Genomic DNA, 54,114 nt, shown 5'->3' on the forward strand with positions numbered 1-54,114 from the left:
CGCACAGGCGCAGCGACTTCCACACCACGGTGGAGATGGTGTCGTACAGCGGAATGCCGGTTTCGGCTTCAAGTTCTTCGGCCAGGTGCGCGGCGCGCAGGTTGGTGCAGAAGGTGGTGATGGCCTGCGGCTGGTGCTGGGCCAGGCCGCGCACCATCTCGCGGATGGTGTCTTCCTCGACCTCGGCGAAGCTGTAGTTCACATGCAGGTCCAGGTGGCTCTCCGCCACGCAGTTGAAGCCGCTGCGCTCGTAGTTGGCGATGATGCGCTGCTGCACATCGTCCAGGTACGGCGTGGCCAGGCCGAAGTTGCGCGCGCCGGTCTTTTCCAGGATCTCGTTGAGCGCCAGCACCGAGGTGGTGGCCGGGATGCCGGTGGCTTCGGTGATCTGCTTGCACAGCGCTTCATCCTTGTCGAAGCCAAGCCAGCCGGAAGAGGTGCCGTTCCAGGCGATGACATCGACGCGCGCATCGGCCAGCAGGCTGGCGGCGGCCAGGATCTTGTCCAGGTTGAACTGGCCCAGGGCCTGGTCGCGCAGCGAGATCTCGGTCACGGTGAAGCGCGAGAAATGCGCGCTGACGTTGGGCAGGCCGCTGACCATGGCGCTGGTGATCGGTTCGAGCGCCGTGTTGGAAGACGGGGTCAGCATGCCGAGGCGGATTTGCTTGGTCATTTCAGTCATTCTCAGGAGTGAGCGGGCGCCGTCCGCCTGGATATGTCGGGGGCGGCGCCGCTTCAGTTGCTTATTGTTCGGGTTTGTCGTTGAAGGCGAGGGCGGTGCCGGGTACGCCCTGGCTGCTGCGCGCCAGTTCCAGTTCCTTGCGCAGTGCAGCCTGGCGCGCGGCGTCGGGCTTGACCGACTTGCCGGCCTGCAGCGCGGGCAGCACGTAGTCATTGACCATGCGCCGGTACAGGTCGAGGTACGCCGCATCGCGCAGGCCGCCTTGCGTGGACATGATGCTGTTCATCACGATCACCGCGTTCTGCTTCGGCAGCACCGTGATGAACTGGCCCTTGTAGCCCATCGCGCTGAACTCGCGCTCACTCTGCACGATGTTGTTGACCCAGCAGTAGAAGCCATAGTCCTTCGCCGGACCCGCAGGCGTGGTCATGCGTGCGACCCACGAGGCCGGCACGATCTGCTGCCCGTTCCAGCGACCTTCGTTCAGCATCAGCATGCCGAGCTTGGCCATGTCGATGGAGCGCAGCCGCAGGCCCCAGCCGCCCGATACCGCGCCCTTGCCGTCGGCGCCGTCCCAGCGGTAGTGGCTCATGCCGAGCGGGCCGAACAGGCGCGCCTTGGCGTACTGGTCTTCGGGCTGCCCGGCGGCCTGCGTGACGGTGGCGCCGACCAGCACGGGATTGACGTCGATATAGTCGAACTCGGCGCCGGCCTTGGTGCGCACGGCGGCGGTCGCCGCCACGCGCAGGCGGTCCGGCACGCCGTAGTAGAGCGTGTCGGTGCCTTCCACCAGCTTGTACGACAGGCCGCTGGACATCGACATCAGGTGGCGCAGCTGGATCGCCTGCTTGTCTGCCAGTGCCGGGGCGAGGTCGGGGCGCGCTGCCGCCAGGCGCTGCGCGGGTGTGTCTTCGGCGCTCAGCTTGCCGTCGCCGACCAGCGTGCCGACCAGCAGGGCGCTGATGAACTTGGTGACGGAATACAGCTCGTGGTTGTAGTCGCGCGACAGGCCGTCGCCATAGCGCTCGAACACCAGCTTGCCGTCCTTGATGACGAGCAGGCTGCGTACGTCGAGCTTGTCGCGGCGGATCCATTCGGACAGTGCGACGAGTTTTGCTGAATCGACGCCGACGGCTTCGGGTTGTGCGGTCGGCAGTCCATCACCGGCAGGTGCCGATGGCGCTGCCGGCGCGGCGTGCGCCTGCGCTGCGCCCAGCACGAGCAGGGCGGCTGCCAGCATACGTGGGAAGCTGTTCATGACATGTCTCCTCCACCGCTGCGCCGGTAGCGGCCGGCGCAGCGTGTGTGGTTTGCCTTGCATGAGGCAATGTTTGAGTGTGGGTCCTTGGGTTGCGCAGCGGATCAGACCGGGATCTTGGTCTCGTAGTCGATCGCGGTGGAAGCGAACAACAGACCCACGCCGGCTGCCGCGAAGAACATCAGCGCCAGGAAGTAGGAGCCCGTGGCCTGCACGATCAGGCCAACGATGATCGGCACGCTGATGCCGGCGATATTGCCGCCCAGGTTCATCAGGCCGCCCAGGAAGCCAATCTTGTTGCGGGTGGCCAGCATCGACGGCACGGACCAGAACAGGCCGCACCAGCGCAGGAAGAAGAGGGTGGAGGAGAGCAGCGCCACCACGGCCACCGCGTCGGTGACATAGGCCACCGAAAAGATCGACACGGTGGCGACCACGGCCGCAATGCCGAACAGCGTGCGCATCACCACGTTGGGGCGGCCGCCGGCTTCCTTCCACTTGTCGGCGATCCAGCCGCCGACGAGTTCGCCGACGAAGCCGCTCATGAAGATGATGAAGCTTGCGCCGCCCATCGTCTTGAGGTCAAAGCCGCGGGCCTTGCTCAGGTAGGTCGGCATCCAGGTGAGCAGGCCGTAGAAGACGGCGTTGAAGCACATCCAGCTGATGGCCATGCACCACACCGAGCGGTACTTGAAGAAGTCGAGCGAACGGCCGGACAGGTTGGCCGGCTCGGCGCTGTGCTCGCGTGCTTGTGCTTCCTCGATGTGGCGCGCTTCGAGTTCATTGACGCCGCTGTGTTCGCGCGGCGAATTGCGGATGTACCACCACGCCACGAAGCCGGCGAGCACGGTGCCGACGCCGGCCACCACGAACGACATGCGCCACGAGCCGAGCTCGCTGATCAGCCCGGCAATGATGAGGGAGCCGAGCGCTGCGCCCAGCGGCGCGCCGCCGTCAAGCAGCGTGGCGCCGCGACCGCGTTCGTTCTGCGTCATCCAGATGGCGTTGAGCTTGCCGCCGGCCGGGTAGATCGGCGCTTCGGAGGCGCCCAGCCCGAGCCGGGTGATCAGCAGCGAGGTGGCGTTGGTGCAGACCGCCGCGATCGCCTGGAAGAAGCCCCAGAACACGGTGGCGCAGGCAATCACGATGCGCGGCTTGTACTTGTCGGCCAGCATGCCGCCCGGGATCTGCATGAAGGCGTAAGTCCAGAAGAAGGAGCTGAGGATCAGCCCCTGCATGGCGGGACTGAGGTCGAACTCCTTGGCGATCAGTGGCATGGCCACCGACAGCGAGGCGCGGTCAATGTAATTGATCGCGACGAGGAACAGCATCATCAAAAAAATCTTCCAGCGCACCGAGGTCTTGGCCTCTGTGATCACTGTCGCCCGGCTTGTCGTCTCCATGACGGCGTCTCCTGTTTTAGTCCTTGGGTGAGGCAGTTCTGTTGGCGTTTTGCGCAACAGGTCGGAGTATAGGATACGTAATCTGTAATTACAACGCGTGTAAGTCATTGATTTTGCGATATTGCGCATGCACAATTTTGGTATGTGGTAGCCTTGTCGTGGTGCATTTCCCCATTCTGGTGACGTCTGTGACACAAACGCTTTCCCAAACCACGCGCCTGCGCACGCTCGGCATGTCGGCCGAAATCGCCGCCCGGCTGCGCACCATGATCGAAGAGGGCGAACTGCCGCCCGGCGCGAGGATCGATGAACGGGCCTTCTGCGAGACCTTCGATGTCTCCAAGACGCCTCTGCGCGAGGCGCTGAAGGTGCTGGTGTCCGAGGGGCTGGTGCTGCACCGGCAGTACATCGGCTACCGCGTGGCGCCGCTGGACCTGGAGGAGTTGCGCGCCACCTTCGAGACCCTGCACGGGCTGGAGGCGCTGGCGGGCGAACTGGCCGCGCAGCGCCTGGGCGTGGCGGCCATGGCCAAGCTGGAGCGGCGCCATCTGGCCATGATCGATGCGCATGCCGCCGGCCGGCGCACCGACTATTTCCGCATCAACCAGGAAATCCACCAGCTGATCATCGACGGCGCCGCCAATCCGGTGCTGGCCGGCGTCTATGCCGCGCTGATGAGCAAGGTGCACCGTGCGCGCGGTGCGGCCAATGCCGATACCATCCGCTGGCAGGAGTCGCATGAGGAACACGAGGCCATTATGGCCGCGCTGCGCGAACCCGGCCGGCCGCGCCTGGCGCAGGTGTTGCGCGCCCACTCCGAGAACACCGCCAAGGAAGTCCTGAGCGTGGTGGCGCAGACCCTGGCCGAAGCCGGCGCAACCGGCGCATCTGGCGCATCTGGCGCCGCGCTCAAGAAATCCGCCTGAACAACCCCTGAAGACAACGACGACGATGAAACTGGTTCGAGTAGGCAACCCCGGCGCCGAGCGCCCGGGCATGATCGATGCGCAAGGCCGCGTGCGCGACCTGTCCGGCGTGGTGGCCGATATCGGCGCGGCGCAGCTGGCGCCGGCGGCGCTGGCGCAGTTGGCGCAGGTGGACCCCGCGTCGCTCCCGGTGATCGAGGGCGCACGCTATGGCGTGCCCTGGAGCGGAGTCGGCAAGATCGTGGCGATCGGCCTGAACTATGCCGACCACGCCGCCGAGGCCGGCATGCCGCTGCCGGCCGAGCCGATCGTGTTCCTGAAGGCCAACAGCTCGCTGAATGGTCCCGACGACGCGGTGATGCTGCCGTTCGGCTCGGAGAAGACCGACTGGGAAGTCGAGCTGGGCGTGGTCATCGGCAGCACCGCGCGCAATGTCTCGCGCGAAGCGGCGCTGAACCACGTGGCCGGCTACTGCGTGGTCAATGACGTGTCGGAGCGCGAGTTCCAGATCGAGCGCGGCGGCACCTGGGACAAGGGCAAGGGCTGCGACACCTTCTGCCCGGCCGGCCCGTGGCTGGTGACGCGCGACGAAGTGCCGGACCCGCAGGCGCTGGGCCTGTGGCTGGAGGTCAACGGCGAGCGCGTGCAGAAGGGCAGCACCGCCACCATGGTCTTCGACGTGGCCACCGTGGTCAGCTATGTCAGCCGCTTCATGACGCTGCTGCCGGGCGACCTGATCGCGACCGGCACGCCGCCGGGCGTGGGCATGGGCTTCAAGCCGCCGCGCTTCCTGAAGGCCGGCGACACCATGCGCCTTGGCGTGGACGGGCTGGGCGAGCAGACGCAGCAGGTGGTGCCCTACGGCGAGCGCTGAGGGCAGGGCCATGGCAGCGCGTCACCCTTCGGGGTGACGCATGCCGGCAGCGCTGCTGCGGGCAAATACACCATCCGCAATGGTTCCCCATCGATACGCTTTCACACAAAGCGTTGGGTTTCCATACAAAGCGTACGATTAGGGCAACAGTTCCGGTGCCGAAACGGGCCCGATTACATGGTTTTACAGGTAAACGCACACTTAGCGTTTCGCTAGCGTTTTCTGCGTGAAATACTGGTTATACAGGTTTCGCCAGAGAGCAAAACACCATGTCTGAGCACGCCCCCGAAATCGAGTCCTACCTCGGCACCACCCTCACGGCGTCCCCCGCGTCGCCACTCAAGCACCGGTACTGCGCGCTGGCCGACACCCTGGACAGCCGCGCTGAACTCGAAGTCATCCGGCGCAATATCCACCAGCATCCCGAACTGGCCTTCGACGAGGTCCGCACCTCAGGCCTGGTCGCCAGCCTGCTGGAGGCGTGGGGCTATACGGTCACGCGCGGCGTGGGCGGCACCGGGGTGGTGGGCACCCTGCGCTGCGGCGACAGCGGGCACAGCGTGGGCATCCGCGCCGACATGGACGCCTTGCCGATCCACGAGCGCACCGCACTGCCATACGCCAGCGTCAATGCCGGCCGCATGCACGCCTGTGGCCACGACGGCCATACCGCGATCCTGCTCGGCGCGGCAAAGCAACTGGCGTGCACGCGCAACTTTGATGGCACCGTGCACCTGATCTTCCAGCCGGCCGAGGAAATCGGCGCGGGCGGCGGCGCCGAGCGCATGCTGGCCGACGGGCTGTTCGAGCGCTTTCCCTGCGATGCGATCTTCGGGCTGCACAACCATCCGGGGGTGGAGCAGGGCAGTTTCCTGTTCCGCTCGGGCCCCTTCATGGCGGCGTGCGACACGGTCACCATCACCATCCGCGGCAAGGGCGGCCACGCCGCGCGCCCGCACCAGTCGGTCGATCCGATCCTGGTCGCAGGCAGCCTGGTGATGGCGCTGCAGTCGGTGGTGGCGCGCTATGTCGACCCGAACGAGACCGCAGTGGTGACGATCGGCACGCTGCACGCCGGCCACGCGCCTAATGTGATCCCGGACAATGCGCGCATGGAGATCAGCGTGCGCTCGTTCAACCCCGAGGTGCGCGCATCGGTGGAGAACCGCATCCGCCAGCTGGCCACCTCGCACGCCGAGGGCTACGGCGCGGTGGCCGAGGTCGACTACGTGCGCGGCTACCCGGTGCTGGTCAACAGCGAGCGCGAGACCGAGTTCGCGCGCCAGGTGGCCGAGGAGCTGGTCGGCGCCGACAAGGTGGTGGACCAGGCCGCGCGCATTGCCGGCAGCGAGGACTTTGCCTACTTCCTGCAGCAGCGCCCGGGCTGCTTCGTGCGGCTGGGCAACGGCGCCAACCAGCCGCTGCTGCACAACGCCGGCTACGACTTCAACGACGATAACCTGACCGTCGGCGCGGCCTACTGGACGCGGCTGGTGGAGCGCTACCTGGCGCGCTGACCGGCCCGGCGCCCCGCTCAGCGGAAGAACGCACTTGGCGGCACGCCGAACTGCCGCCTGAACATGGTCGCAAACGCGCTCGGGCTGTCGTAGCCCAGGTCCAGCGCCACATCCACCACCTTGCTGCCGGCAGCCAGCTTCTCCAGCGCCGCCAGCAGGCGCGCCTGCTGGCGCCATTGCCCGAAGGTCATCCCGGTTTCACGCGCAAAGCGGCGCTGGATGGTCTTGGGGTCCACCCCCAGCCGTGAACCCCAGTCCGCCAGCGTCAGCGCCGTAGCGGGCGCGCCGGTGATGGCATCGCAGATCTGCCGCAGGCTGCCATCGGCCGGGCGCGGCAGGTGCAGCGGCAGCGACGGCACCAGCATCACTTCATCGAGCAACAGCCGCATCAGCCGCGCGTCGCGCGTGTCGGGGGCGTAGGGCAGGGGGATGTCGATCGCCGCCAGGATCAGCTCGCGCAGCAGCGCTGAGATGCCCAGGACGGTGCAGCGCTGCGGCAGGTCGGGCGCGGCATCGGGGCGGATATAGGCGGTGCGCATCTGCACCCGGCCGACCATGCGGATCCAGTGCGTGGTGCCGCCCGGCATCCACATGCCGCGCGTGGGCGGCACGATCCACTGGCCTTCGGCGGTGGCCACCACCATCACGCCGTGCACTGCATGGATCAGCTGCGCGTGCGGATGCTGGTGCGGGTTGGTCACGTGGCCGGGCAGGTAGTCGGCGGCCATGGCGGTGACGGGCAGGGGGCTGCGGTCGAAGCGGACGTAGGGCGGGGGCTCGGCGTAGGTGTCGCCCAGCGCCAGCGTCTCGGGCGTGGGGGCGGGGGGCGCATGCTGGTCGCGGCGGCGGGCCGCGCCGGAAGCAGAAAGGGGGCGAGGGGCGCGCGGCATGTCCTTTTCTCCAAGGTTGCGGACCTATTCTCGCAGGACAGGCGCCGGGGCGCCAGCTAGCATCGGTGCTCAGTTCCATCCAGGCCGGCGCCCCCGCTGGCCGCTTTCCGTCTGTCGAGAGCCGCCAATGAGCACAACCATCGACTCCGCGCCTGCTGGCGCGACACCATCCGCGACATCCCCCCAGGCCGAACGCACCGGTTTCCGCGTGCTGTCGGCGATCAGCTTCGCCCACTTCCTCAACGACATGATCCAGTCGTTGATCCTGGCGATCTATCCGATGCTCAAGGGGGGCTTCAACCTGAGCTTCACCCAGATCGGCCTGCTGACCATGACCTACCAGGTCACGGCGTCGCTGCTGCAGCCGGTGGTGGGCCTGTACACCGACAAGCATCCCAAGCCGCATTCGCTGGCCATCGCCATGGCGTTCACGCTGGCGGGCCTGCTGCTGCTGTCGGTGGCGCCGACCTACGGCGTGCTGCTGGTGGCCGCCGCGCTGGTCGGCACGGGGTCGTCGATCTTCCACCCTGAGTCGTCGCGCGTGGCGCGCATGGCCTCTGGCGGTCAGCACGGGCTGGCGCAGTCGATCTTCCAGGTCGGCGGCAACGGCGGCAGCGCCATGGGGCCGCTGCTGGCCGCGCTGATCGTGCACCAGCAGGCCAGCCTGGCGTGGTTCTCGCTGGCGGCGCTGGTGGGCATGGTGGTGCTGTGGCGCATCGGCGGCTGGTATGCGCGCCAGCTGGCGCAGGGCGCGCGCAAGCGCAAGGCCGCGGGCGCGGTGGCCAGCCCGGTGCCCACGCGCGTGGTGGTGCGGGCCATGGTGGTGCTGATGGTGCTGGTGTTCTCCAAGTACTTCTACATGGCCAGCCTGACCTCTTACTACACCTTCTACCTGATGGAGCGCTTCGGGCTGGCGCGCCAGGACGCGCAGCTGCACCTGTTCATGTTCCTGGCCGCGGTGGCGGCGGGCACCATCCTGGGCGGCCCGATCGGCGACCGCATCGGCCGCAAGCGCGTGATCTGGGCGTCGATCCTGGGCGTGGCGCCGTTCACCCTGATGCTGCCGCACGTGGGCCTGTTCTGGACCACGGTGCTGACCTTCATCATCGGCTTTATCCTGGCCTCGGCGTTCTCGGCGATCCTGGTGTTCGCGCAGGAGCTGATTCCCGGCAAGGTGGGCATGGTGTCGGGCCTGTTCTTCGGCTTTGCCTTCGGCATGGGCGGCATCGGCGCCGCGGTGCTGGGGGGCATGGCCGATACGCACGGCATCCGCGCGGTGTACGAGTACTGCGCCTACCTGCCGCTGCTGGGCCTGCTGACGGTCTTCCTGCCCGACCTGCGCGAGCGTCCGCAGCGGGCCTGACGCTCAGGCGGGTTCGTTGCCTTCGCCGCCACCGCCCGGTGGCGGCTCGAACATGCGCAGCCAGCGGCGCAGCAGCGCGGCCAGCTGCGCGCGCTCGGCCGCGGTCAGGTCCGCCAGCAGGCGGTGCTCATTGGCCACGTGCAGTTCCAGCGCGCGGTCGACGCGTTCGCGTCCGGCCTCGGTCAGTTCCACCAGCAGCCCGCGCCGGTCTTCCGGATTGGGTTGGCGCCGCACCAGCCCGGCCCGCTCCAGGTGGTCGAGCCGGTTGGTCATGGTGCCCGAAGTGATCATCAACGAACCGATCAGCGCGCCCGGCGACAGCGCATACGGCGGCCCCGCGCGCCGCAGCGTCGCCAGCACATCGAATTCCCACGGCTGCAGGCCGGTTTCTCCAAGCGCGGCTTCAATGGCGCGGCTGGTATGGCGGTTGAGCCGTCCCAGCCGGCCGATCACGCCCATCGGCGAGGCATCCAGGTCCGGGCGCTCGCGCGCCCATTGGGCGAGAATGCCGTCGACGTGGTCAGGCGTGTCTTCGGGTTTGCGGCGGGTAGTCATCGAGGAGCAGGCGTGCGGATACGCGGGTGGCAGGAACACCGAAGTATCTTGACATCAAACAATCGGCTTCGTAAAGTTGATTTATCTTGATGTCAAGAAACTTGAAATGAAGACGACTGCATCCTCCATCCGGACCGCTCCCGGTGGCGTGACCGTCAGGGACATCCTGCTGACCGGGCTGGCCCCGGCCATCTGGGGCAGCACCTACCTGGTCACCAGCCAGTGGCTGCCGCCGGGGCAGCCGTTGCTCTCAGGCGTGATCCGGGCCCTGCCGGCCGGGCTGGCGATGCTCGCCTTCGGTCGGCAACTGCCGCGCGGCAGCTGGTGGTGGCGCGCGGCGGTGCTGGGCGTGCTCAATATCGGCTTCTTCCAGGCCATGCTGTTTATCGCCGCGTACCGGCTGCCGGGCGGCGTGGCCGCCACGGTCGGCGCGATCCAGCCGCTGATCGTGGTGGTGCTGGCGTGGGCCTGGCTCGGTGCGCGCCCGCGGTCGGCCGCCTGGATGGCCGGCGTGGGCGGGCTGCTGGGCGTGGCGCTGCTGGTGCTGGGCCCGGCCGCGCGGCTCGACGCCATCGGCGTGGCGGCGGCAGCGGCCGGGGCGGTATCGATGGCGGTGGGCACGGTGCTGACGCGGCACTGGCGCCCGCCGGTCTCGCCGCTGGTGCTGACGGCATGGCAGCTGTGCGCGGGCGGGCTGTTCCTGCTGCCGTTCGCACTGGTACTGGAACCGCTGCCCGGGCATTTCACGCTGGCCAACTGGCTTGGCTATGCGTGGCTGAGCATTGTCGGGGCCGGCTTCAGCTATGCGCTGTGGTTCCGCGGGGTCGGGCGCATGCCGTCGTCCGCGGTGGCGGCGCTGGGGCTGCTGAGCCCGGTCAGTGCCACCGTGCTCGGCTTCCTGGTGCTGGGCCAGGCCTTGACGGCGATGCAGGCCGCTGGCGCGCTGCTGGTGCTGGGCAGCGTGTGGCTGGGCCAGCGCGCGGCGACGCCCGCCGCGGTGGCGCGCACGCAGCCGGCCTGATCCGATTGCGTCAGCGGCTGCTGCCGGGCGGCGTTTTGCGGCATCATGGCGGGCATGAAGTCTGCCGTGCCCCCGTCCCCGCCATCCATTCAAGCCGCGTCAGCACCGTCTGCTACGCCTGCCTGCGAGCGCTGCCTGGCGCTCGCCGCCGACCCGCGCCGGCGCGAGCCGCCGTCCTGCCTGGCGCTGCGCGGCACGGTGCCGCTGGTGAGCCAGAGCGCCGCCGGCGTGCCGTTCAGCATGCTTTCCTTTACCTGCCGCGACTGCGGCACGGTATGGCGGCTGTATGACCGGGCCAATGAACTCTTTGTCTCGTGGGTGCCGGAACGCCCGCTGGTGCGCTGAGCGCGCAGGTTTCGATCGGCTAAGATAGCGACTGCTCCGCGCCAGGCCGTCAATCCGCTGCCGCGCCCGGCGCCTTCCTGTCGAAATCTCTCCCGCATTTCCATCATGGCCTTCCCCTTCCGCTCGTCCCTGCTGGCCGCCCTGTGCGTGACCAGCGGTGCTGCCGCACTGCCTGCCGCCGCTGCCGACGCCTATCCCAGCCGCCCGATCCGCCTGATCGTCGCCTACCCGACCGGCGGCATCAGCGACACCGTGGCGCGCGCGTTCGGCGAGCGGCTGTCGGCGCAGATGGGCACTTCGGTGGTGGTCGAGAACAAGGCCGGCGCGGGCGGCAGCATCGGCATCGATGCCGTCGCCAAGGCTGCGCCGGACGGCTACACGCTGGGCTTTGCCGCCACCAGCCCGCTGACGCTCAACCCGCATGTCGGGCGCGTCAACTACGATCCGCAGAAGGACGTGGCGCCGGTGATGAGCGTGATGTACTCGCCGGTGCTGGTGGTGGCCACCTCCGGCTTCAGCGGCAAGAGCTTTGCCGACGTGGTCGGCCAGGCCAGCGCCAAGCCGGGCTCGGTGCGCTGGGCAACGTCGGGCCTGGGCACGGTCGGCCATGTGGTGCTGGAACAGATCAAGCAGAAGTCGAAGGCCGATATCACGCTGATCCCGTACAAGGGCGCGGGCCAGCAGATGAACGACGCGCTCGGCGGCCAGTTCGAGGTGATGAGCACCAACGCCAGCCCGGTGCTGACCCAGCATATGCAGGCCGGCCGCCTGCGCGCGCTGGCGGTGGGCGCGCCCAGGCGCCTGGAGAGCCTGCCCTCGGTGCCGACGCTGGCCGAGCTGGGCTACCCCAAGGCCAACCTGACCTCGACCTTCGGCATCTTCGCGCCGGGCAAGACGCCCGCGGCCATCATCAGCCGCCTGAACGCCGAACTGAACAAGGCGCTGGCCGAGCCGGAAGTCCATGAACGCCTGCTCAAGGGCGGCGAGGTGCCGACCGGCGGCACGCCGGCGCAGTTTGCCAGGGCCATCCGCGAAGAGTCCGCGGAGAACGCCCGAATCGTCAAGGAAGCGGGCATCAAGGCCGATTGAGGCTTAGAACCCATTTCATTCTGAAACGGGTTCTAAGCCGCATCCAGTCGGCTGCCCAGTCCATACACCGACGACAGCCGCACGCCGTTGTGCGGCCACAGCGCCAGCTTGGTTCGCACGCGCGACAGGTGGCTGTCCACGGTGCGCGAGGCCGGGTCCATGTGGTAGCGCCAGACCTGGTCGGCCATGGTCTGGCGCAGCACCAGCGAACCCAGGTTGCGGAACAGCAGCACCGCCAGGTCGAATTCCTTGGGGGCCAGCAGCACCGGCTTGCCCTGGACCCACACGCGCCGCTCCGCGGTGGCAAAGCGGAATACGCCGTGCTCCAGGTCGCATTCGTCGCGCGCCGGCCTGGCGCGGCGCAACAGCGCCAGCACGCGCGCGGCCAGCTCGGCCGTGCGCAGCGGCTTGGGCACGTAGCTGTCGGCGCCCTGCGCAAAGCAGGCCGCGACGAAGGCTTCTTCGTTGGAGGTGCCGGTCAGAATTACGGGCATCTCGTTGCCGAGCGTGCGGCGCACCCATGCCAGCACTTCCAGGGCCGGGATCCCCGGCGCATCGCAATCGAGCATCAGCAGATCGAACGACCTGCCGCGCAGCGCGCCGATCATGGTGCGTCCGCTGAGATAGCGCGCGCACTGGTGCCCGTTCAGGCGCAGGGTCTGTTCGATGCTGACGGCGAGGGTCGGGTCCGCCTGCAGCGCGGCGATGTTCACGAGAGTGGCTCCTGCGCGGGCGCATCGGAATGCGCCGATGGATGGACAGAGCATGGCACTGCGGTCCCGCTCGGCACGCAGCGAAGCCCATGGTAGGAGCGGCCCGCTGAGGCGAGAAGTAAAAGATTGTTGAAAGTCGAGATTGAGGTCTTTCCTATTCGTGCGGAAGGCAACGCGGTCTTAATTGTCCCGCTGGTGTCCTGTTAGCGCCGCGCGGCTGGCGCTGCTGTGCGCGCAGCGCGTGGTGGCGCGCCATGGCGGCGTGCTGGTGCCGCTGCAGCCGATGGGCGAAGCCGCCTCGCCGGCTGGCTGGTACCTGTGGCTGCGGCGCCGGCCGCGCGCATGAAAAAAGGCACCCCGAAAGGTGCCTTTGCGCCAGACTGATCAGACAACGATCAGAAGATGTGGCGGATACCTGCGCCCAGGCCGAGCTGGTTGTCCCTGCCCGGCAGTTGGGTCTTCGCGCCGCCGGTCACCTTGTTGTAGTCCACGGTGCCGTAGACCTGGGTACGCTTGGACAGCGAGTACTCGGCCAGCAGAACGCCGGTGTAGCGGTTGCCGCTGACATCGGCCAGACCGTTGGTGTTCTTGATGTGATCACCATAGAACACGCCGGTCAGCGCCAGAGCCGGAGTGGCCTGGTAGGTCGCGCCGATGTAGCCGATGTTGTCCTTACGCGGGCTTGCCGTGTAATTGCCACCAGCCGGGATCGGATTTGCGCTGTTCGCCGGCGTGAAGAAAGCGGCGTCGATCAGGCCGGTCTTATCCTTGCCACCGATGTAGCCGAGGAAAACCTTGGCCGGGCCAAAGGCGTACTTACCGGCGGCACCCCACATTTGCTGCTTGTTGCCGTTCGTGTCACGGAATTCCTGGTACACGCCGCCAATACCCCACGGGCCGGATTCGTATGCAGCGCGGGCGCCAAAATACGGTGCGTTGCCATTGGGCGGGTTGGTCTGTGCGTGCGTGAAGCTGCCAGGCTTCTCGCCGAAGCCATAGCTGGCGCCAACGTTCAGGCCACCGAACTTGCCCGAGTAGCTGATCACGTTGTCGCTGCGGAACTGCGTCAGGAAGAAGGGCCAGGCGTTCTGGTCGTAGTTGCCGATGGTCAGCGGATCGTAGTCACCGAAGAAATTAAAGCCTTCGGTGTACTGGCGGCCCAGCTTGATGGCGCCGAAATCGCCGCTCAGGCCAACATATGCCTGACGACCGAACAGGCGACCGCCTTGGTTGGCCTTGCCGGTATCCGGATCAAAGCCGTTTTCCAGTTGGAAGATGGCCTTCAGGTTGTTGCCCAGGGACTCGCTGCCTTTCAGGCCCCAGCGGCTGTTGGTGACCGCGCCGTTGCTCAGCTGGGTCTGGCTGTGGTTCTGGGCGTCGGAATTGGTGGTGAAGCGAATGCTCTGGTCAACGATACCGTACAGGGTAACGGACGACTGGGCGAACGCCGAACCTGCCAACAGGCTGCCGGCTGCGAGGACGATGGCCGATTTCTTCATGGTGCTCCTTTTCTGTCTTGTACTGTTCTCTCCGCCGGATCACGGCGTGGACGAGGTCTACGTGTCTTGTAGACGCCGCGAAAATTTAACAAAACGTAAGCTACAAGGACACAAAACTCCGCCAAGCTGCGCTTTCAAGCAGGATTTTGGTGCAAATCCGTTGTCTCGCCGCTACAGAATTCCGAATTGGGGCATTTTGGCAGCGCTGGCAAGCTGGCCTGCACACTGGGCTGGCGGGGAATCACGAAAGGGAGAACGGAGGCCGGCCGACCCCGGCGCGCAAGCGGCGCCGCGGTCGGCGGAAAGACGGGAAGTGCGGGAAAACCGAAGGAGGAGGAACGAATCCGGCAGCGCCGGATCCGTCCTCAGTTCTGCGGGATTTCGATCTTGACCTCGAGCACCTCGAGGTTGTCCTGGCGTTCCAGGCTGACGCGCAGGTCCTGGTCGCCGATCTTGACGTACTTGGAGATCACCGCCACCAGCTCGCGCTGCAGCGCGGGCAGGTAGTCGGCGGGCGCGGAATGGCCGGTGCGCTCGTGCGCCAGGATGATCTGCAGCCGCTCCTTGGCGACCGACGCGGACTTCTTCTTCTCTCCCAGCAGGAAGGAAAGGATCGACATGGGGTGAGCCCTCCTTGACCGTTACTTGTTGCCGAAGATGCGGGAGAGCAGACCCGGCTTCTGGTAGTCGGTGAAGCGCATCGGCTTGTCCTTGCCGAGGAAGCGGTCCACCACGTCGCCATAGGCGTCGGCCACGTCGCTGCCTTCCAGGTGGATGGCGGGCGTGCCCTGGTTCGAGGCGTGCAGCACGGCTTCAGACTCCGGCACCACGCCGATCAGCTTGATGCGCAGGATTTCCTGGATGTCGGTCAGCGACAGCATTTCGCCGCCATGCACGCGCTTGGGGTTGTAGCGGGTGATCAGCAGGTGTTCCTTGATCGGGTCGCCGCCTTCGCTGGCGCGCTTGGTCTTGGACGCCAGGATGCCCAGGATGCGGTCCGAATCGCGCACCGACGACACTTCCGGGTTGGTCACGATCAGCGCCTCGTCGGCGAAGTACATCGCCATCAGCGCGCCCGACTCGATGCCGGCGGGCGAGTCGCAGATGATGAATTCGAAATCCATCTCGATCAGGCCGTTGATGACCTTCTCGACGCCGTCGCGCGTGAGCGCATCCTTGTCGCGCGTCTGCGAGGCCGGCAGGATGAACAGGTTTTCGCACTTCTTGTCCTTGATCAGTGCCTGGCGCAGGTTGGCTTCGCCCTGCACCACGTTGATCAGGTCGTACACCACGCGGCGCTCGCAACCCATGATCAGGTCAAGGTTGCGCAGGCCGACGTCGAAGTCGATCACGGCAGTCTTGTGGCCGCGCAGGGCCAGGCCGGCGGCAAAGCTGGCGCTGGTGGTGGTCTTGCCGACGCCTCCCTTGCCGGAGGTCACAACGATGATTTTTGCCATGGCTCTTTGGTCCAGTAATAAGTTGAAGCTTGCGCTCTCTGCAATTCGGTCCCGAGGGCTGCGCGGTTACTTGAGCCGCAGCGCTTCGAGAATCAGTTTTTCATCGGCCAGGCGCACCTGGGCGGTCTTGCCGAGCACATCGGCCGGCAGCGTCTGCTCCGCGGTCCGGTAGATGCCGGCGATGGAAATCAGTTCAGGCTCCATGCACGTGCTGAAAATGCGCGCGCCGGTGTTGCCCTTGACGCCCGCCAGCGCACGGCCGCGCAGCGGGGCATAGATATGGATGTTGCCTTCGGCAATCACCTCGGCGCCGTAGCTGACCACGTCCAGGATGACCACGTCGCCCTGCGCGTAGACCTGCTGGCCCGAGCGCAGCGGCTTGTCGATCAGCATGGTCTGGGTCTGGCGGATGGCAGCGGCCACGGCGGCGTCGGTGGTGGCCTGCGCGGCGGCGCGGATGGATTCCTCGCGCGCGGCCTGTTCGGCGGCGGACTGTTCCGCCGCGGCTGCGGCCCTGGCCTCGGCGGCGCGGTCGGTGGCGCGGTCGGTGGCGCGATCGGCGCCACTGCCGCGGCGGGCCTGGCTGTCCAGTAGCGGCAGGCCGAAGCGCTCGGCCCACTCGCGCTGGCCGGGGCGGGCCACCACGCCGATGGCGCGGGCCTTGAGCGTGGCCAGCGTCTCGATCACGGTGCCAAGCGCGACTTCGCTGTCATCTTCCAGCGCACGCAGGTCCAGCGCGATCACGTCATTGGAAAAGAAGTCGGGGGTGGCTTCAAAGCGGGAGAGGAGGTCATCCCGCAGCGCAGCCATGTCGGCGGTCTGGAGGGCGAGAAGGAGGGCGTCTACGTTGCCACTGCGCAGCTCGAAGCGTGGCGATTTCTTCTGGGACATAGCCGGGTGACCGTGGAAATGCCACATTCTAACGTCGTATCTGTCGCGAACTGTAACAATTGGATCGATATGTACAGCAGGTGGCGCGTGGGTTCCATATGCGCGTGCACGGCACACCGTAGCGCCGGGTAAGTGCGGCCAGCGTGGTTTGCCGCGCGGGGCAACGCGCATCAAGTCCGGCGCAGCGTAAAGGCTTGTTACGATTGCGCCATCTGATCAGCGGAGTTTTCCATGGGCGCCATCGTCAATTGCGTGGCCTACCGGCAGGGCAAGCGGCTCAGCACGGTGGGCATGGCGGAGATCCGCACAGTGCTGGACGTGCCGGGCACCTTTGTCTGGCTGGGCTTGCATGAGCCTGACCTCGCGCTGCTGCGCCAGGCCCAGCAGGCGTTCGGCCTGCACGACCTGGCGGTGGAGGATGCGCTCGATGCGCACCAGCGCCCCAAGCTCGAGTCCTACGGCGATTCGGTCTTCGTGGTGCTCAACACGGCGCAACTGGTGGAAGATGAAGTCGTGGTCGGCGAGACCCATCTCTTTGTCGGCCCCAACTATGTGGTTTCGGTGCGCCACGGTGTCAGCAGCACCTATGCGCCCGTGCGCGAGCGCTGCGAGCAGGACCCGCACGGCCTGGCCAATGGCCCGGGCTATGTGCTGTACGCGCTGATGGACTTTATCGTCGACCACTACATGCCCATCGTCACGCGCCTGGAAGACACCTTCGAGGCGCTGGAGGAGGGCATCTTCCGCGACGAGTTCGACCGCAAGGCGATCGAGCGCCTGTACCAGATCAAGCGCCAGGTGCTGCGCCTGCGCAATGCGGTCAGCCCGGTGGAAGACATGTGCGGCCAGCTGATCCGGCTGCACGAAGACCTGGTGCCGAAGGAGCTGCGCGCCTATTTCCGCGACATCGAAGACCACGCCAGCCGGCTGGTGCGCACCCTCGACGTGGTGCGCGAAATGCTGACCACCGCCGTGCAGGTCAACCTGGCGCTGGTCACCGTGGGCCAGAACGAGGTGGTCAAGCGCCTGGCTGGCTGGGGCGCGATCCTGGCGATCCCGACCGTGATCTTCAGCCTGTACGGCATGAACTTCGATTTCATGCCTGAGCTGACAGTCCCCTTCGCCTACCCGGCGGTGATCGGCGTGACCGCGGTCGCCTGCGGGGGACTGTGGCGGCGGCTGCATCGGGCCGGGTGGATCTGAATACCTGGTTTTATCTGCACGATGAATGATCGTGGCAGATATTGTGGCTGATTGATTATTCGCATGGATATTCCGGCGATACCGCGCCTGCCTACCGGCGCGGTGCCCTGACTCCTACACTGGAATCAGGAAGGCGCTGTACCCGGAGTCCGCCATGTCGATTGCCCGCCCCCCGATTGCCGCCTTGCTCGCCGGCGCCACCGCCGCATGGCTGTTGTGCATGCAGCCGGCGACCTCCGCACCGCAGCCGTCTGCCCCCGCGCAGGCCCAGACCCGCGACGCGGTCACCGCGTATGAAGCGGGCAACTTCGACCAGGCCCTGCGCGGCTTTGCCGACGCGGCCCGGCGGGGCAACCGTCTGGCCCAATTCAACTACGCAATGATGCTGCTGCGCGGCGAGGGCACCGCCGCCCGCCCGCAGGAGGCGTTGGTCTGGCTGAAAAAAGCGGCCGACAACCAGATGACGCATGCCCAGTACACCTGGGGCGACCTTTATGAGCGCGGCGAACTGGTGCCGAAGTCACTGGAGGAAGCCAACCGCTGGTATGCGCTGGCCGCACAGGGTGGGCATGTGCAGGCACAGATGGCGCTGGCGACGAATTACTTCACTGGCCGGGGCGTGCCGCGCGACTACGGACAGGCGTTCACGTGGTACAGCCGCGCGGCCAGTGCCGGCGACGGCGGTGCGCAATACATCGTCGGCAGCTTCTACGAGCACGGCGAGCCCGGGGTGGTCGACCGGGATCTCGAGCAGGCCAAGATCTGGTATGCGCGCTCAGCCGCGCACGGCGATCCGGGCGCGCTGGCGAAGTTGCGGTCGTTGCTGGAGGAGTCGGTGCGGGGAAGGGCAGCGAGGTAGCGCAGCGGGCTGACTGTGCCCGGAAGCGTTAACCATGTCCTCGCATGCCTGTCACCTGTGTCCGCCGCCCCCGCCTTCCTCATCATGCAGATGCTCGATGATCGCCGCCACCCGGTCGCCCAGGTATTTGTTGGCCGAAATCTCCAGCGCCCGCATCATCTCCGTCTCCGCCATCACCAGCGCCAGCGGGCGGATGCGCCACAGGATCTCCACCAGCCGCGGCACGTCCTGCGGCGGCGGCAGCTTGCCAACGCCGAAGCGGTCCAGCTCGCGCACCACGGTAGCGACGATATGGTCCGATACCGCCTGGAAATGCCCGCGCGACTGGGCGATGATCTCCAGCACGTCTTCCAGCGCAAAGCCCGCCTGGGCGATCTCCGCACCCGCGGCCAGCGCGCGCGGGCTGCGCGCGAGATAGCCCAGGCCGTCCGGTTCCAGCAGTCCCAGTGAGATCGCCTTGGCCAGGGCCGGGCGCGAGATCGCGCGGCCGAACAGCCGCGCCAGCGCCAGGTAGGAGTAGTGTCGCGGCGTCTCGTTGGTCCACGGGCTGCTGATGGCGGTCTCCAGCCCCAGGATCGAGCGCAGGTCGTGACCTTCGACGATGGCCTTGAGCAGCTCGGTGATATTGGCCAGCGTGTAGCCGCGCGCCAGCAGGTGGTGGATCAGCTTGAGCCGCCCCAGGTGCGCCTGCGTGTAGATACCCACGCGCCCGCGCCGCTGCGGCGGATCGATCAGGCCGCGGTCCTGGTAGGAGCGCACGTTGCGCACCGTGGTGCCGGCCACGCGCGCCAGCTCGTCGATGGTGTATTCCGGGGCGGGCGGCGTGGTGTCGGACGCCTGGCTGGTCGGGGACGATGGGTGGCGGCGCCGGATCAGTGTCATGCGAAAAATTCTAACCGAGGAATGCGGCAGGCAAAGGTGGCGGCCGGTTTTGCCGATAATGAGGGCATTGCCGCCCCACCCTCAACGGTCCGCCCTCCATGCATATCCGCTGGCTCGAAGACTTCGTCTGCCTGGCCCAGGCCGGCAGCCTGGCGCGCGCCGCCGAACTGCGCAACGTGACCCCGCCCGCGTTTGGCCGGCGCATGCAAGCGCTTGAGGTCTGGGCCGGCGCTCCGCTGATCGACCGCAGCGCGTTCCCGGTGCGGCTGACCGCCGAAGGGCGCCAGTTCCTTGAAGCCGCGCAGAGCGCCTTGCGCACGCTGGACGAGACCCGTCTGGCGCTGCGCGCCGCGCACCGCGCCGACGCCAGCACGGTCACCATCGCCACCGGCAAGACCCTGGCACGCTCGATGGTGCCGGTGTGGCTGGCGGGCCTGCGCGAGGCGCTGCGGCACGACCCCGCGGCGGCCGGCTTCCGCACACGGCTGTCGACCTTCCCGATGCATGACGCGCTGGCCATGTTTGCCGAGGGCGATGCCGACTTCCTGCTTTGCTACAGCCCGCCGGACTTGCCGGTGATGCTGGATGACGCGCGCTACCAGTTCCACCTGGCCGGCGTGGAGCGGCTGGTGTGTGTGAGCGCTGCCGATGGGCGCGGCGCGCCGCTGCACCGGCTGGCGACCGGCAAAGCTGCGGCGAAGCCGGTTCCGATGATCGCCTACGCCGAGACCCTGACACTTGGCCGCATGGTCAACCAGGAGATCGCGCGCCGCAAGCTGGCGCCGCGGCTGGACGTGATCGCGGTCAGCGACTTTGCCGAGTCGGTGCACGAGATGGTGCGCCAGCGCATGGGCCTGGCCTGGCTGCCGGCACGGCTGATTGCCGACGACCTGCACGCCGGGCGCCTGGTGCGCGCCATCGGCGGCGTACGCAGCGATGATGGCGGCGACCTGGCGCTCGATATCCGCCTGTACCGCCCGCGCGCGCCGATGCGCCCGCTGGCCGAGGCCTTCTGGCAGGCGGCGGTGCGGGCACCGCGCTGATGCGCCTTCGGCCACCATTGCCGAATCGGCAACCCCCCTTGCCAAAGCTGCACGCCGGGCCGGTTGCGCGCTCACTACCATCGCTCCACAACAACCATTCCGGGACCCCCAGAGCCAAGACCATGAAGACCATCCTGCGCGCGGCCGCTGCCGCACTCTGCCTTGCCGCTTCCGCCGGCGCCGTTGCCTCCGCCTGGCCCGCCAAGCCGATCACGCTGGTGGTGGGCTACACCGCCGGCGGCAGCGTCGACCTGGTGGCCCGGACCATCGCCCCGGAACTGGGCAAGCGCCTGGGCCAGAGCGTGGTGATCGAGAACCTGGGCGGCGCCGGGGGCACCATCGGCGCGGCCAAGGTGGTCAAGGCCGAGGCCGACGGCTACACCCTGCTGATGGGCTCGGGCAGTGAAGTGTCGATCGCCCGCCTGACCAACCCCGCCGTGCGTTATGACGGCGAGAAGGACCTGGCGCCGGTGACCTTCGTCGGCACCCAGCCGATGGTGCTGGTCGGCAAGCCCGGCCTGGCCGCCAGGAATGCGGCCGAGCTGATCGCGCTGGCCAAGGCCCAGCCGGGCAAGCTGGCGTATGCCTCGTCGGGCGTGGGCACGCCGCTGAACCTGGCCGGCGAGCTGATCAAGCAGCAGGGCAAGGTCAATATCACGCACGTGCCATACAAGGGCGCGTCGGCCATGGCCACCGACCTGCTCGGCGGCCAGATCGACCTGGCGGTGATGGTGCTGTCGTCGGCGCTGCCGCATATCCAGGCCGGCCGCGTGCAGGCCTACGGCGTGACCAACGCCAAGCGCTCGCCGGTGGCGCCGAACGTGCCCGCGCTGGCCGAGACGCCCGCGCTCAAGGGCGTCGACATGGGCGTGTGGTTCGGCCTGATGGGCCCGGCCAAGCTGCCGCAAGCGGTGGTGGAGCGCCTGAACACTGAGATGCAGGCCGTGCTGGCCATGCCGGATGTGAAGAAGAAGCTGGCAGAAGCCGGCGTGGAAGTGGCGCCGGCCAATCCGGCGCAGTTCGGCAGCTTTATCAAGCGCGAGACGGGGCGCTATCGGACCATCGTGCAGACGGCTGGCATTCACGAGTAAGAGCTGGGGCAGGCGGCGCTGGCAAGATCCCGCCGCCCATCCTCAACCTGATCCCCAGAACACGACCCGGCGGCACCGACCCGCCAGGCACCCTGAACGCACCGATTCTCATGACCCAGCCCACCGCACCGATCGACGCCTACCCCGTCAATGTCGCATTCCCCGACATCCGCGCCTGCGCCGCCGGCAACACCGGCATCCCCTACCTGTTCACCTTCGACAGCGGCCAGCCTGGCCCGCACGTGATGGTCAACGCGCTGACCCACGGCAACGAGGTCTGCGGCGCCATCGCCGTCAAGGCGCTGCTGGACCACGGCCTGCGCCCGCGCCGCGGCCGGCTGACGCTGGCGTTTGCCAACGTTGACGCGTACCACCGCTTCGATGCCGCCAGGCCCGACGCATCGCGCTTTGTCGACCAGGATTTCAACCGCGTATGGACCGCCAGGGTGCTGGATGACGCCAGCCTGGATTCATCGGAGCTGCGCCGCGCTCGCGCCATGCGCCCGGTGATCGATACCGTCGACCTGCTGCTGGACCTGCATTCGATGCACGAGAAAAGCCGGCCGCTGATCGTCTCCGGCCCGCTCGACAAGGGCATCGCCCTGGCGCGCGCGCTGGGCGCGCCGGCCGATGTGATCGTCGACGAAGGCCACCCCGAAGGCCGCCGCATGCGCGACTACGATGGCTTTGGCGATGCCGCCAGCGCGCGCAATGCACTGCTGATCGAATGCGGCCAGCACTGGGAGCCCGCCGCCGTGACCGTGGCGCAGGACAGCACCGCGCGCTTCCTGCTGCATGCCGGCGTGATCGATGCAATGGACTTGCCCGCGGGCTGGCTGCAACCGCTGCCCGCCACGCAGCGTGTGGTGCGCGTGACCGAGCCGGTGGTGGCCACCAGCATGGATTTCCGCTTTGCCGGCCCCTATACCGGGCTGGAGACCTTTACCGAGGCCGGGACCGTAATCGGCTGGCGCGACGGCGAGCCGGTAGTGACGCCGTATCCGGATTGCGTGCTGGTGATGCCGTCGCTGCGCCAGTTGCGCCCGGGCGTGACCGTGGTGCGCCTGGGCCGGCTGGAGCGCTGATGCGGGTACGCTGGGCCGGGCGCGGCTGCGCCCGGCAAGAGGCTGCGCAGAGCGGCATGGTCCGGCCCTCCTTCGGTTGACTGCAGACAGGCTAGGCCGCCGGGGCGGCCGTGCCCGCCGGCGGCGGGGGCGGCGGCAGCATGCCGGGGAACAGCTGTTCGACCAGTTCATCCAGCTTGGACGACGGCTGCACGAAGTTGCTCAGGTTGAGCCCGCCCGCGCTGCGGTTGGCGTTATAAATGGCCTTGCCGACACGGTCGCCGTTGCGGAACACGGTGATATCGGCGCTGTTCAGGTACGCAGTCCAGTACCAGGCGCTGCGCGCCGTGTACAGCGCCACCACCGGGCACGCCGCGATCGAGGTCTGCGCCTGCAGCACCTTCACCTCGAAATTGCGCCGCCGCAGCGATGAGAGAAAACTCTCGACAAAGTCATTGCCCGTGACCGGATTCACCACCACGCACAGCAGCGTGCCGTTGGCGCCGTAGTTGCCCAGCGGGCCGCCGCCAGCCGGCACCTGGAACGCGACAAGGGGATCGGTGCGGTCGGGCCGGTCGACCGGGGTCACTGCCTGGTAGGTCGAGCAAGCGGTGATCAGCAGGCCAAGGCCTGCGGCCAGCAGAGTTTTGTACATGGATGTCCTGTGTGGCTGGGGCGGGCTGCCCTGCAAGACACAGTGGCCACCGCATACCTTCACACTGTAGGCGCCGGTACGCCGATCCAATCGTCCAAACAGAAGCGCAAAACGGCCGCTTCTGCGCCGGGGTGGCGGCTCAGCCGCCCGCGCCGCCGCCTTGCGCCAGCCGACCCACCAGGACCAGGCAAAGCCCGGCAAGGCAGACCCCGATGACTACGACCTGCAGCCGCGTGACGGGTCTGCCGCCAAACAGCGTCTGGCTGAGCCAGGCGGGCGAAACCACGCCGACGATGGTGGCAACCATGATCAGGATGGCTAGGACGGACAGAACGGATTGCATGGCGGGACTCCGGAATCTAGGACAAGCGCGATCAGTTGGCGCCGCCGCGCAGCAGGCAGTCGCGCAGCAGCGGTGCGCCATCCGCCAGCCCGGCGCCGTTGCATTCCAGCGCGACCTTCTGGCCGCGCCGCACCATGGTGGCTCGGGCTTCCACCTCGCACACCCGCCCTGCCGGGCCGCAGATCTGGCGTTGCAGCAGCAGTGCGCGCACATTCACGCCGGGATCGTTGGTGCGGATATCGACAAAGACCTGGTTGCCCTCGCGGCGAATGCCGCTGGCGACGCCTTCGACGATCAGGTACTGGCCCAGGTAGCGGGTGTCGGCTTCCTTGGGGTTGCCGCGGTAGTCATTCAGCAGCGTGTCGGCCTGGAGCTGCGGCAGCCGGTCCGCGGGGCGCTCCGGGTCGATGCTGATCGGGTCGAGCGTGCCATCGCGCGGCACCCCGCGCACGACGCTTGCCGGCACCGCGCTGGCTTCGGCCTGCGCCTCGGGTGCGGCACCGCCGACATCGTCGCGGCGGTCATTGCCGGCAAACCACAACATGCCAAGGACAGCCACGGCGACGATGGCAATAAGGATTTGCTGGGTACGGTTCAACATCGGAAGGTCCTGCGTCAGTGAATGCGGAAGGCGGAACGGGATTATGCGCCCTGCCTGCCGCAAAAGCGCTCAATCGCCGCCACGGCATGGTCGACGCCGCGCTCGGCGGCCATCGCGCGGCCCAGCGTGGCGGCCCGTTCGCGCGTGGCCGATTGCTCCGCGAAGGCGATCATCGACGCCAGCCGCGGCGCGTCGATCTTGTGCCCGGCGACATAGCGCGGCGCCACGCCCAGTGCCGCCAGCCGGCCCGCCCAGAAAAACTGGTCGCCCGCAAACGGCAGCACGATCGATGGGGCGCCCGCTGCCGCGGCTGCATGCGTGGTGCCCGCACCGCCATGATGGATTGCCGCCGACACGCGCGGCAACAGCCAGTCATGCGGGGTGGCGCCTACCACGTGGAAGCTGGATGGCAACGCCGCCACGTCGATGCCGCTCCAGCCCGGATAGAACAGCGCGCGCCGGCCATCGACCGCCTGTATCAGCGCCGTCACCACCTTGTCCCGGTCAAAGCCCGCCATGCTGCCAAAGCCGATATACAGCGGCGCCTCGCCGGCCGCCAGGAAGTCGCGCAGCGGCGCGTCCGGTTGCCAGTCCGGCTGCGGCGGCATGGTCCACGCGCCGCTCACCAGCCAGTCGTCATGCCAGTCATGCGGACGCGGCACCAGCTGCGGCGAGATCGCGTACAGCGTCGGAAAGTCCGCCCACATCGCCTTGCGCGCCGACGCGCCGAACAGCCTGGAGCGCGCAGCATTGGTCGCGCTACGGAACATGCGCCACAGCACGAAGTTGATCACGTGGTGGCTGGCGCGATTGGCCCACCCCGGCATCCTGAACGGCGGCAGCAGCGCGGACGGAAAGGCCCGCGTCGGCGAGATCGGGAACATGCCCGCGCCGATCACCGGCTTGCCCAACTGCTCGCCCACCGACAGCGCCACATACGCCGTCAGCCCCGAGAACACGATGCCATCGGCAGCGCGCGCGGCTTCCGCCAGTTGTGCCATCCACGCCTCGGTGTTGTCCTCGGCAATGCGCGCGAATGCCCGCGTGGCCTCGGCGACGTTGCCGCCTTCGGTCATCAGCTTGTGCAGCGCGCCGCCGGGCGCCAGCGTCTGCTGGATATCGCCCGCCATCGGCGCAAAGGCCAGGCCGTGCTCTGCCGCGAGCGTGGCTGCCGAGCGTTCGCCCAGCATCAGCACGTCGTGGCCGGCGGCGCGCAGGCCGAGGCCCAGCGCGACCATGGGGCGGCAGTCGCCCTGGGTACCGAAGGTGATGAGGGTCAGGCGCATGGCGGGAGAGGCGCCGAAGGGCCCGGCGCCGGCATGTCAGCGAGTAGCCTGCAGTTTACTTGTACCGGCGCCTTCCGCGCCGCGACATGGGGCCGCGGCTGCGGGTATCACTTGCCGATGCAGAAACGCGTAAAGATCGTCCCCAGCAGATCATCGCTGGTGAACTCACCCGTAATGCTGTTCAGGCAATCCTGCGCCAGCCGCAGCTCTTCGGCAAAAAGGTCCAGCGCCTGCGCCTGGTGCTCGGCCTGCTCCGCGGCGATATCCAAGTGCGATTGCGCATTCCGCAGCGCCGTCAGGTGCCGTTCGCGCGCCAGGAAGTTGCCTTCATTGCCTGACTGCCAGCCCACCAGCCGCAGTAGTTCACGACGCAGCAGTTCAATGCCGGCCCCGGTGCGCGCCGAGATCCAGATCTCGGTCGGGTTGGGGCCGTTGGCCGCAACCACATGCGGGCGGTTGCCGCCGAAGACGACATCGCCAACCGCGGGGGCCTTGTCGATCTTGTTGACGATGCGCACGATCGGCGAGCCCGGCGGCAGCTGGCCGCTGAGCTGGTCGTCGATGGCGTCGTCGGTCTCGGACAGGCCGTGGCGCAGGTAGTCGGTGGCGTCGACCAGGTGCAGCACGATATCGGCGCGGCGGATGGCGTCCCAGGTGCGTTCGATGCCGATGCGCTCGACTTCGTCGGCGGCGTGCTCGCGCAGGCCGGCGGTGTCGATGATATGCAGTGGGATGCCGTCGATCTGGATGGTCTCGCGCACGCGGTCGCGCGTGGTGCCGGCGATGGGCGTGACGATGGCCAGCTCCGCGCCGGCCAGCGCGTTCAGCAGCGACGACTTGCCCACGTTGGGCTGGCCCGCCAGCACCACCGACAGGCCCTCGCGCAGCAGCGCGCCCTGGCGCGCCTGCGCCAGCACGCCGCCAAGTTCGGTGCGGATGGTGGCAAGCTGGCCGCGGGCGTCGGACTGCTCCAGGAAATCGATCTCTTCCTCGGGGAAGTCCAGAGTGGCTTCCACCAGCATGCGCAGGTGGATGACCTTATCCACAAGCTGGCGGATGGCGTTGGAGAATTCGCCCTCCATCGAACGGGCCGCTGAGCGCGCCGCGGCCTCGGTGCTGGCTTCGATCAGGTCGGCGACAGCCTCGGCCTGGGCCAGGTCGAGCTTGTCGTTGAGGAAGGCGCGCCGCGTGAACTCGCCGGGCTCCGCCAGGCGCAGGCCGATGCCGTCGCCCGCCTGCAGGCAGCGCGTCAGCAGCATCTGCATCACCACCGGGCCGCCGTGGCCCTGCAGTTCGAGCACTTCTTCGCCGGTATAGGAGTTGGGCGCCGGGAAATACAGCGCCAGGCCGTGGTCGATGACTTTGCCATGGCCATCGAGGAACGGCAGGTAGGTGGCGTGGCGCGGCTTCAGCGCCTGGCCGCAGACGGCGCGCATCACCGGGCCGACATTGGGGCCCGACACGCGCACCACGCCGATGCCGCCGCGTCCGGGCGCGGTGGCGATGGCGGCAATGGGAACCTGGGGAGCAGTCATGGCGGTATTGTCGCAGATCGGGTGCAGTTGGCGTGGCACGCGGTGGGCAGGCCGCCATGGCGGGCGGGGTGGTCAGCTGGCGCCGGGCAGCGGCTGCGGCGGCGCCTCGTCCGGCATTGCCTGCGCCTGCAGGCAGTCGGCCAGCAGCCGGCGCGCGACGATGCCGTCGACAAAGCGGCCGAGCTTCGCCTGCCGTTTGACCAGCTTGCGATGCAGGTCCTTGCTGTAGCGGGATGGCAGCACCGGCGCGAACGCCTCGATCACATAGCGCAGTCGCTTGCCGGCGATGCGCAGTTCATGCACCGCGCGAGGATTGCCGCGGCGTGCAGCCTTTGCCAGCGCGCGCAGGCGCTTGCGGCCGCGGCGCACGCGCTTGCGCGCAAGGGGCCCGAGGCGGCCACCGTCACTGCGGGCGCGGGCGGCCAGATGGTCCAGGTGCGCCAGGTCGCGATGCAGCGCGGGCAGTGGCCAGTCACGGTAGCCGGCCAGGGCCGACAGCATGGTTTGCCGTGCGGTGTCGCGGCGCTCACGGGCGGTGTCGGCGATGGCCGACAGCACGGTATCGTCCGGTTCCAGCTTGCGTGCCGGGGCAATGGTTTCGGCCAGGAACACGTCCCAGTCGCGCACATCGCTGGTGGCGCGCGCCAGCATGCGCAGGTCATGCTTCCAGCGATCACGCTCCTGCCGCGGCAACGACGGCCCCAGGGCCCAGAGCACCGCGCGCGCGTGGCGTACCGCCACGCGCAGCGCGTGCAGGTCTTCGGCCTCGTCGCGGTGCAGCAACTGGGCCAAGCTTGCTTCCATGCGCGCCAGGCTTGCCTGCGTCAGCGCGGCAAAGGCGGCGGCGGGCCGCGTCTTGCGGTGCAGTGTGGGGGGATGGGCGTCGGCGATCATGGCGGGCTGCATGCGCTCAGGCGCGCATGCGGGTCGCGGATGCTTCCAGTGTAGGCGACAGCACGCCGGCCCGCTTCGGCGCGGCGTAAAAGACGCATGGATGGTTGACAGCCCCGTGCCTTCACGCTGCAATGCGCACATCCCGGTGATGCAGTGACCCGACAAGGAACAGCCATGACCACCGAACAGGAACGGCTTTTGCTGCGCGACACCATCGAGGCGGGCTTCCGCCAGACCGCCTTCGTCAACGACGTCGGCATCTCGCTGGCGGACTGCGGGCCAGGCTGGTGCGAATCCACGCTGGCCATTACGCCGCGCCACCTGCAGCATGGCGGCATCGTCCATGCGGGCGTGCAGGCCACCATGGCGGACCACACCGCGGGCGCGGCGGCATCGACCATCCTGGAGGCAGGCCAGCACGTGGTCACCGCGGAGTTCAAGATCAACCTGCTCAGGGCCGTGCGCAGCGAACGGCTGCGCTGCCGTGCCGATGTGCTCAAGTCCGGCCGCGCGATCATCGTGGTGGAGGCGGATGTCTTTGCCGATGTCCACGGTGAATCCGTGCTGGTCAGCCGCCTGAACGCCACCATGAGCGTGCTGGACCTGGCCTGAGCGCCCTCCCACCCTTGAAAGGAAGCGACCCATGATCGACCACACCGGCGTAAGCGTCAGCGACTACGGCAAGAGCCGCGCCTTCTACCAGGCGGCGCTGGGCGCCATCGGCTATGTGCTGGACAAGGAGTTCCCGGCCAGCGTCACCGGCAGCACCGACGTGGCCGGCTTCGGCCCGCCGGGGCAACCCGACTTCTGGATCCACCGCGGCACGCCCAACCAGCCGCCGCTGCACGTGGCCTTCCGCGTGGACAGCCGCGAGACCGTCGATGCCTTCTATCGCGCGGCGCTGGCCGCGGGCGGGCGCGACAACGGCGCGCCGGGCATCCGCGCGCACTACCATTCCGACTACTACGGCGCCTTCGTGCTGGACCCGGACGGGCACAACATCGAAGCGGTCTGCCACAAGCCTGCGTAGGGCCTCAGCGTGTCGCGACGATGAACAGGCGCGGGAACGGCAGCAGCACCGACCCGTCCGGCAGCGCCGGGTACGCCTTGGCAATCTCGGCTTCGTAGCGCGCCAGGTAGGCGGCGCGCTCGGCCTCGTCCAGCGGCTGCAGGAAGGGGCGCAGGCCGCTGCCCTTGAACCACTCGACCACCGCGGCCGGGCCGCCCGCCAGCGGATGGTGGTACGTGGTCAGCCATACATCCACGCGCTGGCACAGCGGGCGCAGCAGCTCGTAGTACCACTGCGCCGGGGCGCGCTCGGCGCGGGCCTTGCTGGCGCCGGCGAGCTTTTCGGCCCACGGGCCATCCGCCGCCACCTGGCGCATCAGCCGGTGCGCGGGTTCTTCCAGGTTGTCCGGCATCTGCACGGCCAGCGTGCCGCCGGGAGCGAGCCTGGATACCAGTGCCGGGAACAGGCTGGCGTGGTCAGGCAGCCACTGCAGCACGGCATTGGCCAGGATCACGTCATAGGGCCCGGCCTCGTCCCAGGCGCCGATGTCGGCCACGCGGAACTGCACGTCGGGCAGGCGCTTGCGCGCCGCGTCGACCATGTCCTGCGAGCTGTCCAGCCCGGTCACCGACGCCCCCGCATAGCGCGCCAGCAGCACCTCGGTGGAATTGCCCGGCCCGCAGCCGATATCCACCGCGCTGCGCGCGGTCTGATTGGGGATGGCAGCCACCAGGTCGCGGACCGGGCGGGTGCGTTCGTCTTCGAAGGCGACGTATTGGTGGGCGGACCAGCTCATGGGGATCTCCTGATGCTTAGGGCAGGCCAGTAGGATACGCCTGCCGCTGGCGGTTCGCTGGGGCTGTCAGCCCGCCCTTTTCCCATTACCCCAGCTTCTTCTTCAGCAGCTCATTCACCTGCGCCGGATTGGCCTTGCCCTTGGTGGCCTTCATCGCCTGCCCGACCAGCGCATTGAACGCCTTCTCCTTGCCCGCGCGGAATTCCTCGACCGACTTGGCGTTGGCCGCCAGCACGTCGTCGATGATCTTCTCGAGCTCGCCGCTGTCCGACATCTGCTTCAGCCCCTTGGCCGCGATGATGGCATCGGCATCGCCGCCATGCTCGCCGGCCCACATCGCCGGGAACACATCCTTCTTGGCAGTGTTGTTCGACACCGTGCCGTCCGCAATGCGCGTCAGCAGCTTCGCCAGTTGCGCCGGCGTGACCGGCGCGGCATCGATGGCGATGCCTTCGCGGTTGAGCTGCGAGGCCACGTCGCCCATCAGCCAGTTGGCTGCGGGCTTGGCGTTGGCGGCACCGGCGTCGGCCACCACTGCCTCGTAGTAGGCGGCGAAGGCCTTGGTGGCGGTCAGCGTGGTGGCGTCATAGGCCGACAGGCCGTACTGCGAGACAAAGCGCGCCTGCATCGCTGCCGGCAGCTCCGGCAACTCGCCGCGCACGCGCTCGACCCAGCTCGCGTCGATCTCCAGCGGCATCAGGTCGGGGTCGGGGAAGTAGCGGTAGTCGTGCGCGTCTTCCTTGGTGCGCATGGCGCGCGTTTCGCCCGTTTCCGGGTCGAACAGCACGGTGGCCTGCTGGATCTTGCGGCCGTCCTCGATCTCGGCGATCTGCCACTGCACTTCGTACTCGATGGCCTGCTGCAGGAAGCGGAACGAGTTCAGGTTCTTGATCTCGCGGCGGGTGCCAAATTCCTTCTGGCCGAGCGGGCGCACCGACACGTTGGCGTCGCAGCGGAAGCTGCCTTCCTGCATGTTGCCATCGCAGATGCCCAGCCACACCACCAGCGAGTGCAGCGTCTTGGCATAGGCCACGGCTTCGGCGGCGCTGCGCATGTCGGGCTCGGTGACGATTTCCAGCAGCGGGGTGCCGGCGCGGTTCAGGTCGATGCCGGTCATGCCGGCAAAGTCTTCGTGCAGGGACTTGCCCGCGTCTTCTTCCAAATGGGCGCGGGTCAGGTTGACGGTCTTCTCGTAGAACTCGCCCTTCTTGCCTTCGACCTGGATGGTGATGGTGCCGCCCTGTACCACCGGGATCTCATACTGGCTGATCTGGTAGCCCTTGGGCAGGTCGGGGTAGAAGTAGTTCTTGCGCGCAAAGATGCTGCGCGGCGCGATGGTGGCGCCGATCGCCAGGCCGAACTGGATGGCGCGCTCCACCGCGCCCTTGTTGAGCACCGGCAGCACGCCCGGCAGCGCCAGGTCCACCGGCGAGGCCTGCGTATTGGCCTCGGCCCCGAAGGCGGTGGAGGTGCCGGAAAAAATCTTGGAGGCCGTCGAAAGCTGAGCGTGCGTTTCGAGGCCGATCACCACTTCCCATTGCATGGCGGTATTCCTGTTCGGTTCTGTCTGTTGCGGTGGAGCGGCGGCGCCGCTCCGGGGTTCAGTCTGGTCTTGCCCCAGTCCTCAAGGGTCGGGGCTGGCAAGCCATGAGTCGAGCTGGGCCAGCGCGGCCACGCGGGCAACCGCATCGCCGCCGACGGTGACGCCCTGGGTCTTGCGTATGCCTGCCGGCACGTCGCGGCGCATATGCAGCTCGCTGGTGCCGTCAAAGCCGTGGTAGGCGCCCGGGTAGATCTCCAGCCGGAAGCGCGCGCCCGGCTGGCGCGCCAGCACCGCGCTCTGGAGCATGGCGCAGCGGGTGGCGGGCGTCCAGTCGTCGGCGCCGCCGATCATCAGCAGCATCGGCGCGCGCAGGCGGTAGTTGTGCTGCTGCACCGCGCGCTTGCAGCCCGGGTAGAACGCCACGGCGCGCTCCACCTGGGGCGTGCCGGCCGGCCACGGGCGGCTGGCATCGACGGTGGCCAGCACCGCCTGTGCGCCATTGGACCAGCCCAGCAGCACGATGCGCGCGGTGTCGACCGCCGGCTGCTGCGCCACCCAGCGCAGTGCGGCCAGCGCATCGGCGCGGCGCGTGCGGTCGTCGATGCCGCGCGTGTCGATGGGGTCGGAGCAGATGCCGTGGGGCCTGCCGCGCGCGCTGAAGCTGTCGGGCATCAGCACGGCATAGCCGCGCTCGGTCAGCCAGTGTGCGTATTCGCGGTAGCGTTGCTGCAGCAGTCCGGAAACGTCCGCCTTGTCGGTTCCCGCGGCGCCTGCCGCGCTCGCGCGCGAGGGGCGCGCGGACAGCAGGCCGCCGCAGCCGTGCAATGCCACTACCACGGGCAGTGCGCGCTGGCTGATGCCTTCGCGCGGCAGGAACCAGTAGGCAGTTAGCGCGGGCGTGGCCGCATCGCCGCGCAGCTCGACGCGCTGCGCGGGCACGGATGCGGTTACCGCAGACCCTGGCGCGGCCCGGCTCACCGCATTCGGCGCCAGCACGCCGGCAGGCGTCAGCGGCGCCGGCTGTGCCAGCGCGGGGGCGGGCAGGTCCGGTGTATGCGCGGATGCGCCGGCCAGCCATGCGCCCAGCCCCAGTGCCACCACGGCGCGCAGCACCGCCACCGCCGGGCGGGCGGCGCACAGTGAGCGTTGCGGGGTGGCGGGTGCGTGGGTCATGACTGGCTTCGGTGGCTTCAGCGCGTGCGGGCGCAGGCGCCGCTGCCCGGCTCGAACATCACGGGCCAGGCTTCTTCGTAGATGCCGGGGGTGCAGCGCTGCTGGCAATTGGCGTGCGCCAGCGTGACGCGGCGCGGGTCCTGCCAGACCATCAGCTTGCAGCCGCTGCCGTCATTGGCGCGCAGCTCGATATGCGGCTTCTTCTGGACCTGGCGGAAGTCCGCCAGGTTGAAGCTGCACGAGCCGCGCTTGCCTACCCACAGCTTCCACGACAGCTGCTGCACGCTGTTGTCCGACACGCGCAGCTGGGCATCTTCTCGGAAACCGTCTTCCTCGGTGCGGCGGCAATCGCCGGCCAGGTCGATGTTGCGGCTGGCGATCGGAGCCGGAGGCGCGGGCCGTCCCAGCCCGCCCGGCAGCGGGATGCAGCCGGCCACCGCCGCGGCGAGCGCGGCCACGGCCATCAGGCGCAGGGTCAGCGAGGAGCGTGCGGTCATGTTCATGCCTTGCCCGGACGGCGCAGGTGCCAGTCGGTCGCCTGCTGGAACGCGTGCGCGGTCTGCAGCAGGCGTGCTTCGTCGAAGTAGTTGCCGATCAGCTGCAGGCCCACCGGCATGCCGGCTTCGCCGAAGCCGCACGGCACGCTCATGCCGGGCAGGCCGGCCAGGCTGGTGGACAGCGTGAAGATGTCGGCCAGGTACATCTGCACCGGGTCCGAGGTCTTCTCGCCCAGCTTCCACGCCACCGTCGGCGCCACCGGCCCCATGATCACGTCGCACTGGGCGAAGGCGCGCTGGAAGTCGTCGGCGATGATGCGGCGGATCTTCTGCGCCTGCAGGTAGTAGGCGTCGTAGTAGCCGTGCGACAGCACATAGGTGCCGACCATGATGCGGCGCTTGACCTCGGCGCCGAAGCCTTCGGCGCGGCTCTTCTTGTACATGTCGAGCAGGTCGCGGTATTCGGCCGCGCGGTGGCCGTAGCGCACGCCGTCAAAGCGCGACAGGTTGGAAGAGGCCTCGGCCGGCGCGATCACGTAGTACACCGGGATCGACAGCTCGGTCTTGGGCAGCGTCACCTCGACCAGCGTGGCGCCCAGCTTTTCATACTCGGCCAGCGCAGCGCGCACGGCCTGCTCGACGTCGGCCGACAGGCCCTTGCCGAAGTATTCCTTCGGCAGGCCGATGCGCAGGCCGGCCAGCGGGCGCTCGGCGGTGGCGCCGGCGCGCGGCTGGCCCAGCAGCCGGGTGTAGTCCTCGTCCACGCCGCCCTGCGCGGGCGTGATGCTGGTGGAGTCCCTGGGGTCGAAGCCGGCCATGGCGTTGAGCAGCAGCGCGCAGTCTTCGGCGCTATGGGCCATCGGGCCGGCCTGGTCCAGCGACGAGGCGAAGGCGATCATGCCGTAGCGCGACACGCGGCCGTAGGTCGGCTTGATGCCGGTGATACCCGAGAACGACGCCGGCTGGCGGATCGAGCCGCCGGTGTCGGTGCCGGTGGCGGCGGGGGCCAGGCCCGCAGCGACTGCTGCGGCCGAGCCGCCCGACGAGCCGCCGGGCACGCGGCTGGTGTCCCACGGGTTGCGCACCGGGCCGAAATGCGAGTTCTCGTTGGACGAGCCCATCGCGAACTCGTCCATATTGGTCTTGCCCAGCGTGACCATGCCGGCCGCGCCCATGCGTTCGACCACGGTGGCGTCGAACGGGCTTTCATAGTTGCCCAGCATCTTCGAGCCGGCGGTGGCACGCCAGCCACGCGTGACGAACACGTCCTTGTGCGCGATCGGCACGCCGGTCAGCGGCGCGGCCTCGCCGCGGGCGCGGCGTTCATCGGCGGCGCGCGCCTGGGCCAGGGTGCGCTCGGCATCGACGTGGATAAAGGCGTTGAGCGCGGCGGCCTGCTCGATGCGGGCCAGGTACTCGCGCGCGAGTTCCTCGGCGGAGACGGAGCGCGCGGCCAGCGCATCGGCAAGCTGGCGCAGGGAGGTCACGGAATCAGCGGAAAAGGGCATGACAGTCGGTTGGCATCAGGGGTAGCGTACTGGCGGGTGGCCGGCGGCGGACAGGCATGCACGGGTGCGTCGGGTCCGGGCCGGGCGGCGGTCATTCGATGACCTTGGGCACCAGGTACAGGCCGTCTTCGGTGGCCGGCGCGGGGCGCTGGTAGTCGGCGCGGCGGTCGGATTCGGTGACCACGTCCTCGCGCAGGCGCTGGACCATGTCGCGCACGGCAGACAGCGGGTGGGCCAGCGGCTCGATGCCGGTGGTGTCGACCGCCTGCATCTGCTCGACCAGTGAGAAAAAGTTGTTCAGCTGCGCAAGCGTCTGGGCGGCCTCGTCATCGCTGGTTTCGATGCGGGCCAGGTGGGCGATGCGCTTGACGTCGGATAGAGCGAGGGCCATGGCGTGGTGGTTCGGATGCTCGGATGCGGGGGGCGCGGGCTGCGCCGGCGGCTGGCTCATGGGGCGGCTGAGTCGCACGGCCCGTGGCCTGACCGGGGGCGCCGGAGTGGCGCCCCGGAGTCGTCGGAATTACAGGTATTTTCAGGCCGTAAACGCCCGAAGCAGCAGGAATTATAAGGTATCATTGCGAGTTACCGACCCTTGGCAACGCCCACGTCACATGGCCGCAAAGCGGCCGTTGGCCGGCACGCCTGCGCCTGGCATCCACAGGCGCCCGAAGGGCGAACCTGGGTCCTCTGATTAGGCCTCTGCAACCGGCCAGCGCATGTCGCATGTCAACGACATTGTGCGCCGGTGCCTGCACATTTCCGCGAACTTTTCCGCGGGGTCTAATCAAAGGTTCCCGTAGTGCCGGCGCGAACAGTGCGCCGGCGGTGCCGTTCCCAATCCCATCCCGGCCCGGGCAGGCCCCGTGCCGGACGGCGGGCGGACCGGGAAGCCGGGAACCATTCCGTATTCAACACAACGTATTTCGTGGCCGGACCGCCCGCGGTGCCGGCCGCTTCGCCTACCCGCGAACACCACCACAGACAGGATTCCTGATGTTCGGATTTCTCCGCAGCTACTTCTCCAACGACCTGGCGATCGACCTCGGCACCGCCAATACGCTGATCTACATGCGCGACAAGGGCATCGTGCTGGACGAGCCCTCGGTCGTCGCGATCCGCCAGGAAGGCGGCCCCAACGCCAAGAAAACCATCACGGCGGTGGGCAAGGAAGCCAAGCAGATGCTGGGCAAGGTGCCGGGCAATATCGAGGCGATCCGCCCGATGAAGGACGGCGTGATCGCCGACTTCACCGTCACCGAGCAGATGCTCAAGCAATTCATCAAGATGGTGCACGACAGCAAGCTGCTGCGTCCGAGCCCGCGCATCATCATCTGCGTGCCGTGCGGCTCGACCCAGGTCGAGCGCCGCGCCATCCGCGAATCGGCGCTGGGCGCCGGCGCCAGCCAGGTGTACCTGATCGAGGAGCCGATGTCGGCCGCGATCGGCGCCGGCCTGCCGGTGTCGGAGCCGTCGGGCTCGATGGTGGTGGATATCGGCGGCGGCACCACCGAGGTGGGCATCATCTCGCTGGGCGGCATGGTCTACAAGGGTTCGGTGCGCGTGGGCGGCGACAAGTTCGACGAGGCCATCGTCAACTACATCCGCCGCAACTACGGCATGCTGATCGGCGAACAGACCGCCGAAGCCATCAAGAAGGAAATCGGCTCGGCCTTCCCGGGCTCCGAGGTCCGCGAGATGGAAGTCAAGGGCCGCAACCTGTCCGAAGGCATCCCGCGCGCCTTCACGGTGTCTTCCAACGAAATCCTGGAAGCCCTGACCGATCCGCTCAACCAGATCGTGTCGGCGGTGAAGATCGCGCTGGAACAGACCCCGCCCGAACTGGGCGCCGACATCGCCGAGCGCGGCATGATGCTGACCGGCGGCGGCGCGCTGCTGCGCGACCTGGACCGCCTGCTGGCCGAAGAAACCGGCCTGCCGGTGCTGGTGGCCGAAGACCCGCTGACCTGCGTGGTGCGCGGCTCCGGCATGGCGCTGGAACGCATGGACAAGCTCGGCAGCATCTTCTCCTACGAGTAAGAAGGACGCTCACGTGGCGATGCGCGGCCTGCCGGATCCAGCGATCAGGGCGGTGTCGCGGCGCCTCACCCGCCGGGGCCAGGCCCCGGCAGCTCCCGCCGCCCGACTGTGCCGCTCCCGTCCCCGCAAGGGCCTCGGGCGCGGCACGGCGGGCGGCGGGGCGTTTCCGCGTGGGCTCCGGCCTTTGTTCGGGTAAATGGATTACTCCCCTCCGCCGCTCTTCAAGCAAGGCACCTCGGCAGTCGCCAGGCTGGTCCTGTACGTGACCATCGCGCTGGCGCTGCTGGTGGTCGATGCCCGTTTCGACGCGCTCAGCGTGGGCCGCCAGGTTGCCGCCACCGTGCTGATGCCGGTCGAACGCCTGGTGCTGACACCGCGCGACGCGCTGCGCACGATGTTCGACTACGCGCAGTCGTCGGCGATGCTCGCCACCGAGAACCGCGAACTGCGCCAGAACGCCGTGCAGCAGGCCCAGGCCGCGGTGCGCCAGGCGCAGCTTGAGTCCGAGAACAACCAGCTGCGCAAGCTGCTCGGGCTGGCGCAGCAGTCGGCCACGCCGGTGACGGCTGCCGAGATCCTGTATGACGCGCGCGATCCCTACAGCCAGCGCATCGTGATCGACAAGGGCAGCCAGCACGGCCTGCGTGCCGGCTACCCGGTGATCGACGAGCGCGGCGTGGTGGGGCAGGTCACGCGCGTGTCGCCGTTCCAGTCCGAGGTGACGCTGCTGACCGACAAGGACCAGGCCATCCCCGTGCAGGTGGTGCGCAACGGCCTGCGCAGCGTGGCCTTCGGCGGCGCGCGCGCGGGCCAGCTGGACCTGCGCTTCATGGCCGCCGCCGCCGACCTGCAGCAGGGCGACCTGCTGGTGACCTCTGGCCTGGACGGCACCTACCCGCCGGGCCTGCCGGTGGCAAAGATCATCCATATCGAGCGCAAGGCCGATACCGCGTTCTCGCGCGTGTACTGCGAGCCGGTGGCCGGCGTGCGCGCGCACCGCCAGCTGCTGGTGGTGCGCTACGACGCGGCCATCCCCGCGCGCGAAACGGTCGAGGCCAAGCCGGAGGCGCCGGTCAGGGGCGCCAAGTCCGCCGCGGCGCGCGCAGCCGCCGACAGCGCGGCGGCTGCCAAGGCCGCGCCCGCCAAGGAGGCACCACGGTGACCAATCCCCAATACCTGCTGCGGCCGGTCAATCCCGCCTTTATCGCCTTCAGCTTCGTGCTGGCGTTCCTGTTCAACCTGATGCCCTGGGGCACCACGCTGTGGGTCCCCGACATGGTGGCGCTGGTGCTGGTGTTCTGGAACATTCACCAGCCGCGCAAGGTGGGCATGGGCGTGGCCTTCCTGCTGGGCCTGCTGATGGACGTGCACGATGCCCGGCTGCTGGGCGAGCACGCGCTGGCCTACACCCTGCTGGCCTACTTTGCTATCACCATCCACCGCCGCGTGCTGTGGTTCACCGTCTATACCCAGGCGCTGCACGTGCTGCCGCTGCTGTTCATCGTGCATGCGGTGCCGGTGCTGATCCGGCTGGCCATGGGCGCGCCGCTGCCGGGCTGGCCACTGTTGCTGGCGCCGGCGATCGAGGCGCTGCTGTGGCCGCTGGCCACCAGCCTGCTGCTGGCGCCGCAGCGCCGTTCGAGCGATGTCGACGAGACGCGTCCGATCTGACGCCGCACGCATCTGACCGCACCTAAACGCTCATCCCTGGCCTACGCAGTACCATGACCGAAATCCGCAACGTCGAACTGGAAATCGGCCGCTTCCGCATCCGCGTGGCGGCTGCGGCCCTGTTCACGGTGATCTGCTTTGGCCTGCTGTTCACGCGCTTCCTGTGGCTGCAGTGGTACAAGCATGACCAGTACTCGGCCAAGGCCGAGGACAACCGCATCTCGGTGGCGCCGATCGAGCCCAACCGCGGCATCATCATGGACCGCAACGGGCTCGTGCTGGCGCGCAATTATTCGGCGTACACGCTGGAGATCACGCCGTCCAAGCTGACCGATACGCTGGACAACACCATCGAGAGCCTGTCCGGGCTGGTGGATATCCAGCCGCGCGACCGGCGCCGCTTCAAGCGGCTGATGGAAGAGTCGCGCAGCTTTGAAAGCCTGCCGATCCGCAGCCAGCTGACCGACGAGGAAGTGGCGCGCTTTTCCGCGCAGCGCTTTCGCTTCCCGGGCGTGGACGTGCGCGCGCGGCTGTTCCGCCAGTACCCGCTGGGCGAGTCGGCCTCGCACGTGATCGGCTACCTCGGCCGCATCTCGCAGCGCGACCAGGAACGCATCGAGGCCATGGACGAGGCCAACGATGCCGAGGGCGCCAAGTACGATCCGCGCAAGGATGCCGACAACTACAAGGGCACCAACTACATCGGCAAGATCGGCCTGGAGCAGAGCTACGAGAGCGAGCTGCACGGACTGACCGGTTTCGAGGAAGTGGAAGTGAGCGCGGGCGGGCGCCCCATCCGCACGCTTTCGACCTCACCCGCCACGCCCGGCAACAACCTGATCCTGTCGCTCGACATCCGCCTGCAGCAGCTGGCCGAGGCGCTCTACGGCGACCGCCGCGGCGCGCTGGTAGCGATCGAGCCGGCCACCGGCGACATCCTGGCCTTTGTCTCCAAGCCGACCTACGACCCCAATCTGTTCGTCGAAGGCATCGACACCAATACCTGGAACGAGCTCAACAACTCGCCCGACAAGCCGCTCCTGAACCGGCCCCTCAGGGGCACCTACCCGCCCGGCTCGACCTACAAGCCGTTCATGGCGCTGGCGGCGCTGACCACCGGCAAGCGCACCGCGGCCTGGGGCATGCACGATCCCGGCTTCTTCACGCTGGGCAACCATACCTTCCGCGACGACAAGCCGGGCGGCCACGGCTGGGTCGACATGCACAGCTCGATTGTGCAATCGTGCGACACCTACTACTACGCGCTGGCGCGCGACATGGGCGTCAACGGCATCCATGACTTCATGAAGCCGCTCGGCTTCGGCCAGATCACCGGCATCGACATCGAGGGCGAAAGCCGCGGCATCCTGCCGTCGACCGACTGGAAGCGCCGCGCGTACCGCAAGCCCGAGCAGCAGAAGTGGTACGACGGCGAGACCATCTCGCTGGGCATCGGGCAGGGCTACAACAGCTTCACCATCCTGCAGCTGGCGCAGGCCACCTCGGTCATCGTCAACAACGGCAGCGTGATGAAGCCCCACCTGGTCAAGGCCGTGGAAGACGCGGTCACGCGCAAGCGCACGCTGACGGTGCCAAAGGAAAGCTATCGCATTCCGCTCAAGCAGGCCGATATCGACGTGATCAAGCGCGCCATGGTGGCGGTGACGCACTCCGGCACGGCCGCGCGCGTGTTCGCCGGTGCGGCCTATGAATCGGCGGGCAAGACCGGCACCGCGCAGACCTACAGCCTGGGCAAGGGCGAGAAGTACAACCACCACGCGCTGGACGAGCGCAAGCGCGACCACTCGCTGTACACGGCCTTCGCGCCAGCGGACAACCCGAGGATCGCGATTGCGCTGATCGTCGAGAACGCCGGCTTCGGCGCCGCGGTGGCCGCGCCGATCGCGCGCAAGGTGATGGACTACTACCTGACCGGCAAATGGCCGGCAGAGCTGGAAGCCATCGCGCCGCCGGAAGCCGAGCGCATGGCGGGCCGCCCGCCGGTGGCCACGCCGAGCGTGTTTACCACCGGCCAGACTGCCAGCATCGCCAGCGCTACCGTGATGTCGGGCGGCAGCGCACCGGCCAGCGGCGCGGCCGCCAGCGCGGTGGCCGCGGCCTCGGGCGCGCACGCCGCGGCGTCTGACGCGATCGCGGCGGCGCTGGACCCGGCCGCGATCGCACCGGCCTCGGCCGTGCAGACGCTGGATGAACGCATGCTGCAGGCGCTGGGCCACAGCAAGCCGAAGGTGCCGCCGGCTTCCGTGCCGGTCGTGCCGGCCAAGGCGCCCGCGCCCAAACCACGCGTCAAGCCCGTGGCTGCCAAGGCAGCCAGCGGTGCCGACGCCACTCGCTGAAGGAGACGCGCATGGATCGACGCCGCGTCCTGTCCCTGATCAAGACCGCGCTGACCGGTTTTGACAAACCACTCTCGCTGATCGTCTTCCTGCTGTTCGCCACCGGCATCGTGGCGCTGTACTCGGCCGCCATCGACATGCCGGGCCGGGTCGAGGACCAGCTGCGCAATATCCTGCTGTCTTATGTGGTGATGATGGTGATCGCCTACCTGCCCACGCAGACGCTGATGCGGGTGGCGGTGCCGATCTACACGGTCGGGGTGGCGCTGCTGATCGCGGTGGCCATGTTCGGGCTGATCCGCAAGGGCGCGCGCCGCTGGCTCTATGTCGGCATGGTGATCCAGCCGTCCGAGATCATGAAGATCTCGATGCCGCTGATGCTGGCGTGGTACTTCCAGAAGCGCGAGGGCGTGGTCAAGTGGTTCGACTTCGTGGTGGCGCTGGTGCTGCTGCTGATCCCGGTCGGCCTGATCGCCAAGCAACCCGACCTGGGCACGGCGCTGCTGGTGATGGCCGCGGGCGTGTACGTGATCTACTTCGCGGGCCTGTCGTGGAAGCTGATCCTGCCGCTGCTGGGGCTGCTGGTGGTGGCGGTCACGCTCCTGATCACGTTCCAGAACGATATGTGCGCGCCGGGCGTGAACTGGCCGGTGCTGCATGACTACCAGCAGCACCGCATCTGCACGCTGCTGGACCCGACCAGCGATCCGCTGGGCAAGGGCTTCCACACGATCCAGTCGATCATCGCCATCGGCTCCGGCGGGGTCGAGGGCAAGGGCTGGCTCAAGGGCACGCAGACGCACCTGGAGTTCATTCCGGAAAAGCACACCGACTTTATTTTCGCCGTGTACTCGGAAGAGTTCGGCCTGATCGGCAATGCGGTGCTGCTGGTGCTGTATCTGCTGTTGATCTTCCGCGGCCTGTTTATCGCGGCCAATGCGCCGACGCTGTTCTCGCGGCTGCTGGCGGGATCGATCACGCTGATCTTCTTCACCTATGCCTTCGTCAACATGGGCATGGTCAGCGGCATCCTGCCGGTGGTGGGCGTGCCGCTGCCGCTGATGAGCTATGGCGGCACCGCGCTGGTGACGCTGGGCGCGGGCATCGGCATTCTGATGAGTATTTCGCGACAGAAGCGGCTGATCCAGACGTAGCGCAGCCGGCGTAAAAAGGGGGCCGCGGCTGTGCCGCCGGCCCCCTTTGCTAAACTGCCACCCACTTTACCTCTACCGGTCCACGCCCCATGAACGCCCAAGACGTTGCCGCCTACCTGCAGAGCCACCCCGAATTCTTCGAAGAACACGCCGAGCTGCTGGCCGCGGTGCAGCTGACCAGCCCGCACAGCCACCGCGCCGTGTCGCTGCAGGAACGCCAGATGGAAATCCTGCGCGAGAAGAACAAGGGCCTTGAGCTGCGCCTGGCGGACCTGGTCCGCCACGGCCATGACAACGACCGCACCCAGCAGCGCATGCATGCCTGGCAGCTGCGCCTGCTGGCCGAAGCCGATTCGCACGCGCTGCCCTATGCGGTGCAGGACGGCCTGCAGCAGGTGTTCGACGTGCCGGCGGTGGCGCTCAGGCTGTGGGACGTGGCCGAGCAATACGTCCATATGGAAGTGGCGCAGGGCGCCAGCGAAGACCTGCGCATCTTTGCCGAAGGCCTGCGTGCGCCGTACTGCGGCAGCAACGGCGGCTTCGAGGCGGCGGGGCTGCTGGAGCGCGACGATATCACCTCGCTGGCGATGGTGACGCTGCGCGTGCCGGTGCGTGCCGGTGATGCCGAGGCCGGTGCCGACGTGCGCGGTGCCGCCTTTGGCCTGCTGGTGCTGGGCTCGCCCGATCCGCGCCGTTTCCACGAAGGCATGGGCACCGCCTACCTGTCGCAGATCGGCGAAGTCGCCGGCGCCGCGCTGCACCGGCTGCGCGACTGAGGCGCGGCGGCCCACGCCTGACGCCATGACTGCACGCCGGCCGCCCCGCAGCGTGGTTGCGGATGTCGCGCCTGCCAGCGACAGCCCGCCGCCGGCACCCGAGCCGCTGGTCACGCGCTACCTCGACTGGCTGCGCGGCAGCCGCAAGCTGGCTGAGCACACGCTGACCAGCTACAGCCGCGACATGCGCGTGCTGCAGGGGCACGCGGCGCGCTATGCGCCTGGCGTGGCCCTGCTGGCACTGCAGACCCACCATATCCGCAACTTTGCTGCGCGGCTGCATGGCGCCGGGCTGGTCGGCACCAGCATCGCGCGCACATTGTCGGCGTGGCGCGGTTTCTTCCAGTGGGCGGCGCGCCACGGCCATGGCGTCACGGTGAATCCGGTCGACGGCGTGCGCGCGCCGCGCTCGGGCCACGCGCTGCCCAAGGCGTTGTCGGTCGAACACGCGGTGGCACTGGTCGCGCATCCTGCCGGCACGGATGCCCAGGCACTGCGCGACCATGCGGTCTATGAGCTGTTCTATTCAAGCGGGCTGCGGCTGTCCGAGCTGGTGCAGCTGGACCTGCGCTATGCCGATGCCGACGGCTACCGCTCCAGCGGCTGGCTCGACCTGGCCGGGGCGGAAGTCACCGTGACCGGCAAGGGTTCGCGCCAGCGCTCGGTGCCGGTCGGCAGCAAGGCCGTCGAGGCGCTGCGCGCCTGGCTGGCGGTGCGCGACACGCTGCTGCGCCCCGGCGCCTTGCCGGAAGATGCGCACGCCCTGTTCCTCGGCCCGCGCGGGCGGCGCCTGTCGATGCGCACGGTGCAGTTGCGGCTCAAGCAACAGGCGCTGCGCGCCGGCGTGCCGGCCGATGTGCATCCGCATATGCTGCGGCATTCGTTTGCCACCCACGTGCTGCAGTCGTCGGGCGACCTGCGTGCGGTGCAGGAGATGCTGGGCCATGCCAGCATCTCGACCACGCAGGTCTATACCGCGCTGGATTTCCAGCACCTGGCGAAGGTCTACGACAAGGCCCATCCGCGGGCCGGCCGGGCGCGCGCCAGGCCGGCAGCTGACGCCGCCGCCGATCCTGCTGACGCCGACGAAGCGTCGGAAGACTAGTTCACTCCCACTGCGCCAGCACCTCGCGGAAGCGCTCGATCTCGGGCAGCAGCCAGCCGCGGAACGCCTGCACCTTGGGCAGGTTCAATGAGCCCGGCGCGCATACGAAGTACAGCAGCCAGGGACAGGCGATGCTGACATCGAACAGCCGCACCACGCGCCCGGCCAGCAGGTCGTTGTAGGCCAGCGAGGAGCGGATCAGCGCAATGCCCTGGCCTTCGGATGCGGCCTGCAGCAGCAGCGAGGAATCTTCCAGCAGCAGCCCCTTGCGCGGTTCCGGCCAATCCAGCCCGGCGGCCTCGAACCACGGCTTCCACGGATCGCCCTCGCCGCGCAGCAGCGGCAGGCCGGCCATGTCCTGCGGCCGCTCGGGCAGGCGGCCGCCATTGAAGCCGGGGCTGCAGACCGGGAAGAAGACGTCGTCCAGCAGCCGTTCCACATACAGGCCGGGATAGTCGCCGCTGCCCATGCGCAGCGCGATATCGACTTCCTCATGCGCAAAGTTGACCAGCGTGTTCGACGATAGCAGCTCGACATCCAGCACCGGGTGGCGCTCGATAAAGCTGCCGATGCGCGGCGTCAGCCAGCGCGCGGCAAACGACGGCATGGTGCTGATGGTCAGGCGCTTGTCGCGGTTGCCGGCCTGCAGCGCGCGCGTGGCATCGGCGATCTGCAGCAGCGCGTCACGCACGCGCTCGGCATACAGGCGCCCCGACGGCGTCAGCGCGACGCGCTTGCCGTGGCGCTCGAACAGCGGCATGCCCAGTTCTTCTTCCAGCGCGCGGATCTGGTGGCTGACCGCGCCGTGCGTGACAAACAGCTCCGTGGCCGCGCGCGAAAAGCTCTCGTGCCGCGCCGCGGCCTCGAAGGCGCGCAGCGCGGTCAGCGCCGGCAGGCGCGGCAGCTCGCGGTGCCAGCCGCGCGGCAGGTCCTTTTCCCAGGCGCTCTTCCAGGCCATGGTGGTCTCCAGGCGGTCGTGTGTATGTGAATTTGTCTAACAAGAACAAGGAAAATATATCGTTTTGATAGTGGCCGGGCAATCACTAATATTCCATCACCGGCCCCCGCAGTACTTATTTACTTCACGGCGATATTCGTAGGATTTAACTGGCCTGGTCCCCTTGCCGGGCCAGTTCCGGTGGCCCGCCGCGAATTCGTACTGCGCCTAGCGTATTCCCGCCGAGGCCGGCTGAACGGAGAACCACCATGAAAACCGTGCTCACAACGACCGTGTTCACACTGAATCCTGGCGAAGTCACCACGCTGTCGGTGCATGCTGCCCAGCGCCTGCATGTCGAAGAGGCCCGCGGCACCGACGTATGGCTGACCCGCGAGAAAGATTCAGAGGACTACTGGCTGCGTTGTGGCGGCAGCCTGCTGCTGCGCTCGGGTGACGAGGTGGTGCTGAGTGTAGACCCGCGTGCGCTGCACCCGGTGCGCCTCGCCCTGATCGCGGAAGCGCGCCGCCCGGCGCTGGCGCTCGCTGACGTGCCGCACCTGGTGTACCGCAGCCTGCGCCGCCTGGTTCGAGGCACGGAGTGGACGCCGAACCAGGACCAGGTCACCGCATCCTGAGGCAAAGGCTGACGGAGCATCGTCCACATCACATCGCGACCGCGGGCATCTGCGCCTGGTCTGGTCGCGTGACGCATCGGACGATTCCCTCCGGACTGACGCCCTGAGCGGGCAGCAGAAGTGACCGAGGCAGGGCCGGCGCAAGCCGGCCCTTTTCGTTACACTCTCGCCATGCATCCGATTCAAGTCATCGAACGCGGCCGCGAGGACTATCAGCTGTGTTTCGACGCGATGCGCGCCTTCACCGCCGCACGCACGCCCGAGACGCCCGACCAGGTCTGGCTGGTCGAGCATCCGCCGGTCTATACCCTGGGCCAGGCGGGCGACCCCGCGCACCTGCTGGCCCCGGACGACCAGATTCCCGTCGTCCAGATCGATCGTGGCGGGCAGATCACATATCACGGTCCCGGCCAGGTCGTGGCCTACCTGTTGCTCGATCTGCGCCGCCGCCGCCTGATGGTGCGCGAGTTGGTGCACAGCATCGAGCAGGCGGTGCTGGACACGCTCGCGGCGTATAATCTCGCAGCCGAACGCAAGCCCGGCGCCCCCGGCATCTACCTGTCCGACGGGCCGCACCAGGGCGCAAAGATTGCCGCGCTCGGCCTCAAGATCCGCAACGGCTGCAGCTACCACGGCGTCAGCCTCAACGTGCAGATGGACCTGTCGCCGTTCCTGCGCATCAATCCCTGCGGCTATGCCGGGCTGGAAACAGTCGACATGGCCAGCGCGGGCGCCACCTTCGCGGCGGCGGATGCCAACGGCGACCCCTTGCCCGTGACCGCGGCACAACAACCGGAAATCGCACAGCGCCTGGCGGCAGCATTGTGCGAGGTGCTGGCAGCGCATGAAGCCCGCGCGCTGGCTGCCGAAGGAACTGCCGCCCCGGCTGAAGCAAAGCAGCCGGGTGAGACGGCCCTGGCCTCCTAGTCAAAAGCGAAATGCACGCTGAGCGCGTGCGGAGAAATGTATGAGCGACGCCCTGATCGCCACTTCCAGCGAAGCCCCGCAGTCCCCCGCGGAGCAGTATGACCCGACCCGCAAGCAGAAGTCGGCCGACAAGACCGCACGCATCCCCATCAAGATCGTGCCGGCCGAAAAGCTCAAGAAGCCGGACTGGATCCGCGTCAAGGCCGCCACCGGCAGCTCACGCTTCTACGAGATCAAGGACATTCTGCGCGCCAACAACCTGGTGACGGTGTGCGAAGAAGCCAGCTGCCCGAACATCGGTGAATGCTTCGGCAAGGGCACCGCCACGTTCATGATCATGGGCGACAAGTGCACGCGCCGCTGCCCGTTCTGCGACGTCGGCCACGGCCGCCCCGATCCGCTGGATGTGAACGAGCCGGGCAACCTGGCCCGCACCATCGCCCAGCTCAAGCTGAACTACGTGGTCATCACCAGCGTCGACCGCGACGACCTGCGTGATGGCGGCGCCCAGCACTATGTCGACTGCATCTCGCAGACGCGCGAGCTGTCGCCCATTACCCGCATCGAAGTGCTGGTGCCCGACTTCCGTGGTCGCCTGGACAAGGCGCTGGACATCCTGCAGGCGTGCCCGCCGGACGTGATGAACCACAACATGGAAACCGTGCCGCGCCTGTACAAGCAGGCCCGCCCGGGCGCGGACTATGCGCACTCGCTCAAGCTGCTGCAGGAATTCAAGCGCCGCAACCCCAACGTGCCGACCAAGTCCGGCCTGATGGTGGGCCTGGGCGAGACCGACGAGGAAATCCTCGAGGTCATGCGCGACATGCGCGCCCACGACATCGACATGCTGACCATCGGCCAGTACCTGGCGCCGTCGAACCACCACCTGCCGGTGCTGCGCTACGTGCATCCCGACACGTTCAAGATGTTCGAGGAAGAGGCTTACAAGATGGGCTTCACCCACGCCGCGGTGGGCGCGATGGTGCGCAGCTCGTACCATGCTGACCAACAGGCGCATCAGGCGGGGTTTGCCTGAGCAACAGCGCTGCACACTGATTGAGCCGAGACGGCCGGGATTTCCCGGCCGTTTTTCTTTGGTGCCCAGCCATGGTGCAGCAGGTCGCAGTGGCCCTTGCGCCCCTAGGGTCAATCCTGACTGTTTCTCCTCGTCTCATTTCGATATGATGAATTCATCGATAAATTATCGATGAAATACAAACACGTCACATTCCGGCTTGCCTGCCTAAACTGGTAGCAAATGAGCTACCGGGAATCCCATGAACTGCACCGTCCACCGACTCGCCGAGCAGGCACTGCTGTACAGCGTGGCTCCCCCCGCCTCGCTGGAGGTCCAGCGCCGCATCTGGGCGATGGCTGCCCGGGCCGCGGACTGGCGCGGGGTGGTTGACGTGGTGCCGGGCATGAACAACCTGACCGTGATCTTCGACGGCAGCGCCGACGTGGACGCGCTGGAACGCAACCTGAAGCTCGCGTGGGCCTCCGGCGAGGCGCGCAATGCCACCGGCAAGCTGGTGGAGATCCCGGTGCGCTACGGCGGCGAGCATGGCCCGGACCTGGGCGATGTGGCGGCCCATACCGGGCTGACGCCGCAGGAAGTGGTGCGCCGCCACGCTGCCGGCGAGTACGTCGTCTACTTCCTGGGCTTCCAGCCGGGATTTGCTTATATGGGCGGCCTGGCGCCGGAGCTGGCCACGCCGCGCCGGCGTGAGCCGCGCGTGGCGGTGCCGGCCGGATCGGTCGGCATTGGCGGCGAGCAGACCGGGATCTATCCTGCGGTGCTGCCGGGCGGCTGGCAGCTGATCGGGCGCACCGACGCCGAGCTCTTCGTGGCGGACCGGGATCCGCCGTCCCTGTTTGCGCCCGGCGATACCGTGCGCTTTGTCGCCGAGGAAGTCATCGCGTGATCGAAATCATTCGTCCCGGCGCGCTCGCCTCGGTGCAGGACCTGGGCCGTACCGGCTTTCGCCGTTTTGGCGTCGGCCGTTGCGGGGCGATGGACATGCTGGCGGTGGAAGTCGGCAACCGCCTGCTCGGCAATGCGCCGGGCTGCGCCGCCATTGAATTCACGTTGGGCCGCGCCGCGCTGCGCTTCCATGCCGATATGCGCTTGGCGCTGGCCGGTGCCGAATGCGGCGCCAACCTGGACGGCGTGCCGGTGTGGTCGTGGCATGCCTTTGACGTGCACAAGGGCGAGACGCTGACGCTGCCGTCGACGCGCGGCGGCACGCGCGTGTACCTGTGCGTGGCGGGCGGCATCGACGTCGAGCCGGTGATGGGCTCGCGCAGCACCGACCTGAAGTCAGGCTTCGGCGGGCTGGGCGGGCGCGCGCTGCAGGAAGGCGACCGCCTGCCGGCGGGACGCCCGGGGCTGGTGGCCGAGACCGACTGGATCGGCGTGCAGGCGCCGGCGTGGGCGCTGCCCGCCAGCATCGAGGGCAAGGCCACGCCGGTCCGGATGCTGCCGGGGCCTGAATATGAGGACTTCGACGCGGCATCGCAGGCCGCGCTGTGGCAGGCCGACTGGACCGTCACGCCCAACAGCAACCGCATGGGGCTGCGCCTGAATGGGCCCGCGCTGGCGCGGCGCGCCGAGCGCAGCGCCGACCTGCTGTCGCATGGCGTGGTGCCGGGCGTGATGCAGGTGCCGCCGGGCGGCCAGCCGATCGCGCTGATGGCCGATGCGCAAACCACTGGCGGCTACCCCAAGATCGGCGTGGTGATCGGCGCGGACCTGTGGCGGCTGGCGCAGGTGCCGCTGGGTGCGCCGGTGCGTTTCGTGCAGGTGACGCTGGCGCAGGCAGAGGCGGCGCAGGCCGAGCTGGAGCGCTACCTGCGCCAGATCGACCAGGCGCTGCGGTGGCAGGGCGATGGCATGCCCATCGGCGCGCGGCGGCGCGCACACACGCGCGTGGCCGCATAGGCGCGCACGCGCGATAGCAATCGGGCGACGCAATGCGCCGCACAGGAGAATGGCAATGCATATCGATTTGAACGCCGACCTTGGCGAAGGCTGTGACAACGACGAGGCGCTGCTGGCGCTGATCAGTTCGGCCAATATCGCATGCGGCTGGCACGCGGGGGACGCGGCTACCATGGTGCGGACGGTGAAGTGGGCGCTGGAGCGCGGCGTGGCGATCGGGGCGCACCCGAGCTACCCCGACCGCGAGAACTTCGGCCGCACCGAGATGCAGCGCGACCCGGAACACGTCTACGCCGACGTGCTGTACCAGATCGGCGCGCTCGACGCGATCGTGCGCGCGCAGGGCGGCGAGCTGCATCACGTCAAGCCGCATGGCGCGCTGTACAACCAGGCCGTGCGCGATCCGGCGCTGGCCCGCGCGATCGTGCGCGCGGTGCGCGACGTCGATGCTGACCTGGTGTTCTTCGGCCTGGCCGGCAGCCAGATGATCGATATCGCCAAGGAGGCCGGCCTGCGCGTCAAGCAGGAGGTCTTTGCCGACCGCGGCTACAACCCCGACGGCACGCTGGTCAAGCGCGGCACGCCGGGCGCGCTGCATGAGGACGAGGAAGTCGCCCTGAACCAGACCCTGACCATGGTGCGCGAGAAACGCGTGCGCGCCATCGACGGCTCCTGGGTACCGATTCAAGCCGAAACCGTGTGTCTGCACGGCGACGGCGCCCACGCGCTGGCCTTTGCGCGCCGCATCCGGGAACGGCTGGGCGCGGAAGGCATCGCGGTCCGCGCCGGCGACTGAGCACTCCGTCTCAACCGCCAGCATCCACTGCGGCCGGCCCCGTCGTGCGGTAAGACGGCTGCCGTCCGCTCGCCTCCATCACACTCGTTTGGTGTCTCTTATGGAACAGGCAGTCAATCTCTGGCCCCTTGTCGGGGTCGGCGTCATCATCATCGGCTTCGTGCTGCGCTTCAATCCCATGCTGGTGGTGGTGCTCGCCGCGCTGGCCACGGGGCTGGCCGCGCCGATGCCGCTGATGCAGATCTTCTCGGCGATCGGTACCGCCTTCGTCAAGGCGCGCAACCTGCCGCTGATCATCCTGTTGCCACTGGCCGTGATCGGCCTGCTGGAGCGGCACGGGCTGCGCGAGCATGCGCAGGCATGGATTGCGCGCATCGCGTCGGCCACGGTTGGCCGCCTGCTGATCGTCTACCTGGGCGTGCGCGAGCTGACCGCCGCGATCGGCCTGACCAGCCTGGGCGGGCACCCGCAGATGGTGCGCCCGCTGCTGGCGCCGATGGCCGAGGGCGCGGCCGAGAACCGCTTCGGCCACCTGCCCGAGCCGGTGCGCCAGCGCATCCTGGCGTTCTGCGCCGCCACCGACAATGTCGGCCTGTTCTTTGGCGAGGACATCTTCGTGGCCTTCGGCGCGATCGCGCTGATGCACACCTTCCTGCTGTCGTCGAACATCGACGTGGAGCCGCTGCGTATTGCCGTGTGGGGCATCCCCACCGCGATCTGCGCTTTCCTGATCCACGCCGTGCGCCTGAAGCGCCTGGACCGCTGGCTCGAGCGCGAGCTGGGCGGCAAGGCCGCCGCGGCCGCCGTGCCTGCCAAGAGCGCCGAGTAAGGAGCGCGCCATGATCATTTCCATCGAATATCTCTACTGGCTCGCCGGCCTGGTGCTGGCGATCACCGCGCTGATGACCTTCGCCGACCGCGAGCATCCGCGCCGCCTCAGCACCGGCCTGTTCTGGCTGCTGTACGCGATCGTATTCCTGATTGGCGACCGGCTGCCGCCGGCCGCGGTCGGCATCGGCGCGGTGGTGATGGCGCTGATTGCGGGCTTTGGCGGCGTCGGCCACGGCAAGCACCACAGCCTGCCCGAGGAAGAGCGCCGCGCCAGCGCGCGCCGCCTGGGCAACAAGCTGTTCATCCCGGCGTTGCTGATCCCGCTGGTGACCGTGATCGGCACCATGCTGTTCAAGAACGTCAAGATCGCCGGCCTGCCGCTGCTCGATCCCAAGAACGTGACCTTTGTCTCGCTGGGGATCGGCTGCCTGATCTCGCTGGCGGTGGTGTGCTGGCTCACGCGCGACACCGTGGCGCAGGGCCTGCGCGAGTCGCGCCGGCTGACCGAGTCGCTGGGCTGGGCACTGGTGTTGCCGCAGATGCTGGCGATGCTGGGCCTGGTGTTCGCCGACGCGGGCGTGGGCAAGGCCGTGGCGCACCTGTCCACCGCCTATATCAACATGGACTACAAGCTGGTGGCGGTGGCGGTCTACTGCGTGGGCATGGCGCTGTTCACGGTGATCATGGGCAATGGCTTCGCGGCCTTCCCGGTGATGACCGGCGGCGTGGGCGTGCCGATCCTGGTCGGCATGTTCGGCGGCAACCCGGCGGTGATGGCGGCGATCGGCATGTTCTCGGGCTATTGCGGCACGCTGATGACGCCGATGGCGGCCAACTTCAATATCGTGCCGGCGGCGCTGCTGGAACTCGACGACAAGAACGCCGTGATCCGCGCGCAGGTGCCGACCGCGCTGGCGATCCTGGTGGCCAATATCGCGCTGCTGTACTTCCTGATGTAACCGCGGAGCCCCGCCATGCGTACTGTGCTGCTGACCGGCTTCGAGCCGTTTGAGAATGAACCGATCAATCCCTCATGGGAGGCCGTGCGCGCGCTCGACGGCGAGCGCGTGGGCGACGCCGTGATCGTGGCGCGGCAGCTGCCGTGCGTGTTCGGCGCGGCGATCGACACCATCGGCGAGCTGGTCGACGTGCTGCGGCCCGCGCTGGTGATCGCCGTGGGCCAGGCTGGCGGGCGCGCCGAGATGTCGGTGGAGCGCGTGGCGATCAATGTCGACGATGCGCGCATTGCCGACAACGCCGGCGCCCAGCCGATCGATACCGCCATCGTCGCAGGCGGCCCGGCCGCCTACTTTGCCACGCTGCCGATCAAGGCGATGGTGCGCGACATGCGCGCGGCGGGGGTGCCGGCCTCGGTTTCGCAGACCGCCGGCACCTTCGTCTGCAACCATGTCTTCTACGGGCTGATGTACCGGCTGGCGCAGCAGCCGGATGGCGACGTGCGCGGTGGCTTCATCCACATCCCCTACCTGCCCGAGCAGGCGGCGCGCCATCCGGGCCAGCCCAGCCTGGCGCAGGAAACGCTGGTGAAGGGATTGCGCGCGGCGGTGGCGACGGCGCTGTCGACCCGCGCCGATGTGCGCGAGCAAGGCGGCCAACTGCACTAGGCCCGCCAGCGCTATTCCTGGGTACCGGCCGCGGCCGCCTCACGGCGCGCCGCGGCCTTTTTCCTGGCGTGGCGGCGCAGGCTGACCTGTTCGAAGCGCCAGATCACATAGCAGAACGCCAGGAACGGCCACAGCCAGCCCAGCCATTGCGCCAGGCTGTTGAAGTGGATAAAGCGGCCCATGCGCCAGCCTTGCTCCGAGATCCACGCATAGGGGTTGGATGGCAGCACATTGGTCAGCACCACCAGCACGATCAGCGCCACCATCGCCAGCACCGCGCGCAGCCAGCGTGGCAGGTACAGCAGCAGCGCCAGCACCAGCGAGCTGGTCAGCAAGGCAAAGCGCCCGCCTTCGGACAGCCAGACAAAGGCGCTCTCGGACGGAAACTGCAGTTCGGCAGCAGTGGCCTTGAGCAGCAGCGCCGCCGCCAGCAGGCCGGCCAGGATGCGCAGCATCGGCGCGCTGCGGCGCATCGCGATCGAGGCAAACAGGCCCGTGCCGACCCAGCTGCTGGCGGTCACCAGCGATTCCAGCAACTGCTGGCTCTGCATGTCCTCGGGCCGCAAGCCGATATGGTCCTGCCAGGCCTCCAGCTGCGGGAACACCATCTGCAGCACCTGCATCGGCCAGGATTCCGGGTCGGTCAGCCATTCGCGCACGATGCCGCCCATGCCGAACAGGTGCTCTTGCGGAAACACCTGCGCAAACGGCCACAGCAGCAGCAGGATGATGGCAAAGCTGGCGTGGGGCTCGAACCACGCATGGCGCAGGCGCGTCAGGCGCCCGTCGTCGATCAGTGCCCGGGTGAACGGCGCCACCACCGCGCCGCCCAGCAGCGCACCCAGCGCATTGGTGATCAGGTCGATATTGGAGGAGATGCGGCTTGGCAGCCAGGTCTGGAAGGCCTCCATGCAGGCCGACAGCAGCGCCCCGGCCACCAGTGCCACCAGCGTGGCGCGCCCGCCCGACATGCGCGGATGCAGCGACAGCACCACCAGCGCGCCGAACGGGAAGTATCCCAGCACATTGGTCAGCAGGTCGAAGTCGGTGATGTAGCGCGGCTTGGGCGCGCTCAGGAAGGCAAACGGCGAAACGCCGTTGTCGACCCAGCCCGAGAACGGGTACAGGCTGGCGTACACGACCAGCAGCGTGAAGCAAATCAGCCCCACGCGGGCGAGCGGCGAGTGCTGCGGGCCGCTGGCTTCCGGCGTTGGCTGAGCCGCCGGGGGCGGCGCGGAGGGCGGCGGGGGAGCCGGCTCCATGGCGTGTCTCCTTGCGTGTTTACTTTAGCCGCAGCGTGCCGACCCAGTCGAGCAGCGCCGCGATCACCGCGTCGCTGGCCTCGGCCAGCGCCTTGACGCCGCCGGCCCCGTCGGCGCTGGCCCCGGGCCGGCGCGCCTCGAAGGTCTGCTGGCCGAGCATGCCTTGCTGGAACACCGTGGCGCGCAGCCGCACCACGCCTTCGCTGGTGGTGGCGCTGTCGAACACCTGGTCGAACTCGATCAGGTCCACCTTCAACGCCGGCACGCTACTGTCGCCGAACCAGCTCAGCGTGCCGCGCGCGGCCACGGCCTCGCGCAGCCGCTCGTCGAACAGGCGCGTGGGCGACATCACCCAGCGTTGCGTGGCGTAGGCCTGCAGGCGCTGCGCCTGCGCATACTGCAGCCGATAGAAGAGGGCGTTGCCGTCCAGCCAGTTGGGCCCGTCGGTCTGTGCCACGCGCAGTTTGGGCAGCCGCGCCGGCGCGGGGTTCCCGTTGCCGGGGGTGGCGGCGGCCGGCGGGCCGAGATCGTAGGTGACGGTGGGGTTGTTGCCGCGCGTCAGCGCGCAGCCCGACAGCGCCAGCCCCGCGGC

Annotated in this window: 57 protein-coding genes (2 of these 57 running past the window's edge); 31 read left to right on the plus strand and 26 right to left on the minus strand. The window is 68.2% G+C overall.

Going from position 1 to position 54,114, the window contains the following annotated elements; all coding sequences use genetic code 11:
* The 3 genes from KB879_RS00260 to KB879_RS00270 form a co-directional block, all read right to left on the minus strand.
* Nucleotides 1–673: the 5' portion of an aspartate/glutamate racemase family protein gene (locus KB879_RS00260; protein WP_041227670.1), read on the minus strand. Its footprint begins 56 nt before the window's first position; the window shows 673 of its 729 coding nt (coding positions 1–673); its start codon is at nucleotides 671–673; its stop codon lies off the left edge, out of view.
* A gap of 70 nt (nucleotides 674–743) precedes the next feature.
* The gene (locus tag KB879_RS00265) at nucleotides 744–1,940 is read right to left on the minus strand and encodes a serine hydrolase (protein WP_211980507.1); all 1,197 of its coding nucleotides are present in this window, start codon (nucleotides 1,938–1,940) and stop codon (nucleotides 744–746) included.
* Between the two features lie 104 nt (nucleotides 1,941–2,044).
* The gene (locus KB879_RS00270; protein ID WP_013955167.1) at nucleotides 2,045–3,343 is read right to left on the minus strand and encodes an MFS transporter; all 1,299 of its coding nucleotides are present in this window, start codon (nucleotides 3,341–3,343) and stop codon (nucleotides 2,045–2,047) included.
* A 188-nt stretch (nucleotides 3,344–3,531) separates the two neighbouring features.
* Between KB879_RS00270 and KB879_RS00275 the strand changes: the two genes are divergently transcribed.
* The 3 genes from KB879_RS00275 to KB879_RS00285 all read left to right on the plus strand — a co-directional run bounded on the left by KB879_RS00275 (nucleotide 3,532) and on the right by KB879_RS00285 (nucleotide 6,660).
* Complete coding sequence (locus KB879_RS00275; protein ID WP_211980508.1) at nucleotides 3,532–4,269, plus strand: GntR family transcriptional regulator; 738 nt, start codon at nucleotides 3,532–3,534, stop codon at nucleotides 4,267–4,269.
* Between the two features lie 25 nt (nucleotides 4,270–4,294).
* On the plus strand, nucleotides 4,295–5,143 hold the full coding sequence (locus KB879_RS00280) for a fumarylacetoacetate hydrolase family protein (protein WP_013955169.1): 849 nt from the start codon (nucleotides 4,295–4,297) through the stop codon (nucleotides 5,141–5,143).
* Between the two features lie 269 nt (nucleotides 5,144–5,412).
* A complete protein-coding gene (locus KB879_RS00285; RefSeq protein ID WP_211980509.1) occupies nucleotides 5,413–6,660 on the plus strand; it encodes a M20 aminoacylase family protein in 1,248 nt (415 codons plus the stop codon).
* Nucleotides 6,661–6,677: 17 nt separating this feature from the next.
* On the opposite strand, the gene KB879_RS00290 is transcribed toward KB879_RS00285, so the two are convergent.
* Nucleotides 6,678–7,550, minus strand: coding sequence for a helix-turn-helix domain-containing protein (locus KB879_RS00290; protein WP_211980510.1), 873 nt, complete (start codon nucleotides 7,548–7,550; stop codon nucleotides 6,678–6,680).
* 127 nt (nucleotides 7,551–7,677) lie between these two features.
* On the opposite strand from KB879_RS00290, the gene KB879_RS00295 reads away from it, so the two are divergent.
* Nucleotides 7,678–8,913, plus strand: a complete 1,236-nt coding sequence (locus KB879_RS00295; RefSeq protein ID WP_041227674.1) for an MFS transporter — start codon at nucleotides 7,678–7,680, stop codon at nucleotides 8,911–8,913.
* A gap of 3 nt (nucleotides 8,914–8,916) precedes the next feature.
* Here the strand turns inward: KB879_RS00295 and KB879_RS00300 are convergent, their stop codons facing one another.
* Nucleotides 8,917–9,468, minus strand: a complete 552-nt coding sequence (locus KB879_RS00300) for a MarR family winged helix-turn-helix transcriptional regulator (RefSeq protein ID WP_153955010.1) — start codon at nucleotides 9,466–9,468, stop codon at nucleotides 8,917–8,919.
* 106 nt (nucleotides 9,469–9,574) lie between these two features.
* Here KB879_RS00300 and KB879_RS00305 point away from each other — a divergent pair, with 106 nt between their 5' ends.
* From KB879_RS00305 to KB879_RS00315, 3 genes are all read left to right on the plus strand, one after another.
* Entirely contained in the window at nucleotides 9,575–10,489 is a 915-nt protein-coding gene (locus tag KB879_RS00305; protein WP_211980511.1) for an EamA family transporter, read from the plus strand.
* Nucleotides 10,490–10,534: 45 nt separating this feature from the next.
* On the plus strand, nucleotides 10,535–10,834 hold the full coding sequence (locus KB879_RS00310; RefSeq protein WP_013955175.1) for a hypothetical protein: 300 nt from the start codon (nucleotides 10,535–10,537) through the stop codon (nucleotides 10,832–10,834).
* A 105-nt stretch (nucleotides 10,835–10,939) separates the two neighbouring features.
* Complete coding sequence (locus tag KB879_RS00315; RefSeq protein WP_211980512.1) at nucleotides 10,940–11,923, plus strand: tripartite tricarboxylate transporter substrate binding protein; 984 nt, start codon at nucleotides 10,940–10,942, stop codon at nucleotides 11,921–11,923.
* Nucleotides 11,924–11,955: 32 nt separating this feature from the next.
* Here KB879_RS00315 and KB879_RS00320 read toward each other — a convergent pair whose 3' ends face one another.
* Nucleotides 11,956–12,636 (minus strand): response regulator transcription factor, encoded by a 681-nt coding sequence (locus KB879_RS00320; protein WP_211980513.1) that lies wholly within the window; start codon nucleotides 12,634–12,636, stop codon nucleotides 11,956–11,958.
* Between the two features lie 184 nt (nucleotides 12,637–12,820).
* On the opposite strand from KB879_RS00320, the gene KB879_RS00325 reads away from it, so the two are divergent.
* Nucleotides 12,821–12,982 carry a hypothetical protein gene (locus tag KB879_RS00325; protein ID WP_249221230.1) on the plus strand — a complete coding sequence of 54 codons (162 nt, stop codon included), beginning with the start codon at nucleotides 12,821–12,823 and terminating at the stop codon, nucleotides 12,980–12,982.
* A gap of 49 nt (nucleotides 12,983–13,031) precedes the next feature.
* Here the strand turns inward: KB879_RS00325 and KB879_RS00330 are convergent, their stop codons facing one another.
* The 4 genes from KB879_RS00330 to minC all read right to left on the minus strand — a co-directional run bounded on the left by KB879_RS00330 (nucleotide 13,032) and on the right by minC (nucleotide 16,483).
* On the minus strand, nucleotides 13,032–14,135 hold the full coding sequence (locus KB879_RS00330; protein ID WP_013955179.1) for a porin: 1,104 nt from the start codon (nucleotides 14,133–14,135) through the stop codon (nucleotides 13,032–13,034).
* A gap of 365 nt (nucleotides 14,136–14,500) precedes the next feature.
* Entirely contained in the window at nucleotides 14,501–14,755 is a 255-nt protein-coding gene (gene minE / locus KB879_RS00335; protein WP_010811451.1) for a cell division topological specificity factor MinE, read from the minus strand.
* A gap of 21 nt (nucleotides 14,756–14,776) precedes the next feature.
* The gene (minD, locus tag KB879_RS00340) at nucleotides 14,777–15,592 is read right to left on the minus strand and encodes a septum site-determining protein MinD (protein WP_013955180.1); all 816 of its coding nucleotides are present in this window, start codon (nucleotides 15,590–15,592) and stop codon (nucleotides 14,777–14,779) included.
* Nucleotides 15,593–15,658: 66 nt separating this feature from the next.
* Nucleotides 15,659–16,483 carry a septum site-determining protein MinC gene (gene minC, locus KB879_RS00345; RefSeq protein WP_211980514.1) on the minus strand — a complete coding sequence of 275 codons (825 nt, stop codon included), beginning with the start codon at nucleotides 16,481–16,483 and terminating at the stop codon, nucleotides 15,659–15,661.
* 231 nt (nucleotides 16,484–16,714) lie between these two features.
* Between minC and KB879_RS00350 the strand changes: the two genes are divergently transcribed.
* Nucleotides 16,715–17,686: a magnesium and cobalt transport protein CorA gene (locus KB879_RS00350; protein ID WP_211980515.1), complete on the plus strand. Its 972-nt coding sequence runs from the start codon at nucleotides 16,715–16,717 to the stop codon at nucleotides 17,684–17,686.
* 154 nt (nucleotides 17,687–17,840) lie between these two features.
* Entirely contained in the window at nucleotides 17,841–18,545 is a 705-nt protein-coding gene (locus tag KB879_RS00355) for a tetratricopeptide repeat protein (RefSeq protein WP_153954984.1), read from the plus strand.
* A gap of 51 nt (nucleotides 18,546–18,596) precedes the next feature.
* Here the strand turns inward: KB879_RS00355 and KB879_RS00360 are convergent, their stop codons facing one another.
* Nucleotides 18,597–19,427, minus strand: coding sequence for a MerR family transcriptional regulator (locus KB879_RS00360; protein WP_211980516.1), 831 nt, complete (start codon nucleotides 19,425–19,427; stop codon nucleotides 18,597–18,599).
* Nucleotides 19,428–19,525: 98 nt separating this feature from the next.
* Between KB879_RS00360 and KB879_RS00365 the strand changes: the two genes are divergently transcribed.
* The 3 genes from KB879_RS00365 to KB879_RS00375 all read left to right on the plus strand — a co-directional run bounded on the left by KB879_RS00365 (nucleotide 19,526) and on the right by KB879_RS00375 (nucleotide 22,646).
* Entirely contained in the window at nucleotides 19,526–20,470 is a 945-nt protein-coding gene (locus tag KB879_RS00365) for a LysR family transcriptional regulator (protein WP_211980517.1), read from the plus strand.
* Between the two features lie 122 nt (nucleotides 20,471–20,592).
* Entirely contained in the window at nucleotides 20,593–21,561 is a 969-nt protein-coding gene (locus KB879_RS00370) for a tripartite tricarboxylate transporter substrate binding protein (RefSeq protein WP_013955186.1), read from the plus strand.
* A gap of 110 nt (nucleotides 21,562–21,671) precedes the next feature.
* Entirely contained in the window at nucleotides 21,672–22,646 is a 975-nt protein-coding gene (locus tag KB879_RS00375) for a M14 family metallopeptidase (RefSeq protein WP_211980518.1), read from the plus strand.
* A gap of 91 nt (nucleotides 22,647–22,737) precedes the next feature.
* On the opposite strand, the gene KB879_RS00380 is transcribed toward KB879_RS00375, so the two are convergent.
* From KB879_RS00380 to KB879_RS00405, 6 genes are all read right to left on the minus strand, one after another.
* Complete coding sequence (locus KB879_RS00380; protein ID WP_013955188.1) at nucleotides 22,738–23,280, minus strand: Sbal_3080 family lipoprotein; 543 nt, start codon at nucleotides 23,278–23,280, stop codon at nucleotides 22,738–22,740.
* 139 nt (nucleotides 23,281–23,419) lie between these two features.
* Nucleotides 23,420–23,623, minus strand: coding sequence for a hypothetical protein (locus KB879_RS00385; protein ID WP_013955189.1), 204 nt, complete (start codon nucleotides 23,621–23,623; stop codon nucleotides 23,420–23,422).
* Nucleotides 23,624–23,654: 31 nt separating this feature from the next.
* Complete coding sequence (locus KB879_RS00390; protein WP_013955190.1) at nucleotides 23,655–24,224, minus strand: OB-fold putative lipoprotein; 570 nt, start codon at nucleotides 24,222–24,224, stop codon at nucleotides 23,655–23,657.
* Nucleotides 24,225–24,265: 41 nt separating this feature from the next.
* The gene (locus tag KB879_RS00395) at nucleotides 24,266–25,510 is read right to left on the minus strand and encodes a glycosyltransferase (protein ID WP_211980519.1); all 1,245 of its coding nucleotides are present in this window, start codon (nucleotides 25,508–25,510) and stop codon (nucleotides 24,266–24,268) included.
* Between the two features lie 107 nt (nucleotides 25,511–25,617).
* Nucleotides 25,618–27,045 carry a tRNA uridine-5-carboxymethylaminomethyl(34) synthesis GTPase MnmE gene (gene mnmE / locus KB879_RS00400; RefSeq protein ID WP_013955192.1) on the minus strand — a complete coding sequence of 476 codons (1,428 nt, stop codon included), beginning with the start codon at nucleotides 27,043–27,045 and terminating at the stop codon, nucleotides 25,618–25,620.
* 72 nt (nucleotides 27,046–27,117) lie between these two features.
* Nucleotides 27,118–27,939 carry a CHAD domain-containing protein gene (locus KB879_RS00405; RefSeq protein WP_041228265.1) on the minus strand — a complete coding sequence of 274 codons (822 nt, stop codon included), beginning with the start codon at nucleotides 27,937–27,939 and terminating at the stop codon, nucleotides 27,118–27,120.
* A 174-nt stretch (nucleotides 27,940–28,113) separates the two neighbouring features.
* On the opposite strand from KB879_RS00405, the gene KB879_RS00410 reads away from it, so the two are divergent.
* A complete protein-coding gene (locus tag KB879_RS00410; RefSeq protein ID WP_013955194.1) occupies nucleotides 28,114–28,551 on the plus strand; it encodes a PaaI family thioesterase in 438 nt (145 codons plus the stop codon).
* A gap of 31 nt (nucleotides 28,552–28,582) precedes the next feature.
* Entirely contained in the window at nucleotides 28,583–28,969 is a 387-nt protein-coding gene (locus KB879_RS00415) for a VOC family protein (RefSeq protein ID WP_211980520.1), read from the plus strand.
* A gap of 4 nt (nucleotides 28,970–28,973) precedes the next feature.
* On the opposite strand, the gene tam is transcribed toward KB879_RS00415, so the two are convergent.
* The 6 genes from tam to gatC form a co-directional block, all read right to left on the minus strand.
* Complete coding sequence (gene tam, locus KB879_RS00420; RefSeq protein WP_013955196.1) at nucleotides 28,974–29,744, minus strand: trans-aconitate 2-methyltransferase; 771 nt, start codon at nucleotides 29,742–29,744, stop codon at nucleotides 28,974–28,976.
* An 85-nt stretch (nucleotides 29,745–29,829) separates the two neighbouring features.
* Complete coding sequence (gene gatB / locus KB879_RS00425; protein WP_211980521.1) at nucleotides 29,830–31,287, minus strand: Asp-tRNA(Asn)/Glu-tRNA(Gln) amidotransferase subunit GatB; 1,458 nt, start codon at nucleotides 31,285–31,287, stop codon at nucleotides 29,830–29,832.
* An 81-nt stretch (nucleotides 31,288–31,368) separates the two neighbouring features.
* Nucleotides 31,369–32,460 (minus strand): dienelactone hydrolase family protein, encoded by a 1,092-nt coding sequence (locus tag KB879_RS00430; RefSeq protein ID WP_211980522.1) that lies wholly within the window; start codon nucleotides 32,458–32,460, stop codon nucleotides 31,369–31,371.
* A gap of 17 nt (nucleotides 32,461–32,477) precedes the next feature.
* The gene (locus KB879_RS00435) at nucleotides 32,478–32,963 is read right to left on the minus strand and encodes a hypothetical protein (RefSeq protein WP_211980523.1); all 486 of its coding nucleotides are present in this window, start codon (nucleotides 32,961–32,963) and stop codon (nucleotides 32,478–32,480) included.
* A complete protein-coding gene (gene gatA / locus KB879_RS00440; RefSeq protein ID WP_153954995.1) occupies nucleotides 32,960–34,465 on the minus strand; it encodes an Asp-tRNA(Asn)/Glu-tRNA(Gln) amidotransferase subunit GatA in 1,506 nt (501 codons plus the stop codon). Before gatA ends, KB879_RS00435 begins: the two co-directional genes overlap by 4 nt.
* Nucleotides 34,466–34,556: 91 nt before the next feature.
* Nucleotides 34,557–34,856 carry an Asp-tRNA(Asn)/Glu-tRNA(Gln) amidotransferase subunit GatC gene (gatC, locus tag KB879_RS00445; RefSeq protein WP_035819367.1) on the minus strand — a complete coding sequence of 100 codons (300 nt, stop codon included), beginning with the start codon at nucleotides 34,854–34,856 and terminating at the stop codon, nucleotides 34,557–34,559.
* A 602-nt stretch (nucleotides 34,857–35,458) separates the two neighbouring features.
* Between gatC and KB879_RS00450 the strand changes: the two genes are divergently transcribed.
* From KB879_RS00450 to KB879_RS00480, 7 genes are all read left to right on the plus strand, one after another.
* On the plus strand, nucleotides 35,459–36,502 hold the full coding sequence (locus KB879_RS00450; protein WP_008648066.1) for a rod shape-determining protein: 1,044 nt from the start codon (nucleotides 35,459–35,461) through the stop codon (nucleotides 36,500–36,502).
* Between the two features lie 196 nt (nucleotides 36,503–36,698).
* Nucleotides 36,699–37,664, plus strand: coding sequence for a rod shape-determining protein MreC (gene mreC, locus KB879_RS00455; protein WP_013955202.1), 966 nt, complete (start codon nucleotides 36,699–36,701; stop codon nucleotides 37,662–37,664).
* The gene (gene mreD / locus KB879_RS00460) at nucleotides 37,661–38,173 is read left to right on the plus strand and encodes a rod shape-determining protein MreD (protein WP_013955203.1); all 513 of its coding nucleotides are present in this window, start codon (nucleotides 37,661–37,663) and stop codon (nucleotides 38,171–38,173) included. Before mreC ends, mreD begins: the two co-directional genes overlap by 4 nt.
* A gap of 53 nt (nucleotides 38,174–38,226) precedes the next feature.
* Nucleotides 38,227–40,530 (plus strand): penicillin-binding protein 2, encoded by a 2,304-nt coding sequence (mrdA, locus tag KB879_RS00465; protein ID WP_013955204.1) that lies wholly within the window; start codon nucleotides 38,227–38,229, stop codon nucleotides 40,528–40,530.
* A gap of 11 nt (nucleotides 40,531–40,541) precedes the next feature.
* On the plus strand, nucleotides 40,542–41,684 hold the full coding sequence (gene rodA / locus KB879_RS00470; protein WP_013955205.1) for a rod shape-determining protein RodA: 1,143 nt from the start codon (nucleotides 40,542–40,544) through the stop codon (nucleotides 41,682–41,684).
* Nucleotides 41,685–41,773: 89 nt separating this feature from the next.
* Nucleotides 41,774–42,460, plus strand: coding sequence for a DUF484 family protein (locus KB879_RS00475; protein ID WP_010811484.1), 687 nt, complete (start codon nucleotides 41,774–41,776; stop codon nucleotides 42,458–42,460).
* 25 nt (nucleotides 42,461–42,485) lie between these two features.
* Nucleotides 42,486–43,565, plus strand: a complete 1,080-nt coding sequence (locus KB879_RS00480) for a tyrosine recombinase XerC (RefSeq protein WP_211980524.1) — start codon at nucleotides 42,486–42,488, stop codon at nucleotides 43,563–43,565.
* A gap of 1 nt (nucleotide 43,566) precedes the next feature.
* On the opposite strand, the gene KB879_RS00485 is transcribed toward KB879_RS00480, so the two are convergent.
* Complete coding sequence (locus KB879_RS00485; RefSeq protein WP_211980525.1) at nucleotides 43,567–44,523, minus strand: transcriptional regulator GcvA; 957 nt, start codon at nucleotides 44,521–44,523, stop codon at nucleotides 43,567–43,569.
* Between the two features lie 248 nt (nucleotides 44,524–44,771).
* Between KB879_RS00485 and KB879_RS00490 the strand changes: the two genes are divergently transcribed.
* The 9 genes from KB879_RS00490 to pcp all read left to right on the plus strand — a co-directional run bounded on the left by KB879_RS00490 (nucleotide 44,772) and on the right by pcp (nucleotide 52,260).
* Nucleotides 44,772–45,140 (plus strand): DUF2917 domain-containing protein, encoded by a 369-nt coding sequence (locus KB879_RS00490; protein ID WP_013955208.1) that lies wholly within the window; start codon nucleotides 44,772–44,774, stop codon nucleotides 45,138–45,140.
* A 171-nt stretch (nucleotides 45,141–45,311) separates the two neighbouring features.
* The gene (gene lipB / locus KB879_RS00495) at nucleotides 45,312–46,067 is read left to right on the plus strand and encodes a lipoyl(octanoyl) transferase LipB (protein WP_211980526.1); all 756 of its coding nucleotides are present in this window, start codon (nucleotides 45,312–45,314) and stop codon (nucleotides 46,065–46,067) included.
* A gap of 40 nt (nucleotides 46,068–46,107) precedes the next feature.
* Nucleotides 46,108–47,103, plus strand: a complete 996-nt coding sequence (lipA, locus tag KB879_RS00500; protein WP_013955210.1) for a lipoyl synthase — start codon at nucleotides 46,108–46,110, stop codon at nucleotides 47,101–47,103.
* Between the two features lie 241 nt (nucleotides 47,104–47,344).
* Nucleotides 47,345–47,992: a 5-oxoprolinase subunit PxpB gene (pxpB, locus tag KB879_RS00505; RefSeq protein ID WP_114133774.1), complete on the plus strand. Its 648-nt coding sequence runs from the start codon at nucleotides 47,345–47,347 to the stop codon at nucleotides 47,990–47,992.
* Nucleotides 47,989–49,008 carry a biotin-dependent carboxyltransferase family protein gene (locus KB879_RS00510; protein ID WP_211980527.1) on the plus strand — a complete coding sequence of 340 codons (1,020 nt, stop codon included), beginning with the start codon at nucleotides 47,989–47,991 and terminating at the stop codon, nucleotides 49,006–49,008. The genes pxpB and KB879_RS00510 overlap by 4 nt, the downstream gene beginning before the upstream one ends.
* 55 nt (nucleotides 49,009–49,063) lie before the next feature.
* The gene (gene pxpA / locus KB879_RS00515; RefSeq protein ID WP_013955213.1) at nucleotides 49,064–49,804 is read left to right on the plus strand and encodes a 5-oxoprolinase subunit PxpA; all 741 of its coding nucleotides are present in this window, start codon (nucleotides 49,064–49,066) and stop codon (nucleotides 49,802–49,804) included.
* Nucleotides 49,805–49,904: 100 nt separating this feature from the next.
* Nucleotides 49,905–50,633, plus strand: coding sequence for a DUF969 domain-containing protein (locus KB879_RS00520; RefSeq protein ID WP_013955214.1), 729 nt, complete (start codon nucleotides 49,905–49,907; stop codon nucleotides 50,631–50,633).
* Between the two features lie 10 nt (nucleotides 50,634–50,643).
* The gene (locus tag KB879_RS00525) at nucleotides 50,644–51,594 is read left to right on the plus strand and encodes a DUF979 domain-containing protein (RefSeq protein ID WP_013955215.1); all 951 of its coding nucleotides are present in this window, start codon (nucleotides 50,644–50,646) and stop codon (nucleotides 51,592–51,594) included.
* A gap of 15 nt (nucleotides 51,595–51,609) precedes the next feature.
* Nucleotides 51,610–52,260, plus strand: coding sequence for a pyroglutamyl-peptidase I (pcp, locus tag KB879_RS00530; protein ID WP_211980528.1), 651 nt, complete (start codon nucleotides 51,610–51,612; stop codon nucleotides 52,258–52,260).
* Nucleotides 52,261–52,271: 11 nt separating this feature from the next.
* Here pcp and KB879_RS00535 read toward each other — a convergent pair whose 3' ends face one another.
* Together KB879_RS00535 and KB879_RS00540 are read right to left on the minus strand one after the other, a co-directional pair.
* Entirely contained in the window at nucleotides 52,272–53,522 is a 1,251-nt protein-coding gene (locus KB879_RS00535) for a VanZ family protein (protein WP_211980529.1), read from the minus strand.
* 19 nt (nucleotides 53,523–53,541) lie between these two features.
* Nucleotides 53,542–54,114: the 3' portion of an ABC-type transport auxiliary lipoprotein family protein gene (locus KB879_RS00540; RefSeq protein WP_211980530.1), read on the minus strand. 117 nt of this gene lie beyond the right edge of the window; only the last 573 of its 690 coding nucleotides appear in the window; the start codon falls outside the window, past its right edge; it ends in the stop codon at nucleotides 53,542–53,544.

Origin of the sequence: Cupriavidus sp. KK10, from assembly GCF_018223725.1 — a bacterium.
GTDB lineage: Bacteria > Pseudomonadota > Gammaproteobacteria > Burkholderiales > Burkholderiaceae > Cupriavidus > Cupriavidus necator.

What these genes read in the sequence shown, in the direction of transcription:
- KB879_RS00265 (WP_211980507.1), bottom strand. Translation starts at nt 1,940, where the DNA reads ATGAACAGCTTCCCACGTATGCTGGCAGCCGCCCTGCTCGTGCTGGGC.
- KB879_RS00270 (WP_013955167.1), bottom strand. Translation starts at nt 3,343, where the DNA reads ATGGAGACGACAAGCCGGGCGACAGTGATCACAGAGGCCAAGACCTCG.
- KB879_RS00280 (WP_013955169.1), top strand. Translation starts at nt 4,295, where the DNA reads ATGAAACTGGTTCGAGTAGGCAACCCCGGCGCCGAGCGCCCGGGCATG.
- KB879_RS00285 (WP_211980509.1), top strand. Translation starts at nt 5,413, where the DNA reads ATGTCTGAGCACGCCCCCGAAATCGAGTCCTACCTCGGCACCACCCTC.
- KB879_RS00290 (WP_211980510.1), bottom strand. Translation starts at nt 7,550, where the DNA reads ATGCCGCGCGCCCCTCGCCCCCTTTCTGCTTCCGGCGCGGCCCGCCGC.
- KB879_RS00295 (WP_041227674.1), top strand. Translation starts at nt 7,678, where the DNA reads ATGAGCACAACCATCGACTCCGCGCCTGCTGGCGCGACACCATCCGCG.
- KB879_RS00300 (WP_153955010.1), bottom strand. Translation starts at nt 9,468, where the DNA reads ATGACTACCCGCCGCAAACCCGAAGACACGCCTGACCACGTCGACGGC.
- KB879_RS00305 (WP_211980511.1), top strand. Translation starts at nt 9,575, where the DNA reads ATGAAGACGACTGCATCCTCCATCCGGACCGCTCCCGGTGGCGTGACC.
- KB879_RS00310 (WP_013955175.1), top strand. Translation starts at nt 10,535, where the DNA reads ATGGCGGGCATGAAGTCTGCCGTGCCCCCGTCCCCGCCATCCATTCAA.
- KB879_RS00315 (WP_211980512.1), top strand. Translation starts at nt 10,940, where the DNA reads ATGGCCTTCCCCTTCCGCTCGTCCCTGCTGGCCGCCCTGTGCGTGACC.
- KB879_RS00330 (WP_013955179.1), bottom strand. Translation starts at nt 14,135, where the DNA reads ATGAAGAAATCGGCCATCGTCCTCGCAGCCGGCAGCCTGTTGGCAGGT.
- minE (WP_010811451.1), bottom strand. Translation starts at nt 14,755, where the DNA reads ATGTCGATCCTTTCCTTCCTGCTGGGAGAGAAGAAGAAGTCCGCGTCG.
- minD (WP_013955180.1), bottom strand. Translation starts at nt 15,592, where the DNA reads ATGGCAAAAATCATCGTTGTGACCTCCGGCAAGGGAGGCGTCGGCAAG.
- minC (WP_211980514.1), bottom strand. Translation starts at nt 16,483, where the DNA reads ATGTCCCAGAAGAAATCGCCACGCTTCGAGCTGCGCAGTGGCAACGTA.
- KB879_RS00350 (WP_211980515.1), top strand. Translation starts at nt 16,715, where the DNA reads ATGGGCGCCATCGTCAATTGCGTGGCCTACCGGCAGGGCAAGCGGCTC.
- KB879_RS00355 (WP_153954984.1), top strand. Translation starts at nt 17,841, where the DNA reads ATGTCGATTGCCCGCCCCCCGATTGCCGCCTTGCTCGCCGGCGCCACC.
- KB879_RS00360 (WP_211980516.1), bottom strand. Translation starts at nt 19,427, where the DNA reads ATGACACTGATCCGGCGCCGCCACCCATCGTCCCCGACCAGCCAGGCG.
- KB879_RS00365 (WP_211980517.1), top strand. Translation starts at nt 19,526, where the DNA reads ATGCATATCCGCTGGCTCGAAGACTTCGTCTGCCTGGCCCAGGCCGGC.
- KB879_RS00370 (WP_013955186.1), top strand. Translation starts at nt 20,593, where the DNA reads ATGAAGACCATCCTGCGCGCGGCCGCTGCCGCACTCTGCCTTGCCGCT.
- KB879_RS00375 (WP_211980518.1), top strand. Translation starts at nt 21,672, where the DNA reads ATGACCCAGCCCACCGCACCGATCGACGCCTACCCCGTCAATGTCGCA.
- KB879_RS00380 (WP_013955188.1), bottom strand. Translation starts at nt 23,280, where the DNA reads ATGTACAAAACTCTGCTGGCCGCAGGCCTTGGCCTGCTGATCACCGCT.
- KB879_RS00385 (WP_013955189.1), bottom strand. Translation starts at nt 23,623, where the DNA reads ATGCAATCCGTTCTGTCCGTCCTAGCCATCCTGATCATGGTTGCCACC.
- KB879_RS00390 (WP_013955190.1), bottom strand. Translation starts at nt 24,224, where the DNA reads ATGTTGAACCGTACCCAGCAAATCCTTATTGCCATCGTCGCCGTGGCT.
- KB879_RS00395 (WP_211980519.1), bottom strand. Translation starts at nt 25,510, where the DNA reads ATGCGCCTGACCCTCATCACCTTCGGTACCCAGGGCGACTGCCGCCCC.
- mnmE (WP_013955192.1), bottom strand. Translation starts at nt 27,045, where the DNA reads ATGACTGCTCCCCAGGTTCCCATTGCCGCCATCGCCACCGCGCCCGGA.
- KB879_RS00405 (WP_041228265.1), bottom strand. Translation starts at nt 27,939, where the DNA reads ATGATCGCCGACGCCCATCCCCCCACACTGCACCGCAAGACGCGGCCC.
- KB879_RS00410 (WP_013955194.1), top strand. Translation starts at nt 28,114, where the DNA reads ATGACCACCGAACAGGAACGGCTTTTGCTGCGCGACACCATCGAGGCG.
- KB879_RS00415 (WP_211980520.1), top strand. Translation starts at nt 28,583, where the DNA reads ATGATCGACCACACCGGCGTAAGCGTCAGCGACTACGGCAAGAGCCGC.
- tam (WP_013955196.1), bottom strand. Translation starts at nt 29,744, where the DNA reads ATGAGCTGGTCCGCCCACCAATACGTCGCCTTCGAAGACGAACGCACC.
- gatB (WP_211980521.1), bottom strand. Translation starts at nt 31,287, where the DNA reads ATGCAATGGGAAGTGGTGATCGGCCTCGAAACGCACGCTCAGCTTTCG.
- KB879_RS00430 (WP_211980522.1), bottom strand. Translation starts at nt 32,460, where the DNA reads ATGACCCACGCACCCGCCACCCCGCAACGCTCACTGTGCGCCGCCCGC.
- KB879_RS00435 (WP_211980523.1), bottom strand. Translation starts at nt 32,963, where the DNA reads ATGAACATGACCGCACGCTCCTCGCTGACCCTGCGCCTGATGGCCGTG.
- gatA (WP_153954995.1), bottom strand. Translation starts at nt 34,465, where the DNA reads ATGCCCTTTTCCGCTGATTCCGTGACCTCCCTGCGCCAGCTTGCCGAT.
- gatC (WP_035819367.1), bottom strand. Translation starts at nt 34,856, where the DNA reads ATGGCCCTCGCTCTATCCGACGTCAAGCGCATCGCCCACCTGGCCCGC.
- KB879_RS00450 (WP_008648066.1), top strand. Translation starts at nt 35,459, where the DNA reads ATGTTCGGATTTCTCCGCAGCTACTTCTCCAACGACCTGGCGATCGAC.
- mreC (WP_013955202.1), top strand. Translation starts at nt 36,699, where the DNA reads ATGGATTACTCCCCTCCGCCGCTCTTCAAGCAAGGCACCTCGGCAGTC.
- mrdA (WP_013955204.1), top strand. Translation starts at nt 38,227, where the DNA reads ATGACCGAAATCCGCAACGTCGAACTGGAAATCGGCCGCTTCCGCATC.
- rodA (WP_013955205.1), top strand. Translation starts at nt 40,542, where the DNA reads ATGGATCGACGCCGCGTCCTGTCCCTGATCAAGACCGCGCTGACCGGT.
- KB879_RS00475 (WP_010811484.1), top strand. Translation starts at nt 41,774, where the DNA reads ATGAACGCCCAAGACGTTGCCGCCTACCTGCAGAGCCACCCCGAATTC.
- KB879_RS00480 (WP_211980524.1), top strand. Translation starts at nt 42,486, where the DNA reads ATGACTGCACGCCGGCCGCCCCGCAGCGTGGTTGCGGATGTCGCGCCT.
- KB879_RS00485 (WP_211980525.1), bottom strand. Translation starts at nt 44,523, where the DNA reads ATGGCCTGGAAGAGCGCCTGGGAAAAGGACCTGCCGCGCGGCTGGCAC.
- KB879_RS00490 (WP_013955208.1), top strand. Translation starts at nt 44,772, where the DNA reads ATGAAAACCGTGCTCACAACGACCGTGTTCACACTGAATCCTGGCGAA.
- lipB (WP_211980526.1), top strand. Translation starts at nt 45,312, where the DNA reads ATGCATCCGATTCAAGTCATCGAACGCGGCCGCGAGGACTATCAGCTG.
- lipA (WP_013955210.1), top strand. Translation starts at nt 46,108, where the DNA reads ATGAGCGACGCCCTGATCGCCACTTCCAGCGAAGCCCCGCAGTCCCCC.
- pxpB (WP_114133774.1), top strand. Translation starts at nt 47,345, where the DNA reads ATGAACTGCACCGTCCACCGACTCGCCGAGCAGGCACTGCTGTACAGC.
- pxpA (WP_013955213.1), top strand. Translation starts at nt 49,064, where the DNA reads ATGCATATCGATTTGAACGCCGACCTTGGCGAAGGCTGTGACAACGAC.
- KB879_RS00520 (WP_013955214.1), top strand. Translation starts at nt 49,905, where the DNA reads ATGGAACAGGCAGTCAATCTCTGGCCCCTTGTCGGGGTCGGCGTCATC.
- KB879_RS00525 (WP_013955215.1), top strand. Translation starts at nt 50,644, where the DNA reads ATGATCATTTCCATCGAATATCTCTACTGGCTCGCCGGCCTGGTGCTG.
- pcp (WP_211980528.1), top strand. Translation starts at nt 51,610, where the DNA reads ATGCGTACTGTGCTGCTGACCGGCTTCGAGCCGTTTGAGAATGAACCG.
- KB879_RS00535 (WP_211980529.1), bottom strand. Translation starts at nt 53,522, where the DNA reads ATGGAGCCGGCTCCCCCGCCGCCCTCCGCGCCGCCCCCGGCGGCTCAG.